The 57,671-nt window shown below is 70.8% G+C and carries 49 protein-coding genes (1 of these 49 only partly in view); 15 read left to right on the top strand and 34 right to left on the bottom strand.

The features are described 5' to 3' along the window. Window positions 1-182: the 3' end of an IclR family transcriptional regulator gene (locus tag ACLQ26_RS26485; protein WP_425747020.1), read on the top strand. It extends 607 nt beyond the left edge of the window; the window shows 182 of its 789 coding nt (coding positions 608-789); the start codon falls outside the window, past its left edge; it ends in the stop codon at window positions 180-182. Window positions 183-271: 89 nt separating this feature from the next. Here ACLQ26_RS26485 and ACLQ26_RS26480 read toward each other — a convergent pair whose 3' ends face one another. Both ACLQ26_RS26480 and ACLQ26_RS26475 read right to left on the bottom strand, forming a co-directional pair. Then, a complete protein-coding gene (locus tag ACLQ26_RS26480; RefSeq protein WP_425747018.1) occupies window positions 272-817 on the bottom strand; it encodes a carboxymuconolactone decarboxylase family protein in 546 nt (181 codons plus the stop codon). 169 nt (window positions 818-986) lie between these two features. After that, entirely contained in the window at window positions 987-1,391 is a 405-nt protein-coding gene (locus tag ACLQ26_RS26475; RefSeq protein ID WP_425747016.1) for a winged helix-turn-helix transcriptional regulator, read from the bottom strand. Window positions 1,392-1,444: 53 nt separating this feature from the next. On the opposite strand from ACLQ26_RS26475, the gene ACLQ26_RS26470 reads away from it, so the two are divergent. Continuing rightward, window positions 1,445-2,260, top strand: coding sequence for an alpha/beta fold hydrolase (locus tag ACLQ26_RS26470; protein WP_425747014.1), 816 nt, complete (start codon window positions 1,445-1,447; stop codon window positions 2,258-2,260). 83 nt (window positions 2,261-2,343) lie between these two features. Here ACLQ26_RS26470 and ACLQ26_RS26465 read toward each other — a convergent pair whose 3' ends face one another. After that, entirely contained in the window at window positions 2,344-3,708 is a 1,365-nt protein-coding gene (locus tag ACLQ26_RS26465) for a BNR repeat-containing protein (RefSeq protein WP_425747013.1), read from the bottom strand. Between the two features lie 158 nt (window positions 3,709-3,866). Between ACLQ26_RS26465 and ACLQ26_RS26460 the strand changes: the two genes are divergently transcribed. Next, window positions 3,867-5,222 carry a carbohydrate-binding protein gene (locus ACLQ26_RS26460; protein ID WP_425747012.1) on the top strand — a complete coding sequence of 452 codons (1,356 nt, stop codon included), beginning with the start codon at window positions 3,867-3,869 and terminating at the stop codon, window positions 5,220-5,222. An 86-nt stretch (window positions 5,223-5,308) separates the two neighbouring features. Here ACLQ26_RS26460 and ACLQ26_RS26455 read toward each other — a convergent pair whose 3' ends face one another. The 3 genes from ACLQ26_RS26455 to ACLQ26_RS26445 form a co-directional block, all read right to left on the bottom strand. Continuing rightward, the gene (locus tag ACLQ26_RS26455) at window positions 5,309-8,494 is read right to left on the bottom strand and encodes a penicillin acylase family protein (protein ID WP_425747011.1); all 3,186 of its coding nucleotides are present in this window, start codon (window positions 8,492-8,494) and stop codon (window positions 5,309-5,311) included. Between the two features lie 271 nt (window positions 8,495-8,765). Continuing rightward, window positions 8,766-9,551, bottom strand: a complete 786-nt coding sequence (locus ACLQ26_RS26450; protein ID WP_425747009.1) for a hypothetical protein — start codon at window positions 9,549-9,551, stop codon at window positions 8,766-8,768. A 214-nt stretch (window positions 9,552-9,765) separates the two neighbouring features. Beyond that, window positions 9,766-10,383, bottom strand: coding sequence for a TetR/AcrR family transcriptional regulator (locus ACLQ26_RS26445; RefSeq protein ID WP_425747008.1), 618 nt, complete (start codon window positions 10,381-10,383; stop codon window positions 9,766-9,768). Window positions 10,384-10,464: 81 nt separating this feature from the next. Here ACLQ26_RS26445 and ACLQ26_RS26440 point away from each other — a divergent pair, with 81 nt between their 5' ends. Together ACLQ26_RS26440 and ACLQ26_RS26435 are read left to right on the top strand one after the other, a co-directional pair. Beyond that, window positions 10,465-10,893 carry a hypothetical protein gene (locus tag ACLQ26_RS26440; RefSeq protein WP_425747007.1) on the top strand — a complete coding sequence of 143 codons (429 nt, stop codon included), beginning with the start codon at window positions 10,465-10,467 and terminating at the stop codon, window positions 10,891-10,893. An 11-nt stretch (window positions 10,894-10,904) separates the two neighbouring features. Then, window positions 10,905-11,303, top strand: a complete 399-nt coding sequence (locus tag ACLQ26_RS26435; RefSeq protein ID WP_425747006.1) for a hypothetical protein — start codon at window positions 10,905-10,907, stop codon at window positions 11,301-11,303. A 131-nt stretch (window positions 11,304-11,434) separates the two neighbouring features. Here the strand turns inward: ACLQ26_RS26435 and ACLQ26_RS26430 are convergent, their stop codons facing one another. From ACLQ26_RS26430 to ACLQ26_RS26420, 3 genes are all read right to left on the bottom strand, one after another. Then, window positions 11,435-12,433: an SMP-30/gluconolactonase/LRE family protein gene (locus ACLQ26_RS26430; RefSeq protein ID WP_425747005.1), complete on the bottom strand. Its 999-nt coding sequence runs from the start codon at window positions 12,431-12,433 to the stop codon at window positions 11,435-11,437. 99 nt (window positions 12,434-12,532) lie between these two features. Further along, window positions 12,533-13,420 carry a helix-turn-helix transcriptional regulator gene (locus tag ACLQ26_RS26425; RefSeq protein WP_425747003.1) on the bottom strand — a complete coding sequence of 296 codons (888 nt, stop codon included), beginning with the start codon at window positions 13,418-13,420 and terminating at the stop codon, window positions 12,533-12,535. A 131-nt stretch (window positions 13,421-13,551) separates the two neighbouring features. Continuing rightward, entirely contained in the window at window positions 13,552-14,346 is a 795-nt protein-coding gene (locus ACLQ26_RS26420; protein ID WP_425747037.1) for a TIGR02452 family protein, read from the bottom strand. On the opposite strand from ACLQ26_RS26420, the gene ACLQ26_RS26415 reads away from it, so the two are divergent. The 4 genes from ACLQ26_RS26415 (at window position 14,254) to ACLQ26_RS26400 (ending at window position 24,019) form a co-directional block, all read left to right on the top strand. Then, a complete protein-coding gene (locus tag ACLQ26_RS26415) occupies window positions 14,254-14,577 on the top strand; it encodes a hypothetical protein (RefSeq protein ID WP_425747039.1) in 324 nt (107 codons plus the stop codon). The two genes, ACLQ26_RS26420 and ACLQ26_RS26415, sit on opposite strands and share 93 nt — an antisense overlap. A gap of 114 nt (window positions 14,578-14,691) precedes the next feature. After that, window positions 14,692-17,586, top strand: a complete 2,895-nt coding sequence (locus tag ACLQ26_RS26410; RefSeq protein WP_425747002.1) for an ATP-binding protein — start codon at window positions 14,692-14,694, stop codon at window positions 17,584-17,586. Between the two features lie 80 nt (window positions 17,587-17,666). Continuing rightward, a complete protein-coding gene (locus tag ACLQ26_RS26405) occupies window positions 17,667-17,819 on the top strand; it encodes a hypothetical protein (protein WP_393299230.1) in 153 nt (50 codons plus the stop codon). Window positions 17,820-17,833: 14 nt separating this feature from the next. After that, window positions 17,834-24,019: a S8 family serine peptidase gene (locus ACLQ26_RS26400; RefSeq protein ID WP_425747001.1), complete on the top strand. Its 6,186-nt coding sequence runs from the start codon at window positions 17,834-17,836 to the stop codon at window positions 24,017-24,019. Between the two features lie 79 nt (window positions 24,020-24,098). On the opposite strand, the gene ACLQ26_RS26395 is transcribed toward ACLQ26_RS26400, so the two are convergent. Then, a complete protein-coding gene (locus ACLQ26_RS26395; protein WP_425747000.1) occupies window positions 24,099-25,016 on the bottom strand; it encodes an NADP-dependent oxidoreductase in 918 nt (305 codons plus the stop codon). 439 nt (window positions 25,017-25,455) lie between these two features. On the opposite strand from ACLQ26_RS26395, the gene msrA reads away from it, so the two are divergent. The 4 genes from msrA to ACLQ26_RS26375 all read left to right on the top strand — a co-directional run bounded on the left by msrA (window position 25,456) and on the right by ACLQ26_RS26375 (window position 28,054). Beyond that, window positions 25,456-25,962, top strand: coding sequence for a peptide-methionine (S)-S-oxide reductase MsrA (gene msrA / locus ACLQ26_RS26390; RefSeq protein ID WP_425746999.1), 507 nt, complete (start codon window positions 25,456-25,458; stop codon window positions 25,960-25,962). Between the two features lie 111 nt (window positions 25,963-26,073). Further along, window positions 26,074-26,763 carry a TetR/AcrR family transcriptional regulator gene (locus tag ACLQ26_RS26385; protein WP_425746998.1) on the top strand — a complete coding sequence of 230 codons (690 nt, stop codon included), beginning with the start codon at window positions 26,074-26,076 and terminating at the stop codon, window positions 26,761-26,763. Between the two features lie 47 nt (window positions 26,764-26,810). Beyond that, entirely contained in the window at window positions 26,811-27,404 is a 594-nt protein-coding gene (locus ACLQ26_RS26380; protein ID WP_425747035.1) for a GNAT family N-acetyltransferase, read from the top strand. After that, window positions 27,377-28,054, top strand: coding sequence for a nucleotidyltransferase domain-containing protein (locus ACLQ26_RS26375; RefSeq protein WP_425746997.1), 678 nt, complete (start codon window positions 27,377-27,379; stop codon window positions 28,052-28,054). Before ACLQ26_RS26380 ends, ACLQ26_RS26375 begins: the two co-directional genes overlap by 28 nt. A gap of 22 nt (window positions 28,055-28,076) precedes the next feature. On the opposite strand, the gene ACLQ26_RS26370 is transcribed toward ACLQ26_RS26375, so the two are convergent. The 10 genes from ACLQ26_RS26370 to ACLQ26_RS26325 all read right to left on the bottom strand — a co-directional run bounded on the left by ACLQ26_RS26370 (window position 28,077) and on the right by ACLQ26_RS26325 (window position 34,888). Next, the gene (locus ACLQ26_RS26370; RefSeq protein WP_425746996.1) at window positions 28,077-28,460 is read right to left on the bottom strand and encodes a PPOX class F420-dependent oxidoreductase; all 384 of its coding nucleotides are present in this window, start codon (window positions 28,458-28,460) and stop codon (window positions 28,077-28,079) included. A gap of 23 nt (window positions 28,461-28,483) precedes the next feature. Next, on the bottom strand, window positions 28,484-29,404 hold the full coding sequence (locus ACLQ26_RS26365) for an NAD-dependent epimerase/dehydratase family protein (protein ID WP_425746994.1): 921 nt from the start codon (window positions 29,402-29,404) through the stop codon (window positions 28,484-28,486). Continuing rightward, complete coding sequence (locus ACLQ26_RS26360; RefSeq protein ID WP_425746993.1) at window positions 29,401-29,994, bottom strand: dihydrofolate reductase family protein; 594 nt, start codon at window positions 29,992-29,994, stop codon at window positions 29,401-29,403. The genes ACLQ26_RS26365 and ACLQ26_RS26360 overlap by 4 nt, the downstream gene beginning before the upstream one ends. Before the next feature lie 13 nt (window positions 29,995-30,007). Beyond that, a complete protein-coding gene (locus ACLQ26_RS26355) occupies window positions 30,008-30,166 on the bottom strand; it encodes a hypothetical protein (protein ID WP_425746991.1) in 159 nt (52 codons plus the stop codon). A 186-nt stretch (window positions 30,167-30,352) separates the two neighbouring features. Beyond that, on the bottom strand, window positions 30,353-31,189 hold the full coding sequence (locus ACLQ26_RS26350) for a helix-turn-helix domain-containing protein (RefSeq protein WP_425746990.1): 837 nt from the start codon (window positions 31,187-31,189) through the stop codon (window positions 30,353-30,355). Next, a complete protein-coding gene (locus ACLQ26_RS26345; RefSeq protein WP_425746988.1) occupies window positions 31,186-32,403 on the bottom strand; it encodes a nucleotide disphospho-sugar-binding domain-containing protein in 1,218 nt (405 codons plus the stop codon). The genes ACLQ26_RS26350 and ACLQ26_RS26345 overlap by 4 nt, the downstream gene beginning before the upstream one ends. Further along, the gene (locus ACLQ26_RS26340) at window positions 32,400-33,068 is read right to left on the bottom strand and encodes a VC0807 family protein (RefSeq protein ID WP_425746986.1); all 669 of its coding nucleotides are present in this window, start codon (window positions 33,066-33,068) and stop codon (window positions 32,400-32,402) included. Before ACLQ26_RS26340 ends, ACLQ26_RS26345 begins: the two co-directional genes overlap by 4 nt. Next, window positions 33,065-33,682: a TetR/AcrR family transcriptional regulator gene (locus tag ACLQ26_RS26335; RefSeq protein ID WP_425746985.1), complete on the bottom strand. Its 618-nt coding sequence runs from the start codon at window positions 33,680-33,682 to the stop codon at window positions 33,065-33,067. The genes ACLQ26_RS26340 and ACLQ26_RS26335 overlap by 4 nt, the downstream gene beginning before the upstream one ends. Before the next feature lie 136 nt (window positions 33,683-33,818). After that, complete coding sequence (locus ACLQ26_RS26330) at window positions 33,819-34,736, bottom strand: hypothetical protein (protein ID WP_425746984.1); 918 nt, start codon at window positions 34,734-34,736, stop codon at window positions 33,819-33,821. Then, window positions 34,733-34,888 (bottom strand): hypothetical protein, encoded by a 156-nt coding sequence (locus tag ACLQ26_RS26325; protein ID WP_425746983.1) that lies wholly within the window; start codon window positions 34,886-34,888, stop codon window positions 34,733-34,735. Before ACLQ26_RS26325 ends, ACLQ26_RS26330 begins: the two co-directional genes overlap by 4 nt. 278 nt (window positions 34,889-35,166) lie before the next feature. Here ACLQ26_RS26325 and ACLQ26_RS26320 point away from each other — a divergent pair, with 278 nt between their 5' ends. Continuing rightward, the gene (locus ACLQ26_RS26320) at window positions 35,167-35,742 is read left to right on the top strand and encodes a hypothetical protein (protein ID WP_425746982.1); all 576 of its coding nucleotides are present in this window, start codon (window positions 35,167-35,169) and stop codon (window positions 35,740-35,742) included. 88 nt (window positions 35,743-35,830) lie between these two features. Here the strand turns inward: ACLQ26_RS26320 and ACLQ26_RS26315 are convergent, their stop codons facing one another. From ACLQ26_RS26315 to ACLQ26_RS26260, 12 genes are all read right to left on the bottom strand, one after another. Next, on the bottom strand, window positions 35,831-36,640 hold the full coding sequence (locus ACLQ26_RS26315) for a discoidin domain-containing protein (RefSeq protein ID WP_425746981.1): 810 nt from the start codon (window positions 36,638-36,640) through the stop codon (window positions 35,831-35,833). A gap of 523 nt (window positions 36,641-37,163) precedes the next feature. Next, window positions 37,164-39,281 (bottom strand): hypothetical protein, encoded by a 2,118-nt coding sequence (locus ACLQ26_RS26310; RefSeq protein ID WP_425746979.1) that lies wholly within the window; start codon window positions 39,279-39,281, stop codon window positions 37,164-37,166. Between the two features lie 355 nt (window positions 39,282-39,636). Next, entirely contained in the window at window positions 39,637-42,075 is a 2,439-nt protein-coding gene (locus ACLQ26_RS26305; RefSeq protein WP_425746978.1) for a right-handed parallel beta-helix repeat-containing protein, read from the bottom strand. 55 nt (window positions 42,076-42,130) lie between these two features. Continuing rightward, window positions 42,131-42,436 carry a hypothetical protein gene (locus ACLQ26_RS26300; RefSeq protein ID WP_425746977.1) on the bottom strand — a complete coding sequence of 102 codons (306 nt, stop codon included), beginning with the start codon at window positions 42,434-42,436 and terminating at the stop codon, window positions 42,131-42,133. Continuing rightward, window positions 42,429-42,881, bottom strand: a complete 453-nt coding sequence (locus ACLQ26_RS26295) for a YbaB/EbfC family nucleoid-associated protein (RefSeq protein WP_425746976.1) — start codon at window positions 42,879-42,881, stop codon at window positions 42,429-42,431. The genes ACLQ26_RS26300 and ACLQ26_RS26295 overlap by 8 nt, the downstream gene beginning before the upstream one ends. After that, window positions 42,874-43,800: a hypothetical protein gene (locus ACLQ26_RS26290; protein ID WP_425746975.1), complete on the bottom strand. Its 927-nt coding sequence runs from the start codon at window positions 43,798-43,800 to the stop codon at window positions 42,874-42,876. The genes ACLQ26_RS26295 and ACLQ26_RS26290 overlap by 8 nt, the downstream gene beginning before the upstream one ends. 3 nt (window positions 43,801-43,803) lie before the next feature. Continuing rightward, window positions 43,804-46,677, bottom strand: a complete 2,874-nt coding sequence (locus ACLQ26_RS26285; RefSeq protein ID WP_425746974.1) for a hypothetical protein — start codon at window positions 46,675-46,677, stop codon at window positions 43,804-43,806. 83 nt (window positions 46,678-46,760) lie between these two features. After that, complete coding sequence (locus ACLQ26_RS26280; protein ID WP_425746973.1) at window positions 46,761-47,063, bottom strand: WXG100 family type VII secretion target; 303 nt, start codon at window positions 47,061-47,063, stop codon at window positions 46,761-46,763. A 29-nt stretch (window positions 47,064-47,092) separates the two neighbouring features. Next, window positions 47,093-47,416 carry a hypothetical protein gene (locus ACLQ26_RS26275; protein WP_425746972.1) on the bottom strand — a complete coding sequence of 108 codons (324 nt, stop codon included), beginning with the start codon at window positions 47,414-47,416 and terminating at the stop codon, window positions 47,093-47,095. A gap of 131 nt (window positions 47,417-47,547) precedes the next feature. Further along, entirely contained in the window at window positions 47,548-48,960 is a 1,413-nt protein-coding gene (gene eccB, locus ACLQ26_RS26270; protein ID WP_425746971.1) for a type VII secretion protein EccB, read from the bottom strand. Further along, window positions 48,960-50,357, bottom strand: coding sequence for a type VII secretion integral membrane protein EccD (eccD, locus tag ACLQ26_RS26265; RefSeq protein ID WP_425746970.1), 1,398 nt, complete (start codon window positions 50,355-50,357; stop codon window positions 48,960-48,962). The genes eccB and eccD overlap by 1 nt, the downstream gene beginning before the upstream one ends. A 9-nt stretch (window positions 50,358-50,366) precedes the next feature. Further along, entirely contained in the window at window positions 50,367-51,269 is a 903-nt protein-coding gene (locus ACLQ26_RS26260; RefSeq protein WP_425746969.1) for a hypothetical protein, read from the bottom strand. A 184-nt stretch (window positions 51,270-51,453) separates the two neighbouring features. On the opposite strand from ACLQ26_RS26260, the gene eccCa reads away from it, so the two are divergent. Then, the gene (eccCa, locus tag ACLQ26_RS26255; protein WP_425746968.1) at window positions 51,454-55,428 is read left to right on the top strand and encodes a type VII secretion protein EccCa; all 3,975 of its coding nucleotides are present in this window, start codon (window positions 51,454-51,456) and stop codon (window positions 55,426-55,428) included. Between the two features lie 15 nt (window positions 55,429-55,443). Here the strand turns inward: eccCa and mycP are convergent, their stop codons facing one another. Next, window positions 55,444-56,634: a type VII secretion-associated serine protease mycosin gene (gene mycP, locus ACLQ26_RS26250; RefSeq protein ID WP_425746967.1), complete on the bottom strand. Its 1,191-nt coding sequence runs from the start codon at window positions 56,632-56,634 to the stop codon at window positions 55,444-55,446. A 5-nt stretch (window positions 56,635-56,639) separates the two neighbouring features. Continuing rightward, on the bottom strand, window positions 56,640-57,548 hold the full coding sequence (locus ACLQ26_RS26245; protein ID WP_425746966.1) for a zf-HC2 domain-containing protein: 909 nt from the start codon (window positions 57,546-57,548) through the stop codon (window positions 56,640-56,642). Window positions 57,549-57,671 lie beyond the last annotated feature (123 nt).

Here is a 57,671-nt window from a genome sequence, read left to right as displayed (position 1 = left end):
GGGATTCGCGAGGTCAGGTCATCGCCGCCGCCTCGATCACCGCGATCGAGGTCATCGCGAGCCTCGACCAACTGAAGAGCAACCTTCCGCTCCTCCTGGAGACCGCCGAGCAGATCTCGTACGAACTCGGCTACCCGCGGCCGTCCGTGGACCCGGACGCTGACGGCCGGTCCGCGCCCTGACGACGCGCGGCCCGGGCATCAGCGCTTGCCGTCCCGCCGGGCCGCCAGGGAAGACGGCGTACGGGGTGCGGGGTCGACCGGCTCTGCCATCAACCGGTGACGCCGTAGACAGCGGCACCCATCGGCTCGTCGACTTCCAGGTCGGCTGTCACGGCGACCCGCGCGATCATCATGTACTGCCCGATCACCATCAGGAGTTCGACCACCTCGCGGGGAGAGAGCAGTGCGGTCAGCGCGGCGAGGGTCGCACCGGATGGGCGGACGTCGCGGACGATTTCGGTGGTGAAACGCAGGACAGCCCGCTGGTCCGCCGAGAAACAGTCGGCCTCGATCTCGTCACGCCCGAGCGCGTGGATCATCTCGTCCGTGGCGCCGACGGAGCGGGCGATCGGCTCGTGCTGAACCCACTCGTACCTGACGTCACTCAGCCCGGCAACTCGCAGGATCGCGATCTCCCGGAGCAGCGGGGCGAGGGCCAGACCCTTGAGTAGCGTTCCTCCCCACCGCATCCAGGCTGGAAATGCCGTCTCCGCGTGGGCCATGACGCGGAAGAAGTTCAGGGGAAGCGCGGCCTGCAGCGCCTCGCGGACCGGCGCTGGGGCGTCGGTGGGGTTCACGTATGGAAGGCGGCTCACGACTTTCCCCTCATAAGCGGCATATCGCGCGTCACGGACCATATCCGATCCCGGGATGCTCCCGCCGCCGATCGGCTCGGGCAGACCGGCTGCCGGGCGTGACGCCCGGCGCCCACCCGGACATCAGACGTGCACGGCGTCGCACCGAGCCGGGGATCGCCGGGCGCCACTACTGGCCAGGACGACGACGAAACTCTTCGATGGAAGAAATGTGCTGCTCGGCCCACGCCCGGACCGCTGCCAGCGGGGCATCCAGGGAGAGACCCAGGCCGGTGAGCGCGTAATGGACGCGCGGCGGCACGCTCGCCTCGACCCGTCGGGTCACCAGACCATCGCGGCACAGGCTCTGCAGCGTCTGCGACAACATCTTGTTCGACACCCCTGGGGCGCGGCGGCGGAGCTCCGCGAAGCCGAGCTCCGCCGGATGGTTCTCCGCCAGCACCTTGATCAGCATCGACGTCCACTTGTCGCCGATCCGGTCGAGCAGCTGCCGGGTCGGGCACGCCGGGCTGAACAGATCCCCGGTTACCCCGGCCTCACCAGGTGGCGCGAAAGTGCCGTCTTGCCAAGTCATCAGGCATCTCCCATGTTAAGCAGGTAACCAATGGTAACCAGCGGAGGTCAGGCATGGAGTTGCGCAGAATCCGGACCAACGGCACCGAGTTGAACGTCGCCCTGGACGGCGCCGGCCCGCCGGTGCTGCTGATGCACGGCTGGCCACACACGTGGCAGGTGTGGCGGGACGTCCTGCCGTTGCTGGGTGGACGGCGCCGCGTCATCGCACCGGACCTTCGAGGGCTCGGCGACAGCGCTCGCGCGGCGGACGGCTTCGACGCGGCGACCGGCGCCGGAGACATGCTCGGCCTGCTCGACGCGCTGGGGGTCGAGCAGGCCGAGGTCGTGGCCCTGGACGCGGGCGTGCCCGCCGCTTTCCTGCTCGGCGCGCTGCACCCGGCCCGGGTACGCCGCCTCGTACTGATGGAGGCGGCGCTGCCCGGCCTGCCCGGCGGCTTCCCGGCACCACCGTGGTGGTTCGGCTTCCACTCGGCTCCCGGGCTGGCCGAGACGGTGCTCGAAGGCCACGAGGCCGAGTACCTCGACTTCTTCCTCGCGGCCGGCACCTTCGAGCGACGGGGGGTGCCCCCGCAGATCCGGGACGCGTTCGTCAGCGCGTACACCGGTCGTGAGGCACTGCGCTGCGGCTTCGGCTACTACCGCGCCGCCGAGCAGAACGTGACGGCGATCTCCGCGGCCGGCCGGCTGACCGTTCCCACCCTGGCCGTCGGCGGCAACACCGTCGGCGACCTGCTCCACCGGCAGCTCATCGGTGTTGCCGACGACCTAACCGGTGAGCTGATTCCCCGCAGCGGGCACATCGTGCCGCTGGACCGCCCGGACGCCGTCGCGCAGTTGCTCCGTAGTCACTCCGCCGTGTCCCGTTAGCCGAGCGCGGCAGTGTCGCGACGACTGCGTCACGAGCGGGAACCCGGTCTGCTCCCGCTCGTGGCCACCCCTGACCGGATCGGTCAGTTCCCGGCGCTGGTGAAGTTGAGGACGTCGATCCGGCTGCCGCCCTGATGCGGCGCGAAGACGCTGGCGATGTTGTTCGACTTCAGCAGGCGGTGGTCGAGCAGCGGATCGGAGGTGAAGGTCGCCGAGGACCGGTAGCGCACGGCCCAGTCCGACCAACCCGAGGCCCGGGACGCCGTCGCGACCTGCAATACGCCCGTGTTCGAGGCGGCGCTCACCACGAACAGATTGTCCCGGGAATCGACGCCGATGTCGCCGCGGCTGATGCCCGCCTGGTAGCCGAGGATTCGCTGGCGCCACTGGCCGGTCGCGGCCTCACGCCAGTAGTGCACGAGCACGGCGCTGGTGCGGGCGTTGGTGAAGACCGCGTCACTCGGCGCCGACGGCGGCAGGTGGGAGGCCAGGACGTGCACGTTCCCCGCCGAGTCGACGGTCTGCGACTCCTGGTTCATCAGGCCGCGGTTCTGCCCGATGGCCCAGAACCGCGCCGCGGCGGTGGTCGTCGAGATCGGGCTGGAGTCGGCGGTGCCGATCAACGCACCCGAACCACTACGCCACGTACGGCCCCGGTCCGTGCTGTACGCGTAGTAGAGATCGTGGTTGCTGCTCGCGTCGAAGGTCTCCCGGACGGTCCAGGTCATGTGCAGAACGCCCTGGCCGTCGTACTGGAAGCCGAACAGGTAGGCGTTGTTGCCGAGCGTGGTGCCGTTCATGATCTTGCCAACGAAACTCCACGCGCCGGCCCGATACTCGAACAGGACCTGGTTGCCGTTCCCGCTCTCCCCCGTGCGGATCGTCAGCTGCAGGTTGCCGTCGGGCATGGTGGTGAACTGCGGATAGGTCATGACTGCCATGTCCCGTCCGGCGAGGTTGTTCTGCACGGCGCCGAAGATGCCCGGCGACCAGGTGGCGGTGTCCGGTGAGGTGGCGATGCCGGCCACCGAGCTGCGGTAGCGGAACCGCTGGGAGTGCATGTCGAACGAGAGGTGGATGCTTCCGTCCACGTGCGAGAGCCCGATGCTGATCACGTTGTGCGAATCGGTGGTGGTGGTGCGGTAGTCCGTCAGGCGGATGGTCTGCCACGTGCCGTTCGTCGGACGCCGGGAGACGTTGACGTAGCCCTCGTCGTCCCAGAACGCCGCGTACTGCCACCGTCGGTGCGAGACGATGCCGTCCTGCTGGAACGACTCGCCGTTCATCAGGCCCGTGTAGCTCTCGGCGGTGCGGCCGTGGGTGGTCAGTGTGGTCGTGGTCGGCGTGCTCACCGTCGGGGAGGCCGCCGAGGCCGGGGAGCCTTCGGTGACCATCAGCAGGAGCCCGGCCAGCGCCGCGCCCGCTCCGTACCGTTTCAAGACCGTCATTCGACGATCCTCTCCTGGGTAGTGCCATCCTGTGCACCCCGGACCGCCGGCACTGACGATCCGCCGGCCGCCCGCGATCTGTAAACAACCCTTGCTATTAACCGTCGTGAACGTCAATATGTGGAGGTCGCGGGACGTCGATGCCTGGGGAGTGAGCCATGAGAAGCCGTCGGATTTTCGCAGTGGTAGCCGGGGCGGCGATGACTGTCACCGCCGCCGTCGCCTTCGTCCCCAGCAGCATGGCCGCCGTGTCCTCGGCGGACACTGTCGCGATGGTCGCCTGCGCCGCCCCGGTCTGGGCCGAGGGCGTCACCTACCAGGCGGGCACCCAGGTCACCTACGGCGGCCGGCTCTACCAGGCCCTGGTCACCCACACCGCCTACGCCGGCGCCGGCTGGAACCCCGCCGCGACCCCGTCGCTGTGGCGCGACCTGGGCGCGTGCTCGGGCAGCACTCCGCCGCCCAGCACGGCACCGCCAACCACCCCGCCGCCCACCACCCCTCCCCCCACCACGCCGCCACCGACCACCCCTCCCCCCACCACGCCGCCACCGACCGGTGGGACCTGCGCGGTGAAGTCGCGGCCCACCGGCAAGGTGTTGCAGGGCTACTGGGAGAACTGGGACGGTGCCGCCAACGGCGTACACCCCGGGCTCGGCTGGATCCCGATCACCGACAGCCGGCTCGGCCAGCACGGCTACAACGTGATCAACGCGGCGTTCCCGGTGATCCGCGCGGACGGCACGGTCCTCTGGGAGAACGGCATGGACGCCGGCGTCAAGGTCGCCACCCCGGCCGAGATGTGCCAGGCCAAAGCGGCCGGCGCCACCATCCTGATGTCGATCGGCGGGGCCGCCGCGGGCATCGACCTGAGCTCCACAGCCGTCGCCGACCGGTTCGTCGCGACGATCGTGCCGATCCTGACGGCCTACCACTTCGACGGCATCGACATCGACATCGAGACCGGCCTGACCGGCAGCGGCAGCATCAACACCCTGTCCACGTCGCAGGCCAACCTGATCCGGATCATCGACGGCGTGCTGGCCCGGATGCCGTCCAACTTCGGCCTGACCATGGCCCCCGAGACGGCCTACGTCACCGGCGGCAGCGTGGTCTACGGCTCGATCTGGGGCTCGTACCTGCCGATCATCAAGAAGTACGTGGACAACGGCCGGCTCTGGTGGCTGAACATGCAGTACTACAACGGCAGCATGTACGGCTGCGCCGGCGACTCGTACCCCGCCGGCACCGTGCAGGGCTTCACGGTGCAGACGCAGTGCCTCAACAACGGCCTCACCATCCAGGGCACCACCATCCGCGTGCCCTACGACAAGCAGGTCCCCGGCCTGCCCGCGCAGAACGGGGCGGGCGGCGGCTACCTGTCGACGTCACTTGTCACGCAGGCCTGGAATTCCGTGCCCGGCCTCAAGGGCCTGATGACCTGGTCGGCGAACTGGGACGGGTCGAAGGGCTGGACCTTCGGCGACAACGTCAAGCGCCTACAGGGCCGCTGACCGGTTACGGCCGGCCACGGTGAACGACGGGAGAGCCTGAAATGCCGGAGGGGCGGCGGAACCATCCGCCGCCCCTCCGAGCGAGGTCACCGTCCGTACAGTTCGAATTCGTAGAGCGAGAATCCGTACGAGGTGGCGCGCTTGACCCCGTACGCCCGCACGTAGCGGGCGGTGACCGGCGCGAAGGTGACGTTGTCGACGCCGCCGTTGCCGGCGGTGGTGGCGAACACCGGCGTCCAGGAGCTGCCGTCGCCGGAGACCTCGATCCGGTACGACGTCCCGTACGCGGACTCCCAGCGCAGCACCGCCCGGCTGACCGTGCGGGCCGCGCCGAGGTCGACCCGGAGCCACTGGTTGTCGTTGTAGCTGCTGGCCCACCGGCTGTCGAGGCTGCCGTCGACCGCCTTGCCCGGGGTGTAGCTGGTCAGGAACTGGGTGCTCGACGCGGTGGCCGAGCGCCCCTGGGCCAGGTTGGTGACGTCGTCGCCCCGGTGCGCCGGGAACGAGACGACCTGCTGGTAGGTGGGGCGGTTCTGCCAGGCGATCAGCGGCTGCGTGATGCCGCCGAGGCCGGACTGGGCGATCGAGTCGGCGCACCACTGGTCGCCGGCGGAGCAGGACTTGTCCCCCGGGTACACGGTGGTGGCCGGCAGCGCCGCGGCCTGGCCGAGCGCGTCGAGCAACGCCTGCCGGCACGCGCCGAGGTTGCCGTCGCCGCAGTACGCGCGGCCCAGCCCACCGGCCACCGGGTCACCGAGCACGGTGCGCAGGTCCCTGTCGACGTAGCCCCACCAGCCGTGCTGGAACGACGAACCCTTGTGCGCCTGCCCCTGCGGCACCCAGCTCACGGCGCCGTCGCGCCCGCCGTTCTGGCCGCCCGACGGCGCCTCGTTCACCTCGATGGCATCAACGAGCGCGGCGTACAGGTCGGGCCCGAGGCCGGGGCGGAACTCCGCCGAAGCCAGCAGGGGCCACCAGGCGTCGAAGATCCGGATGGCGTCGGCGTGCTGGTAGACCTTGGAGCCGGGCGACGTCTCCACCCGGCGGGTGCCGGCCTGCTGCCAGGCCCGCAGCTTGCCGATCGCGTCGGTAAACGCCGGGTCGGTGACCGGCGCGCTGTCCAGCACCCGCAGCAGTTCGCCGAGGACCTGCTGGCCACGCAGGTCGGTCACCGCCGCGTCCGCCATGATCTTCACGACGTCCGCGCGGCCGAGCTTGCGCTGGGCGATCGCGGCGCGCACCGGGCCGTCGAGCAACTGAGCACGGTGTACGGAGCCGAAACTGAAATTGCCGTCCGCGGCCCCGAAGTCCCGCGCCTGCTTGTTGTTCCAGCTGACGTAGTAGTCCTGGTTGACCGACTGCGGATGCGCTGACGCCGGAGCGTAGGTGGCGTCGTTGGTGTCCGGGTTCCAGCCGGCCCACTCGTACGCCGGCTCGGCCTTCGTGGGCAGGTTCGGGTCGGCGGTGGGCGGCCGGATCGGGTTCGAGCCGGAGTTGAAGTACGCCGCCTCGGTCGAGTTGACGTAGAACCAGTTGAACGCGTACCCGACGCTGGTGGCGGACGCCTGGAACGCCGCCGCGTTGCCCATCGCCGACGGGTCGTTGAAAGCCTGGAAGCCGATCGCCGAGTCGGCCTCGTGCCGGTAGGTCGAGCGCAGCTTGGTGAACGCGGTCGGCTGCCCGTTCACCAGCCCCCGGTACGCGACGAGCCCGTACTTCGTGCGCAGCGCGCGCAGCGTGTACGCGCCGGCCGGGGTGGAGTCGGCAAGCGTCGGCGACCAGGAGTTGCGCTGCTCCAGCGCCTCCATGGCGAGGCACTGCCCGCGGTAGAGGTAGCGGTTGGTACGCAGCGTCGGCGCGCTGCCGTCGGTGGTGCACAGCGGCACCGCGTACGTGTCGGTCAGGTCCTGGGAGGCGGAGGTGGCGCTCCACGCGTAGTCCTGGCCGCGGCCGAGCAGCACGTAGAGGTTCAGACCGGCGAACGCGGCGCCGCGCGCGCTGATCCCCGGCCCCTGCAACTCCTGGAGCATCAGGAGTTGCGGCGCGAAGTAGCCGGTCTGCGGCCCGAACACGGCGATCGGGTTGCCGGTGGTGGTGTGCCGCCCGGAGACCACCACCGCGTTTGACATGCCGTGCGCGCGCAGGTTGGACAGGCCGCCCAGCAGCCCCTGGGTGGCGGTGCTGGCGCCGGTGCGGGCGGCGGCCCCACCACTGGCGTCGTACGCGAGAGGCTCGGCGACCACCGAGCCGGCGTCGGGGAGCACCGCGCTTGTCGCGCCCGACGGTGTCGCCCCGTACGGGAAGCTCTGCCCGTCGTGCAGGGTGAGGACGGTCTCCGGGTCGTTCTGCGACCGGAACGCCGCCCATACGCGGTCGCCCTCGGTGGCGCCGTACTTGGCCCGGGCGGCCACCCGGACCAGCGCGGACTGGATCTCGCTGCCGCCGCCTCCACCGAACAGCCCGCCGATCACCCCGGCGGTGGCGATCAGGTCGGTCATGGTGAAGTGCTTCGGCTTGCCGGCGCCGGCGAGCACGTACTCACCCGGGTAGTTGTCGTCGGCGATCGACTTGTCGATGTAGGCGTTGATGCCGGCGATGTAGTCGACCACGTCGGTGTAAAGCTGCTGGCCCCGGGCGCCCTTGGTGCGCAGCGCGTCCACCTGGGCCTGCAGGTCCGCCTCCGTGTAGGGCGAGTTGGCCCAGACGCTCTGCTCCAGCTCCCGGTTGCCCGGCGCGCCGCCGGCGAACGAGGTGACGTTGCCCCGGCCGACGTGCCGCAGCAGGTCCATCACCCACAGCCGGTCCTGGGCCCCGGCGTACCCGGCGCCGAACATCGTGCCGGCGCGGGTGGTGCCTGTGACGTGCGGGACGCCGGTGGCCCTGTCCCGCACGATGGTGACGTCCGCGCGCGGCGACACAGTGCTCTCGACCTGCGCGGCCGGCACTCCGAACGAGGCATCGTTGTAGAAGTGGCCGATCTGCTCGTCGGTCAGCCCGGCGTAGTTGTAGACCAGGTTCGCGTACTCGTCGAGCTGGTCACTGGAGTGCGCCGGGCGGGTGCCGAGCGCCTGGTGCGCCAGGATGGCGACGAGCGTGGCGTTGCCGTTCTGCCCGGGGGGCAGGATGTCGGCGCACTGGCCGAGGCAGTAGTCGTTGGCGGCGAACGTGCTGGCGGCCAGCGCCGGTGACGGCGGGGTCACCGTCAGGACGCTCGCGGTCAGGGCGGCGGCGGTGAACGCCGCGAGCCGGTTACGGAGAGCGGGACGGGGCATGGCGATCCTCCGGGGACGCGGAGTCGGGCCGTTCGGGTACGCCCGGCTGCCGGTGCCGATCTCTCGCCCTCCGCGCCCGGACGTTCCACTAGGAGGTGAGACTGACTCATGTCTATCTCCGGGCAATGATCGACGCAGGATCGCCGTCCCGGATAGCCGTCGTTCACCACGCGCCAATGCCGACGTTTCGCCGTCTTCCGGACCGGACGCATGAGGATCCGGACACGGAGACAGCAGCTAGGGCCTGCGTCAAAGTCCTCGGTCGACCCGCTCAGGCCACGGCCGGTGACGGGGCCGTCGGAACGGATGATCTGCTGAGGCCCACGACGAGCAGCAGGTACCCGGTCAGTTCGACCATCGCCGTGAGCGCCGGCATCGGTTGCGGCAGGGACAGCGTGGGCGTGATGGCGTACCAGGCGAACACGGCGTTCTCGCTGCTGGCGTACAGGGGCATTGGGACCGTGGCGATGCAGGTGTCCAGCAGCGGCAGCGCCGTGAGGGCCAGCAACACCGCGCCGATCGCGGCGAGCCGTCGACCGTGGCCGGCAAGCGCCGAGGCGAGCGCCAGCGCGGTTATCCCGAGGATCAGGGGCGGCAGGACCGCCGTGATCAGGTCGGCCATACCGGCGCCGGATCCTCGCCGAGTTTCCGCGTCGGCGGCACTTCGGACGGCAACGATACGGACGGCCGCGTACCCGATGATCAGCGCTGCCCCCACGACACCCGGCACCACCCATCGTCGATGCCAGCCACCGCGGCGCCACGCGACGAGCAGCACCCCGACTGCGACCATCGCGGGCCAGCAGAGGGAGAGACCCGACTCCAACGCGGACGGTGCCTCGGGCGCGGAGCCGGGCACGAGCACCTGCCAGCCGTAGTCGGCGCTGTCCCGAGGGGCCGGCATCGTCCGGACCGCGTCCACGAGCAGCACCGCGAGGGCTGCCCCCAGCGCCCATCGGGAGCGCGGCGGTCGACTGACCACCGCGTAGGCAAGGAGCAGACCGAGGCTCCCCACCTCGGCGTAACGCCAGATCGGACGGGCCGTCAGGACACCCACAACATGAAAGACGGCGCACGCAGCCGCAGCGGACAGGAGGAGAAGCCGAGGACGCACGGGCGCATCCTGCCAGGGTGCTGATGTGGGGCGCAGCCCGCCGAGGGCGGAACCTCGCCGTGCACCCGCGTCGGGGAGTTGGTGGGTACCGACCATCAGCCGCGACGCGTGGCGTTGTCGATGCACGCTCTCTGCGGGGTTGCGGCCAACCGCACCGTCAGCGCAGCAGCGCCATCCGGTCGATGACGGAGTCGCGCAGCTCCGGTGGCCACGGGAACAGCGGCGCCGCCACCTGGAGCTGCGCGAATCCGTGCAACGCCACCCAGAGCGCCGTCGCATCACGGAAGGGGTCCGCGCTGGCGGACCGGCCCGCCGCGACGCAGTCGGCGAGCGTACGCCGGAAGATCTCGAACGCTCCCATGCCGAGAACGGAGAGCTCGTCGGCCATGCCCGGGGCCCGCTCAAGCGCCTGCCCGGCATCCCAGACGGCGCCGAACATCAGCCGGTACTGCTGCGGCCGGCGTTCGGCGAAGGTCAGGTAGGCCGCGCAGATCGCGCGCAGGCGCTCGACCGGATCCGCGTCATCCGGCGTGCCCAACTCCTGCTCCAGGATGCCGAACGCGCGTTGCGCGACCGCGAGCAGGATCGAGTCCAGGTCCGGGAAGTGCGGATAGATCGACGGCGCGGAGATGCCGGCCTGCCTGGCGATCCCCCGCAGGGTCACGTTCTGCGGCGTGCCGTCCTCCAGCAGCCTCATCGCGGCGTCGACGATCTCGTCGCGCAGCTGGGCGCCTTCGCCGCGCTTGTTGCGGGCCCGCATTCTCGGTGTGGTCACCCCTCTGACTTTACAGACGTTAGGCGAGCGCGTAAGTTAACGGTTGTAAGTTCACAGCCGTTCTCCAAGAATGGAGCTCTCATGACCGCCGCGACCGCTACCCGAATCGACATCGCCGCCCCCGCCCACCGAGCAGACCTCGTCGGCCGTGGGCTGGCGGCCCTCGCCTCACTCGCCACCGGCGTCGCGTTCGTCAACGGCGTGCTACTGACCATCAACGCCAGCGACGACCGTCTGTTCGTCGAGGGCTGGCGGGTCTCCAGCTTCGGCATCTTCGCCGCGCTCTTCGCCCTGCTCGCGGTGCGGCCCCGTCAAGCGGCAGGCGTCTGGGAGATCGTGCTCGCCGGCAAGACCGCCCTCGTCGTGTTCGGGGCGCTGATCGGAGACGTCCCCGAGGCACGCCTGTCAGCCATCATCGACTTCGGGCTCGTCGCCGTCGTCGCGGCTGCCTACGTGCTGTGTCGCGGCTGGCTGGCATGGCGTCCCGCGATCACCGACCCCACCCGCTGACGGGGACGACAATGCCCTCCACCGCGTCTCCCCATACCCGGCGAAACCGCGCCGACCGGACTGCCGTCATCTCGATCTGGGCCGTCCCGGTCCTCGTCATCGGCCAGTTCGCCATGCTGGCCATCGTCCCGGTCGTCCTTGCGCTGATCGTGAGCCTGCGGCACGCCCACCTCCGCGGCCTACGCCGCTGGACCGTCACGCTCGCCACCGCGTACGCCGCACCGCTGATCCTCTGGGCCATCGGGCCCGACCGCGCCCCGAGCCTGTCCAAGGACATGCACCCGTTCTTCGCCGCGCTGATCGTCATGGCCGCGCTGGCCGCGGGTACGGTCTTCCACCTCGGTCGTCGGCGCCCGCGCACGCCCGACGGGTCGTCGAGCGGAGGGCCCGACCTCCGGGCCGCGCGGTGACCGAGCCACCTCTCCCCCCGCGTGAGCGGAGGCGTCGGATCGCCCGTCCCCGTCATCCGACGGTGGCGGGCGATCCGAGTATTCAGTACCGAGGGAACGGGCCCCACTGCTTGACGGCGACGCTCAGCGGATCAGCGGCCCGGCAGGGTGGCCAGTGCCAGGTTGGGGTCGACGCCTGTCGTGTACGCGGCACTGAGCACGTAGACGGTGCGGCCCCGCACGGCCACCGAGGTCGGGTTCTGCAAGCCGTCGGCGGCGGTCAGCAGCGTCCGGGAACGGCCTGCCGCGTCGATGCTGACCACGGTGTTCGGGCCGTTCAGCGTGGCGACGACCTGTCGGTCGCCGACACCGGCGAAGGCGAAGTCGTCGATGCCGACCAGGCCGGTCGCCGCCACCCGGACGGGCCCGGACCGGCCGTGCCGCACCGCAATGCGCAGCAGCGTGCCCCGGTCGAGGTTTGTCGCCCAGATCGCGCCGGCGCGTACCTTGATGCCGTTGGCACCGAGGAAACCCGCCGCGGCCAGCTCGGGCGCCGAGGACCAGACCTCGGCACGGTCGCCGTCCAGGGGAACGGTGGAGATCGTGCCGAGCACCGAGTCGGTGAGGTAGAACCTCCGAGCCTCCGCGTCGAACGCCAGGCCGTTGGGCAGCCCGTCGGCCGGCAGAGCCGCGATGCGGTACGGGGTCCCGCCGGGGCGTAGCCGGTACAGACCTGTGGAGGCGGCATCACCGCTCGCGTACAGGAAGTAGAGAGTGCCGTCGATCATCCGGACGATGCCCGTGGTCAGCGCGAACGCGAGCACCGGGGTGTTGACGCCGCCATCGGCGGGGGCCGGCAGGGTCGCCAGGATCCGCGTACCACCGGACGGGGTGACAGCGGCGACCTGTCGAGCCGCCGCGAAGGTGACGTAGGCGGTGCCGTCCGGACCGACCGCGACGTTCTCCGGCATCTGTCCCTTCGACAGGTCGAAGTGGTTCGTGATCCGCGAGGGCGCGGCGGACGCTCGGGCCGACCCGACGGTACGGGCCCCCGCGGTGGCGGCCGGCGCGGCGCTCGACGGTACGACCGTCACGACGCCGATTCCCGCTGCGGCGACGGCGACTGCGAGGGTCATCGTTCTCTTGCGCATTTGTGTCCTCACTGAGGCTGATGGTGCTGGGCTGGAAAAGGGCGCGACGGGTCCGGCGCTCCTTTCGGAGCACCTCGGGTCGAGCCGATGGGAACGGCGCTATTCGCGCCTGGTGAGCGGCTGCGCAGCGCCGGCACGGGTGGTGACGGCGCCGTGCACGAGCAACGTCATCGCGGCGTGCGATGCCGAACCGGGTTCGGTGGTGGCGATGACAACTGTCTGATCGTCGTCGGTACGCAGGGTCTGCTGCGTCACGTCCATGGCGCCGACCAGCGGGTGACGCATCTGGTAGACGCTGTCACCGCCGACCTTCACCCGGTGGTCGGCCCACATGGTCGCGAACTCCGGGCTGCGCACCGTCAACTCACCTACCAGCGCGGCCATCAGCGGGTCGTCCGGGTGCTGTCCGGAGGCCATCCGCAGCGTCGCCACCACCGCGCGGGCCTTGGTGGGCCAGTCCGCGTACAGGTCGCGGGTGTGCGCGTCCAGGAACACCAGCCGCGCCATGTTCGGGTGCGGGTTCGGCCGCTGGGGGATCCCCGGATTCAGGTGACCGGCGAACAGGGCATGACCGGCGGTGTTCCAGGCCAGCACGTCGGCGCGGCGACCGAGCACCACCACGGGTACGTCACCGAGCGTCGCGACGAGTTGGCGTACCGCCGGGCTCACCCGCTCCGCGGCCGGGCGACGCACGGCAGGCGGGCGGCGGGTCCCGGCCGCCAACTCGGTCAGGTGGCGGCGTTCCGCGTCGTCGAGCCGCAGCGCCCGGGCGAGCGCGTCGAGCACCTCGGGTGAGGCGTTCACGGCCTGCCCCTGCTCCAGCCGCGAGTAGTACGACACGCTCACCCCGGCCAGCAGGGCCAACTCCTCCCGGCGCAGCCCTCGCACCCGGCGCCGCTCGCCGTACGTCGCCACGCCGGTGTCCTCCGGCCGCAGCTGGGAGCGCCGGGCCTGGAGGAAGTCACCGAGCTGTCCTCTCGCCTTCATGGCTCGAAGTATTGCGAGCCCCGCCCGTGCCAACCACTCCCCACCAGGGGTAGGCACCGCAGGGCGAGGCAGCCCGTCCGGCCGGCACTACTCCCCGGGCCAGACGTTGGTGGCCGGTAACGACGTGCCGCTCACCGGCGCTCGCCACCCACCGCCGGATCCGCGGGGGTTGCCGGAAAGCGTTCCGCGAACGTGCGCAACACAGGTGTTCCCGGCACGTTGTCGCGGATGGCGAACACCACGTGGTCGAAGCGATCGACCTCCCGCAGCGCGGCGGCGAAGGCGTCGGCGACCGTGGCGGGATCGTTGCGGAACACGCCACATCCCCACGCGCCCAACACCAACGTCCGCTGTCCGTGCCCGGCCGCGACCTCCAGCACCCGGCGCGCCCGTCGGGCCAGCACCGCCGGTACGTCCGCCACGTGGTCGGGTTGGTTGCGCAGGATCGCGCCCAGGTTCGGCGCCGCGGCGGTCAGGAACGACGTCGTGTACGGCTGGTCGAGCAGATCTCCCCTGTAGTCGCGGAACACCGGCACGTCCGGGGAGAAGATGACGCGATCGCTGTACCGCAGGTCCCGCTGTTCGCTGTGGAACGCGTAGAACTGCGGGGCGGCGAGGAGACACGGGTACAGCGCCGAGGAGCGGGCGACGCTCTCCTCCTGGGCCTGCGCTCCGCTCAGGAACCCACCACCCGGGTTCTTCGCCGAGGCGAACACCAGGCAGGCCGCTCCGGGCGCCAGTCGACGGGCTGCCTGCAACGTCGACTCGTTCGTCACCTCCACCCTGCCTTCGCCGGGCTCCGCGTCTCCCGCCGCGGGGACCTCGTGCGGTAGGTGGAGACGAGTGCCGGCAACTGCGGCACGTACCATCTCGCCGATGCCGACCTCGGCACCGGCGGCATTGCGGTAGCGACCCGAATCGGCGATCGCGACCGTCTGTCGGGCAATCTCGCGAAGACGACCGCTCATCGGGCGCGCCCGGGCACGCTACGACACTCGTTCCCCATGGTGAGCAAGCTAGGCAGTCTGGCCCCGGCGGGCAACCGGGTTGGTGCGCAGTTCTCGGGCACGCCTGCGGCTGGCGTCGATGATGTCGGGGCGGAGCAGGTGGCCGAAGCCGGCGCGGGTGCTGGTGGTGTCGAGTGCCGCCTGCGATGAGGATCCCGCACCGGGGCACTTGTGTCCGAGCAGCGAAAAGCGAGATCATCACGCATGCTCGACCCCTCCTCCGAGGACGACGGAACTGCACCGACCGTTTCCACGCCGCATTTCGTGGGTCGTGAACGGGAGATGGCGGCGCTTCGGGGTGCCCTGGCCCGGCCACCGGCGATCGTGCTTGTGGAGGGCGAGGCGGGGATCGGGAAGAGCCGACTGGTGCGCGAGTGGCTGGCCGCGCCGGAGAGGCGCAGCGCCCTGGTCTCGGTGTGTCCGCCGCTTCGCGAATCGCTGACGCTGGGGCCGATCGTCGACGCGTTCCGTGCGATCGACCGACCGGTGTCGCGGTTGCGGCTCACCGAGCTCGCGGGCGCGTTGCGGCCCCTGTTCCCGGAATGGTCCGCGGACCTGCCGCCCGCCCTACCGCCCCTGGACGATGCGAAGGCGGCACGGCATCGCCTGTTCCGCGCCCTGGACGAGCTGCTGCGGGCGCTGCGTGTCGACGTTCTCGTGCTCGAGGACGCGCACTGGGCCGACGAGGTGACCCTGGAGTTCCTGCTGTTCGTCACCTCCCGACAGCAGACGGACGGGCCCAGCCTCGTCATCTCCTACCGGCCGGAGGAGGTGCACGACGGATCGCTGTTGCTGCGGCTGACGTCCCGGTTGCCCGCCGGCGTGACCCAGCTGAGGATCGCCCTGGCGCCCATGCGACCCGACGACACGGCGGCGCTGGTGTCCTCGATGCTTGACGGGAACCCGATATCACCGGAGTTCACGACGTTCATGCACGAGCGGACGGGTGGCGTTCCGCTGGCCGTGGAGGAGTCGGTCCGCCTCATGTGCGACCGTGCCGACCTCGTCTTCCGGGGCGGACAGTGGGTCCGGCTGAAGCTGCGCGAGCTACAGGTGCCGCCGACGGTGCGCGACTCCACCCGGGAGCGGGTGGGTCGCCTGTCGCCAACGGCGCAGCAGGTGTTGCGTGCCGCGGCCACGTTGGTGGAGCGGTCGTCGCTGGCCACGATCGCGATGACTGCCGGTCTGTCACCGACTGCCTGCCGAACCGCCGTCGCGGAGGCGGCCGGCGCCGGCGTCCTGGACGCGGACGACCGTGGCCGGTGGCGATTCCGGCATGTGCTGGCCGCCACGGCTGTCTACGAGGCGATCCCGCTTACCGACCGCAGGCATTTCCACCTGCTGGCCGGCCGGGCTCTGGAGGACATTCATCCGCCGGCCGTGGCACGCCTTGCCCACCACTTCCGCGAGGCGGGCGAGACGCAGTCCTGGGCGCGGTACGCCGAGCAGGGCGCCGAACTGGCCATGGCCTCGGGTGACCACACCAAGGCTGTCGACCTGCTTGTCGATCTGATGTCGTGGGCCGTCCTGCCGCCGGTGGATCGGGCACGGGTCGCACGCGTCGCCGGAGTCGCCGCACTGGGCCGTCGTGAACAGGTCGACGCGGTCTACCACCGCGTGATCCGTACCCTGCGCTCGGTGTTGGAGACTCCCGGTCTCTCCGCCCGCCAACAGGCCGAGATCCGCAACCCCCTGGGCCGGCTTCTGATCACCGGGGGTGAGGCGCAGGCCGCACTCAGCGAGCTGGAGCAGGCGGTGGCCAACCTCGATCATGATCCGGTCGAGGCCGCCCGGGCAATGACCTACCTCGGCTGGGCCTATGCCGGCCCGTGGCCGGCGTCGACGCATCGGCGTTGGCTGGATCGCGCCGCCGAACTCGCCGCCGCGTTCGACTCTCCCGCGGAGCGGCTGAACCTGGCCGGCAACCGAGCCGCGGCGTTGCTCATGCTCGGCGAGGAGGAGGCCTGGGATGTCGTCGCGGACCTCCCCGTCGACGGCACGACCGCGGCGGAGCGTCTCGACGTGGCCCGCATCCACGCGAATGTCGGGACCGGCGCGCTGATCTGGGGCCGGTACGCCGACGCCGAGGAGCACCTTGGCGTGGCCGAGCGCCTTGCCGAGGCCGAACAGGCGTCCCGGTTGCAGCACAACGTTCGACTCGAACAGGCCAACCTGGCGTGGCTCACCGGTCGGTGGGAGGGTCTCGCCGACCGAAGCGCGGCACTCGCCGACGCCGACCGCGACCGGCCGGCGCACTACCTCGGCAGCATTCGGCTCGCTGCCCGGCTGGCAGCCGCGGCCGGACGGCGGCGCGCAGCGGAGGAGCAGTTCCGGCTGGTCCTTGAGGAGTCTGCCCGTCTCGGCGCGGCCGACGACACGATGGAGGCCGCCGCCGCGCTGGCCAGACTGTGGCTGACGGACGGAAACAGCATCCGGGCGCTGCAGATCACCAACGAGCCGATGGACACGGTCCGACGAAAGGGCATCTGGATCTGGGCGACGGACCTCGTCCCCGCCCGGGTCGAGGCGCACCTCGCCGCGGGCGACCGGAAGGCCGCGACACGCCTGGGTGACCAGTTCGCCAGAGGACTGCGTGGCCGTACGGCGCCAGCGCCTCGCGCGGCGCTCGCCGTGTGCCGTGCCCTGCTGCTCGCCGCGGCCGGAGACCACGCCCGCGCGGCGACGGCCTGGGATCGTGCGGCGCGCGCCTGGAGCGCGTTGCCGCGCCCCTACGACGCCATGCTCTCCCGCGAGCGTCACGCCGAGGCTCTCATCGCGCACGGCCGGCTCGACCAGGGCCGCGAGCTGCTGGCGACACAGTACGAGCAGCTGTTCCGGCTCGGCGCCCGAGGCGATGCGGACCGTGTCGCGCAGCGGCTTCGCGAACACGGCGCCGAGGTCCCGCGACTGTGGCGCGGTGGCCGACGCGGGTACGGCGACCAGCTCTCGCCGCGCGAGCTCGACGTCGTCCAACTGGTCGTCGCCGGTAAGACGAACCGGGAGATCAGCCGGATCCTGGCCAAGTCGCCGGCCACAGTGGATCAGCAGCTGCGGGCGGCGATGCGCAAGTTGAAGGTGAGCTCCCGGACCGCGCTCGCGGTCAAGGCGGTGGAGGCCGGCGTGTTCGCGGAAGAGGCCTCCCGCGACGACGCTTCGTGAATATTGACGTATCCGCTGGATAGCGAAGGTCACTCGTCCCGCCGAGCATGAGTCCATGATCCATAGCCATTGGGCAATGCATGCCTGAGCGACCTGTCGCGCACGACGACTCCGCCGCCGAGCACCAGCCCCCTCTCGTGCTGTCCCCCGAGCCGGGTGACAGCGCCCGTGACGCTTCCGACGCCCACGACGCCGACGCCCGCGAGAGCCACGACCCCTACCAACCCCTGTAGGCGGAAGGACCCCCATGAGACTCAAACCCCTCGCGGCAACACTTGCCGTAGTGGTCGGCCTGAGCATGATCCAGGCACCACCGGCGTCCGCCGCGGAGCCTGACCCAGGCCCCGCGAGCAAGATCGCCTCGAACCTGAAGGACCGCTTCCGCGCGCAGCCACAGTCCGACTTCTGGATCACGTTCGAGACGGGCGCCGACCTCGCGCCGGCGAAGAAGGTCGCCGACTGGACCGCTCGTGGTCAGTTCGTCTACGACGCGCTGAACACGGCGGCGAAGAAGTCCCTGGCCTCCGTCTCCACCGACCTCGACCGGGCCGGCGTCACGTACACCTCCTACCCGATCGCCAACGCCGTGCTCGTCAAGGGGGGCACCGAGAAGCTCGCCCTCAACGTGGCCTCGAAGGTGCAGGTCGCCGAGATCCACGCGACGCCGCAGGTCGCGCTTGTCGAGCCCGTCGACGAGAAGATCCCCACCGACCAGGCTGCCCGACCCGCCGCTGGAAAGAAGGCCGAGGCGGGCACCTCCACGTGGGGTCTGGACGCCATCCACGCCCCCGAGGCGTGGGCCATGGGGGCCACCGGCGCGGGCATCACCGTGTCCAACCTCGACTCGGGTGTCCAGTTCGACCACCCCGCCCTGATCCACCAGTACCGGGGCGCGAAGCCCGACGGCACCGTCGACCACAACTACAACTGGATGGCCACCCGGGGCACGTGCGCGGGAACGCCCTGCGACGACAACGGACACGGCACGCACACCATGGGCACCATGGTCGGTGACGACGGCACCAACCACGTCGGCGTCGCGCCGGACGCGCAGTGGATCGCGACGAACGGCTGCTGCGACAGCACAGGCGTCGAGTCGCTGCTGCGCTCGGGCTGGTGGCTGCTCGCCCCGACCGACCTGCAGGGCAACAACCCCGACCCGTCCAAGCGCCCCCACGTCATCAACAACTCGTGGGGCCAGACCATCGAGCACAACTTCGACGACTTCTTCCAGGCCATCGACGAGGCCTGGAGCGCGGCGGGCATGTTCAGCGTCTGGTCCTCGGGCAACTCCAACCCGTACGCGGACTGCGACACCGTCTCCTCCCCCGGCTCCGCCACGAGCGCCTACTCCGTCGGCGCCTACTCGTCGGACGGCACGCTCGCGGTGTTCTCCCGCAAGGGTGAGGGCGAAGGCGGCCAGATCAAGCCCGAGATCTCCGCCCCGGGCGACGGCGTCCGGTCGTCCTATCCGGGCAACAACTACGTCGAGATGTCCGGCACGTCGATGGCGGCACCGCACGTCGCCGGCGCCGTCGCGGCGCTCTGGAGCTACGACCCGACCCTGATCGGGCAGGTCGAGGAGACCCGACGCCTGCTCGGCGAGTCGGCCGTCGACGTCGACGACACCGAGTGCGGCGGCACCGCCGAGATCAACAACAAGTATGGCGAGGGCCGTCTCGACCTCGTCCGCCTGCTGGAGCTCGCGCCCCGCAAGGGCGGCACCCTCACCGGTGTCGTCACCGCCGACGGTGCCCCGGTCCCGGCTGCCGACGTGACGATCAGCGGGCCGTTCAGCCGGTCGATCGGCACCGACAAGGACGGCCGGTTCACGACGAACCTCCCGGTCGGCGACTACCAGCTCAGCACCAAGGTCTTCGGTTACCTCACCGCGACCGCCAAGGTCACGATCACCCTCGGCCAGGACACCGCCGTCACGCTGCCGCTCACCGCCGCCGCGAAGCACGACATCAGCGGCCGGGTCGTCGACGACAAGTCGCGGCCCGTCCCGAACGCCGACGTCTCCGTCACGGACACACCGCTGAAGCCGGTACGCACGGACGCCAACGGCGCGTTCACGATCACCGGCGTGCCCGAGGGCGCGTACAAGCTGGCCGTCAAGCCCAACGCCTGCTTCTCGTCCAGCACGGTCCCGCTGACCGTCGGCGCGCAGAACCCGCCGGCCGAGATCCCGGTCGGACTCGTCGTCGACAAGGGCGGCTACAGCTGCGTCGTCTCCGACGGCGAGTACCTGCGTGGCAGCGAGCCGGTCACCTTCGGCAGCGGTGTGTGGGCCACGGTGCAACTGCCGTTCCCGATCGCGCTCTACAACGGCAGCCACGACACCCTCGGCATCGGCCTGCGCGGGGTGATCGCCCCGGACGGCGCCACCGGACCCGGCTACGGCGGGGCGGGCATCTTCCCGTTCTACGTCGAGACCCCCGTCGAGTTCGCGCCCGGTGGAGGCGTCTTCACGGCAGCCACCACTGTCAACGGTGAGGACGCGTTCGTCGTCGAGTACCGCAACGCCAAGCTCTGGGCCTATCCGGACCGGACGGAGTACACGGAGCCGGTCAGCTTCTCGGCCACGCTCACCCGCTCCGGCACGGTGATCTTCGGGTACGGCGACGGCGTCGGGTCCGACGACCCGGTGACCGCCGGCGCGCACGCCGTCACCGGCATCCAGGGCTGGGCGGGCGTCGACGGCATCCGGTTCTCCGACCAGGCCCCGGTGCTGCGCGACGGGATGGTCGTCACCTACGACCTGCCTGACTTCGGGTACCTCGACGCGACAGTCGTCGACCGCAACGACGGGCAGCCGGTGGCCGGCGCGAAGGTCTCCTTCAGCGACAAGGACGGCCTCGTCGAGACCGTCACTACCAACGGGACGGGCGTCGTGCATCGCCAGCTTCCGGTGGGCGACTACACGATGACCGTCGACGCGCCGAACTACACGACCGCGGCGTACCCCTTCTCGCTCGACAAGCTCTACGCCAGGGCCACTATCGACGCGCGGCTGACCACTGGCGTCGCCGGCCTGAAGGCCGACGGCCTCGACGCGCTGTTGGGCACCGACCAGAACGGCGTGGGCTCGCTGACGCTCACCAACAACGGCTCCGCCCCCCTCACGTACGACCTGGGCGAGGCCGCGCGGCACCCCGAACTCGACGCCGTCGACGCCACCGGGCGCACCGGCAAGGGCGCGGCCAGCACGATCGACCTCGCCGCGTGGAAGGCCGGCGCGAGCGGCATGAAGCCGTCGAACGTCGACGGCAAGGCCGCGACGGCGAGCGCCGCGGAGGCACAGGCGGCCGCCAAGGTCGGTACGACCTCCGGCGGTGACGTCATCACCCGGATCGCGATCCCCGGCACGATCGCGGAGAAGGAGCCCTCCGGCATCGGGTACGACGGCGACGTCTGGGTCCACGACTACAACGCGCGGACCAACACCGCCTACACGGTGACGGGCAAGAAGACTTCGAAGGTCTTCGACGCGTCGTGGAATCCCGCGTACCGGGCGTTCGACATGGCGTTCGACACCAAGACCGGTGACATGTGCCAGATGGAGGACAGCCCGGCCAGCTACATCCACTGCTTCAACACCGACACCGGCAAGGAGACGCGGCAGATCAAGGGTGACTGGTCCACGCTGCAGCTGACCGGGCTCGCCTACAACCCGACGCAGGACGTGTTCTACGTCGGCGGCCGGGCGAACGGCATGATCGGCACCGTCGCCGGTACGTCGCACGACAACCCGGGCGCGCTGCTGTCCTTCTGCTCACCGCCGCTCTCCGAGGTGATGGGCCTGGCCTACAACCAGGCGTCCGACACCATCTGGTACACCGACCTCACCTCGAACCGGCCCACCCGCCTGCTCCAGGTCGACCCCGACGACTGTTCGCTCGTGAACGCGTGGTGGTTCCCCGGCCAGAAGGCGGGCCAGGGCGGCGGCCTCGAGACCGACTCGACAGGTGCGCTGTGGGCGGCGGACCAGATCGCCGACGACGTCGTGCTCGTCGACGTCGAGGACGACCTGCTCACCGACCTGCCGTGGCTGTCGCTCTCCTCGACCGGCGGCACCCTCGCCCCGGGCGAGTCGACGACGGTCAAGGTCTCGATCTCGTCGAAGGGCGCCAAGCCCGGAGTCCTCGGCGCGAACATCGTGCTGCGGTCCGACTCCGGACGCCTGTCCAAGACCTACGTCCCGGTGACGCTCACGACCACGAAGTACCAGGTAGGCGTCAACGCCGGCGGCCCGAAGTTCACCGACGGCTCCGGCTACACCTGGTCGGCCGACCAGCCCGCCGGCAAGAAGGCGTGGGGCTACGAGGGGAAGAAGACCAAGGTCGCCGCCACGAACGCCGGGATCGCCGGCACGACTGACGACGCCCTGTTCCAGTCGCAGCGCACCACGGCGGACAAGCAACTGTTCTACACGTTCCCCGACGCGCCCAAGGGCACCTACGCGATCGACCTCGGGTTCGCCGAGATCGACAAGGTGGCCAAGGGGAAGCGGGTGTTCGACGTCGTCGTGGACGGAGCGCTGACTGACTACGCGTACGACACGGCCGCGGCCGTGGGGCCGAACGCCGCCGACTGGCGTAAGGCTGTCGTGCAGCACGAGGGTGGTCCGCTGACCGTGGAGCTGCGGGGCTCGAAGGGCCTGAAGGCCCCGAGCATCGCCGCGCTGCGGGTGACGCTCGACCCGCGCGCGGACGCGGTGGAGCCGGAGCCCGAGCCCGAGCAGCCGGCTCCGGGTCCCGTACCGGTGGCGCCCGCCGGCCGCTCGTACGCGATGAAGGTGACCGACGGGCTCTACCGCCAGGGCACCGAGGAGTCCGGGTGGCACGGCGACGACCTCTGCGGCGTGCTGTGGTTCGACTCCAGCTTCGTGTTCCCGTTCTACGACACGACCTGGGACGGCGTGTGCGTGACGACGAACGGCACGCTGGCGTTCGACCGCGCCAACACGTCGGGGAGCAACACGGCACTGCCGTCGCCGTCCCCGATCGACGCGATCCATCCGCTCTGGGACGACCTCATCGTCGACGACGAGGCGGGCATCTACTACGGCACGACGACTGTGGACGGGCTGGCGGCGCAGGTCATCGAGTGGCGCAACGTCGCCTTCTACGGTGACCAGACCGCTCGCGTGAGCTTCTCGGTCACCCTGATCGCGGACGGACGGATCCAGATCGGGTACGGCGACGGCGTCGGCGGCGACAACGCCCTCACCAAGGGCTCGTCGGCGACGGTCGGCGTGCAGAGCCTGACGCGCAACCCCGCCGGCCAGTTCTCCTTCAACCAACCCGCGCTGAAGGCCGGTCTGGGCCTGGAGTACACCCTCCCGGCCGCGGGCACGATCGAGGGCACGGTCACCGACAGCAACGACGGCAAGCCGATCGCGGACGCGGTCGTCACGCTCAAGGGGCCGAACGGCGAACGGGTCATCACTGTCGACGAGAAGGGCCGCTGGAAGACCCAGGCGTTGGTCGGCGAGAACACCGTGCAGGTCGAGGCGCCGAACTACGTCACCGCCAGCCATCCCGTGACCATCACGAAGAAGGACCAGGCCGAGGTGGTCGACACGGCACTGACCACGGGCATCGCCACCGTCACCGGAGCTGACCTCGACTGGCTCCTGGACAGGAACCAGAAGGCGACCGCCGACGTGACGGTCACCAACACCGGCTCCGCCCCGCTCGACGTGCGGATCAGCGAGCAGAAGCGCACAAGCGACGGCGGACACGAGGCCGCCGACCTTCCCTGGCTGGCCCTCACGGGCGCGGCCGCGACCGGCACTGTCACGCTCGCGGCAGGCACGTCCACCACGGTCACGGTGACAGCCGACAACGCCGGCAGCACGCCCGGCGTGCTCGTCGGGGACGTGCTCGTGGCGTCGAACGCCGGCAAGGGTGAGGCCCAGCTCAAGCCGGTCCGCCTGGCGACGTCCGCCTACTGGAAGGGCGTCGACGCGGGCGGGTCGGGGTACGTCGATTCCGACGGCTTCTTCTGGGCGCCCGACCAGGCGCTCGGCTCGCGGCCCTGGGGCCACGTCGGCGGAAAGGTGAACACCACCAGGGCCGACATCGCCGGCACCGAGGACGACGCGCTGTTCCGCACCCAGCGGACCGGCCAGACGTTCACCTACGTGTTCAAGAACGCCCCCGCCGGCACGTACCGGATCGGCCTCGACTTCGCGGAGATCGAGAAGGTCAAGGCCGGCAAGCGTGCCTTCGATGTGCTCGCCGACGGCAAGGTCGTCCTCTACGACCACGACGTGCAGGCGAAGGTTGGCGCGTTGACCGCGGACACGAACACGGTCACCGTCGAGCACACCGGTGGCGATCTGACGATCGAGCTTCGCCGCGACAAGGGCGAGAGCGACCCGATCCTCAACGCCCTCAAGGTTCAGCAGGACCCGCGCCTCTGAGCTAGTCCAGAAATGGTCAGAGCCTCCTCGGAAGAATCTCCGGGGAGGCTCTGACCACGAGTGTCGAACCCCCGAATCCTCACGAGCGAGTGCGGATGATCGTCTTTCCGGTGATCCGCCCGGTTGGGTTGAGCGCGGCGACGGCGTCGTCGAGGTCCGCGACGTTGCCGATGTTCGTCCGCAGTCGCCCATCACGTACCCGCCCGACGATCTCCCCCAGTTGGGCGCGATCAGGCGTCACGACGAAATCGATCGCCAGGCCGTCCGCGGGCCGCGCCTCGGGCGGCCCGACGACGGACACCAGGATTCCTCCGGCTCGAATCAGGCCTGCCGACCGCTTCCCGATGTCGCCACCGATGACGTCGAAAACCAGATCGACTCCGTCGACGGCTTCGAGGGCGTCGTTTTCGAGGTCGACGAACTCCTGCACACCGAAGTCGAGCGCCTTCGCACGGTCGGCAGCGCGTCCGGTGCCGATGACGTAGGCGCCGAACTCACGTGCGAGCTGCGTCACCATCGAACCGACCGCGCCGGCCGCGCCGTGCACGAGGATGCTCTGCCCCGTCCGGAGGCGGCCGTGCTCGAACAGTCCCTGCCAGGCGGTCAGGCCAGAGATCGGCAGGCTTGCGCCCACCGTGAAGTCGACGTCGCCGGGAAGCGGCGCGAGGTTGCGCGCCTCGACGGCCACATATTCCGCCAGGGTGCCGTCGCGGGTCCAGTCCGTGAGGCCGAGTACCCGCTGACCCACCGAGAGTCCCGTCGTGCCATACCCGAGAGCGGTGACCACTCCGGCCAGTTCGTGCCCAGGGATCGACGGCGTCCGGTCACGGCCGAGGCGATCGGTCCAGGTCGAGGGCCACGCCATCTCGGTCGGGACGAACCCTGACGCATGAATCTGGACGATGACGTCGTTGAGGGCCGGTTCCGGCTCAGGCCGCTCCACAAGCGTCATTCCGGCCGTTCCGGCAGCCTGGTCCGTCACCACGATCGCCTTCATCAGATACCTCCTGTATCCCGCCCCCGTCTGCACCGGCCCGAGGAGCACATTTCCGTTTCCCAGCAATGGCGGTGCCAAGCCTCGGCGCCGTGCCATCCACTCCGACCGGTAGCGGTTCGGGCGCGAGGATGTCGCCGGAGGCACCCCGCTGGGGCGTCCCGAACCTAGCGACGGCAAAACTGGTCTGTCAAGTCCACTATTGAGCCGCGTGACCACTACTGTGTCCGCGAGGATTGAGCCAGATCACCCCCATGAACAAGGCGGCTCGCCGGACCCCGACGAGACATGCATACTGGACCATGGAGTCCAGAGAAGGGAGAGGCTGTGGGAATATGGCCGACCCGGAGAGTGTCTGCACCTGCGGGTCCTGTGCACTCCACCTGGCTCCGCGGTTCCGAGCACCCAGGTGACCCAGCACGACGACAGGCAAGGAGACGACGTGAACACCGAAAAGGCAATCCTCGCCGGCGGCTGCTTCTGGGGAATGGAGGAGTTGTTCCGCCGCCAGCCCGGCGTCGCGTCCACGCGCGTCGGCTACAGCGGCGGCGACGTTCCGAACGCCACCTACCGCAACCACGGCACGCACGCGGAGTCCATCGAGGTCGTGTACGACACCGACAAGACCGACTTCCGCGCGCTGCTCGAGTTCTTCTTCCAGATCCACGATCCTTCGACGAAGAACCGCCAGGGTAACGACATCGGCATGAGCTACCGCTCGGCGATCTTCTATACCAGCGACGAGCAGAAGCGGGTCGCCGAGGACACCATCGCCGACGTCGACGCCTCGGGTCTGTGGCCCGGCAAGGTCGTCACCGAGGTCACCCCGGCAGGTGACTTCTGGGAGGCCGAGCCTGAGCACCAGAACTACCTGCAGACCTACCCCGACGGATACACCTGCCACTTCCCCCGCCCCGGATGGAAGCTTCCGAAGCGGGCGACGGCCTGACACCTCCGGCGCGCGGGCCCCGGGTCCGCGCGCCGGTCCGGGCGCAGGTGGTCGCCGGAGGGCCGCTCACGACGCGCGGCCCTCATACGGCCCGCTGGATAGACTTGACAGATGAGCGACGAGCAGACGGCTGCGCCGAAAAATGGGCGGAGGATCAGTCAGCGGGGCATCGCGACGCGAGAGCGGATCCTCGAGGCGGCGAACCGGCTGATGCTCGTGCGCGGAGTGAACGCGACGACCCTCGACGACATCCGCGAGGCAAGCCAGACGAGCAAGTCTCAGCTCTACCACCACTTCGCCGACAAGCAGGAACTCGTACGCGCCCTGGTCAAATATCGGGGCGCGCTTGTGCTTCAGCGTGAACGGGCAGGGCTCGAACGACTGAGATCGTTCTCCGGCCTGGTCCGGTGGCGTAACGCGCTGGTCCAGGCAAATTCGCTTAACAACGGCAAGTACGGGTGCGGCCTCGGGTCAATGGCGCTCGAGCTGTCTGATCAAGATGAGCAGGCTCGATCGTCGCTGTCGGAGACGTTCGCGGCATGGGAAAGGCTGATCAGTGATGGTCTGCACCGGATGCGCGACAGCGGTCTACTGCGCCAGGATGCCGACCCGGAAAAGTTGGCCACGGGATTGATGGCCGCTCTGCAGGGCGGCTACCTGCTGGCGAACGCCGCGCACGACGTCGCACCCATGGAAGTCGCACTGGACATGGCGCTGGAACACATCAAATCGTTCCTCGTGCAGCCGGCACCGCGACCGATCAGCCACACTGTCGGCGACCAAGCGGCAGAGATGCGGTGACCCCCCGGCTGCCGGCCGTGGCGCTTTGGTGACGTCGTCGTACCGCGATCACCGGCGGCCCACAGAGGGCCCATTCCGCCAGGTGCATCCGCCACCGGGGGTGCACGAGATCAGGCGGCATTCTGCTCCGGTGCGCCGGCCGGTGGAGGCGATGTGAGGATGGGAACGTGCTGACAATTGGCCCGTTGACCGAACCCGATCGTGACGAGTGGGAACGGTTGACCCGAAGCTTCCACGCGCACTGGGCCGGCCGCCCGGGTCGGCCCTCGACCGAGGTTGACGACGCTGGCTACGAGCGGACATGGCAACGCCTGGTCAACGGAGAGCAGATCCGTGGCATCTGCGCGCGGCTCGACGGCACGATGGTGGGCATCGCGCACTACCTGTTCCACGCCAGCGTCTGGGGTGCCGGGCGCTGCTACCTGGCGGATCTGTTCGTAGATCCGCACGTACGACGGCGAGGCGTCGCGACGGCCATGATCGAGTGGGTGGCCAAGGATGGCGATGAGCATGGCGCCCCACGCCTGTACTGGAACACCGAGATCGACGCCGACGCACGCGCCCTGTACGACAGGCTCGCCGTCTACCGGGGCTACATCGTTTACAACTACACGTGGCCCGCGACTACGGCCGTGACGTGAATCAGCGGATGGACGGCGGGTTACCCAGCGGCGGTATCGAGGTCCCGCCCGGCGACACCGAGGCTCTCGACTCCCGCTGGGCGCACTGTTGGAAGCCGCCCGACGTCGCACGCCGCCTGGCCGGGATCTCCGCGCCTTGGTACGTGGCGGCAGGCTGGGCGTTGGACCTGTACCGCGGCGAGCAGACCCGCGCACATCACGACATCGAGATCGGCGTACCGGCCGGGCGGTTTCCGGAGATCCGCGAGCGTTTCGCCGAATTCGCGTTCGACGCGGTTGACTCAGGTCGAATCTGGGAGGCGGCGACGCCACAGGTGCTGAGCGTCACGTGGCAGACGTGGCTGCGCGAGCCGGATACGGGGCGCTACCTGCTTGATGTCTTCCGGGAGCAGCACGACGGTGATGAGTGGATCTGCCGGAGAGACGCGACGATCAGGCTGCCCTATGCCGACATCATCAGGTACACCTCGGCGCGGATCCCGTACCTGATCCCGGAACTTGTCCTTCTCTTCAAGGCCAAGCACGTACGCCCGAAGGACCAGGCGGACTTCGACGGCGTTCTCCCGCTGCTGGCGCACAGCCAACGCGCGACGTTGTCCACACTACTGAGGCAGGTGCATCCGGGTCATGTCTGGCTGGCCGCCCTGTAGCACCAGCTTCACCGTTGTCGCGTCAACGGATGCCGACCGTCTGGTGATCGGGTTCGATGACGGCGACGACGCGCTCGTCGTCACGCGGGTAGGTCTCATCGGTGTATTTGGCGACGATGCGGTCGATGATCGACCAGCCGGCGTCGCCGTCGATCCAGTTGACGACGCGGCCGCGTACGGCGACAGGGTTGAACGGGTCGTCGGCCGGAGCGATGGACAACGCCAGGCGCGGATCGCGACGCAGGTTGCGGGCTTTGCGTTTGCCGGGCGCGGTGAAGATGACGATGTGCTCGTCGTGAGTTCCGACGTAGACGGGGGTGGCGTGCGGTGAGCCGTCCGGTAGGACGGTGGCGAGGTGGGCGATCGGTGCTTCGTCGAGCACGCGGCGGATGTCGGGATGCAGCACGGTGGTTCTCCTGTCTGTAGTGGTCAGCGGTCGTGGTGGGTGCGCCAGGCGAGGTAGTCGGCGACGGCGGCGGCGAGGTCGAAGTCCGGGGTGAAGCCGGTTTCGGTGGTGAGCCGGGCGATGTCGAGGTAGGGATCGTGGCCCGGCCCGGCCCGGCGTCCCTCGAGCAGGTCGAGCTGCGCGTGCGGAATGGCGGCGTGGACGGCCTCGACCAGCTGCCGGTTGGTGAAGGGCTGTCCGCTGGAGACGTTGTAGACGTCGTGGGCGAGGGTGTCGGCGGTGCTGAGCAGGGCGATGGCGCGTCCGGCGTCAGGGGCGTAGCAGAAGTCGCCGCCGTCGTCGGCGTACAGGGGCGCGGGGTGCTCTCCGCGCAGCACGGCGCTGAGGTAGGGCGGGACCGCGTTGAAGGGTGTTGCCGGGTCCATGAGCGGTCCCCAGGTGCTGCCGATGCGAAGCACGACCGCTTGGATCCCGGTGTCCTGTAGTGCGTTCGAGGTGAGCGGTTCGACCGCCTTCTTGAAGGCGATGATCGGGTGCGGTGCCGGCGCGGCCGGTAGCGCCAGGTCTTCGTGCCAGGGGATCTCGTTTCTGCCCAGGTAGGAGCCGAGGCTGCCGGCGACCGCGAAGCGGCGCACGCGCCAGGCGCGGGCGGCGTCGAGCATGGTGAGCAGCCCGGCGGTGTCGGCGCGGAAGTACGCCACCCGGTCCGCGCCGGGGATGCTGCCGGCCAGGTGGACGATGTCGGTGATCGGATACCTGTCGCCGAGTGCGGCCACCGCGGCGGGGTCGGTGACGTCGAGTTGTTCGACGATGACGTCGTCGGGCAGGAACGCCGGGCGCACGGCTCGCCGGTGGGCGGTCGCGACGACGGCGTGACCGAGGTCCGTCAGGGCGCCGACGGTGTGGGCACCGATCATGCCGAGGCCGCCGGTCACGAGGATCACCGGACCACCTCGTAGTGCAGGTGGGTCACACCCGGTGCGGCGACGGCCTCGATCAGCCGAAGTTCGACGGGCGCGGGCAGGGTCTGGAAGAACGGCCGGCCGTCGCCCAGCAACACCGGCCGCTGGTGCAGGATCAGTTCGTCGACCAGACCCGCGGTGAGCGCGGCGGTGGTCACTCCCCCGCCCATGAGGGCCACGTCCTTGTCGCCGGCCAGGCGACGAGCTGTGTCGACGGCCTCGTCGATGCCGCTGGTGACCAGGGTCTGGCGGGGATGCTCCGCGGGCAGCGGTCGGTGACTGAGCACCACGAGCGGCGCGTCGGGGTGCGGGGTGCCGCCGCTGCCCCAGCCAGAGTCGTCGTAGGTGTTACGCCCGGCGACGCTGGCTCCCACCCGTGCCGCGGCCCGGTCGAAGACGCGAGCGCTGGGGGCACTGAGCCGGAATCCGTCGAGCACCGCGCTCGGGGTGTCGCCGTCGAAGTACCAGTCGAACAACATGTCACCGTCACCGAGGCCGCGTCGGGCGCCCGGGTCACGGCCGGTGATGTAGCCGTCGACCGAGACCGACAGCGCGGCGAGGACCTTGCTCATGGATTGCCTTTCGTTAGTCGCGGTACGTCTCCGAGGGATGCCGGTGGGCCAGCGTCCACGACTCGTCGATCCAGGAGTCGCCGCGGTGGCCGACGTGCTCGAGCAGGTAGCGTTCGCGCCGGTGGACGAAAGCGGTGTCCGCCGGAGCGACCCGGTTGTACGCGCCGCCCATCGGGCCGAACGTGAGTCGCCTCCGGTGCCGTGTGTCACGCGGTCGGGTCGGCCGGGTCGTACCGGGCGTGGTCGCGGGTGCGCACCTCACCGTCGAAGTCACTGGCCAGGCGCAGCAGATGCCGATCGATCACCGGGGCACGTTATCGAGCGACGGGTTCGCCGGTCTTGAACGAATCGCGCACCGTCACACGGGTACCGGCGAGCGACGGTCCGCGAGAAACGGCGCGTAGGAAGCGGTGTGGTCGTGACCGCACGAGCACCTGTCGACCTCCGCGCCGAGCAGTCCGCGTGGCGTCAAGCCGGTGAGGCGGCGCACCTCTCGACTCAGGTGGGCCTGATCCGCGTAGCCGACGTCGACCGCGAGCCCTGCCATGCCGTCGGCACCGCGCCGTCCGGTCGCGATCGCGCCCGCCTGCGCCAACGCGAGGAAGCCCTGGAACCGCAGCGTCCGCTGCAACGACTTCGGCCCCGTACCCACCGCCCACACGCAGCGACGCCGCAACTGGCTGACCGACAGTCCGAGGTGGTCGGCGACAGCGCCGACGTCACGCGGCTCCCAGGGCATCAACAACCGCACCGCCTCGCGGACGAGCGGGTCCGCACCGGCGGTCCGCGCGCGGTCCAGCAGGAACGCCTCCAGGATGAGCAGCGCAGCCCGGGGTGTCGCCGCGGCGGCGATCGCCTCGCCCAGGCGGTCCACCCACGGGTGACCGAGCTCGTCGAGCGAGACACCCCGGTCGAGCAGGTCCGCAACGTCACCGGGTATCAGAACGGGTACGCCGGGGTGGAACCGGACGCCCAGCAGGGTCGTCGCCGCGGGGATCACCTCGACCCGCGGTCCGGTCAACGGGCCGAGCAGCCGCGGCTGTCCACCGAGCGGCCAGTGCAGCTCCGCACCACCGGTCGGCAGGTGTCGCTGCACGTACGGCGCCGACCCGGTCGTCTGCACCCACACGGTCCGTAGGTGGTTGACCAGGCCCGGCATCGGGGTGAGTTCGACGTAGGACGGAGCCGCGGTCATGCGCGGGCCTCATCGTGATCGGACGCGAGGGCCGCCTCCACCGCGTCCGCCGCCGCTCGGCGTCCGCCGGCGGCCCGCACCGTCGCGGAGGCGGCGCGCAACCGTTCGCGGATCGTCGGATCGTGCGCGAGGTCGCGCATCCTGGCCACCCCCTCGTTCCCGCTCGGGTCACAGTCGTCCGGGAGTCGCACGCCGAGACCGAGGGCCTCGACCCGTGCCGCGACGAGGTGCTGCTCGCTCGTGCGCGGTGCGCACACCATCGGGACGGCGAACCAGAGGGCCTCCATGACGCTGCCCATCCCGGCGTGCGTGACGAAGAGGTCGGCCTGCGCCAACGCGGCGAGCTGGTCGACGTGCTCGTGGACCTCGACCCGGTCGGGCACCTTCGGAAGGGCGGCGACCGGGAACCCGCCGGTGGACACGAGCACCCGGTGCTCCGGCGCCGCGGCGGCCGCGGAGCGGACCAGCGACCGTACCGTTTCCGGCTCGGCCGCCGCGGTGCCCGCGCTGACGTACACCAGCCGTTCGTGCCCCGCGGGTCCGGCGCCGAGCCGCGAACCCAGACACGGTCCGACGAAGTGGTGGTCCGTGCCGAATTCGTCCCCGTTCCACTGGAACCACCGCGGGAGGAACGCGATCGAGCACTGCTCGCGCGCCTCGGCCAGGTCGCGCACGGTGCCGCGCTCGACTCCCCAGCGCGCGCAGAACTGGTCGAGCTGATCCTGTAACGCCGTGAAGGCGGGGTGTGCGGGGTCGAGCACGCTCGTCTGCCCGGTGGCCGCGGCCAGCGACCACGCCGGCCCCTGGGCGAAGGACGGGAACAACGCCACCGCCGGCCGGTCGAGCAGCTGCGCCAGCGCGCGGCCGGCCGGGTGGGCGGCCCGGTCGTAGAGCAGGACGTCGGGGACGTCGCCGCGCAGGACGGGGAGGACCTGGGGTACGACGGCGGCTGCCTCCGCCAGCAGCACGAACGGCAACCACACGGCGAAGTCGCCCGGCGGCACCGACGACGACGGGCGCGTGACGAGCGTCGACTCGTAGGTGACGACGTCCGCGCCGGCGCGTCTCGCCGAGGGTGCCGCGACGTCCGGGGCGAAACAGGTGACCCGGTGCCCGCGCTCCCGCAATTCGGTGATCACGTCCAGTACGGGAAGCAGGTGGCCGGTGGCCCCGACGGCGAGGACTGCGACGTGCGCGCCGGGCGTCGTGCTCATGCGCGCAGTCCGTGTCGGGCGGTGTACCAGAAGAACCAGGACAGCAGCCCGGCGAGCATGACGACGTACTGCACGTTGGTGACCGTCGCGACCGCGTCGAGGTCGATCACCGAGGCGATCGCGATGCGGACCACCGCGTCCAGCATCAGGACCACGCCGACCACCACGCTCACCAGGCGCAGCCGGCGCCGGAAGACGGGATCGTCGATCCAGCGCCGCTGCCACGCCGCGGCTCCCGCATCGCCGACCTTGGCCGTGGCGATGACAGTGCCGAGGTGGAGCATGAACGGCCGCTTCATGGCCAGCGACAGCAGCACCCAGGCGCCGAGCAGACCGGTGAGCCATCCGTCCTTGATGTACAGCAGACGCGCGTCCCCGGTGACCACGCTCAACGCGCCCCCCGCGACGAACAGGCTGACGACGACGAGGCCGGCGACGTCGACCCGTCGGCTGCGCGCGGCGACCAGGGCGGCGTTGGCGGCGGGAACCGCGCCCGCGGCGAGGGTGGCGGCCAGCACGTCGGCGCCCAGGGCGCGGAGTACGTAGTAGACGACAAGTGGCAGGACCGCGTCGACGACCACTCGTCCGACCAGAGCCCGGCGCGCGCTTACCCGCACCTCGGCGGCGGCTGTCGCGTCCTCCGGGTCGTCGTCGACCGTCCTCACGAGAGCACCTCCCCGAGGTCCCCCGGAGTCGTGTCCACGGTGACCGCGCGATCGAAGATCGCGCACAACTCCTCCGCGTAGGAGGCCAGGTCCATCCCGTCTCCGCGGGCGAACCGCTCCACAGCGGCATCGACAGCGGCGCGGACCGTCACGGCCATCACCACCGGGTCGAACCGGCGCAGCTCCCCGGACTCCTGACCGGAGACGAACAGCTGCGCCAGCAGCACCACCGGCACGTCCTCGCGAAGATCCGCATCGGCCGTCTCCCGGGGCAGGTTACGGGCGATCTCGACCGCGGCGCGGGCGTACGCCGGCCGTTCGCCGAGAAAGCGGAAGTTCGAGCGCAGGTACGCGGCGAGCTTGCCACGCGCCGACGCCTCGGCCTCGATCGCCGGGACCATGAACTGCTGCGCCCGCTCACCGATGTGGCGCAACGCCGCGGCGACCAACTCCTGCTTGGTGTCGTAGTGGTAGGTGATGAGCCGCGTGCTGCTGAGTTGCGCCGTCTCGACGATCCGCGCGAACGTCGCCCCCGCGTAGCCGTGCTCGGCCAGCAACTCGACGACCGCCTCCAGGATCCGCGTCTTCCGATCAACTTCCGGCGTTATCTGCATGGATAAGATAGCAGCAGATGATGAGTGTCCACGTCAAGGGAAGGCAGCCCCGCACGTACGGGAGCAGATCCGCGATGGTGGTGGCGTCGCCCGCTTCCGGGCCCCCTGGTCGGGGCGTACCCGCCAGCGGCACACGTCAGGTGGTCATCGGAGGGTCGTCGGTGGATTCGGGGACGTAGCCGCAGCGTTCCGGGTCGCACTGCGCCCTGTGGTCCCGGCCCCAGAGGTAGGTGTCTCGCCTGGTCGCCCGAGCGAGGTGGACGAGTCGCAGTTGTTGCCGGCGGTTCACCGTCGAGGGCAACGCGGTGAAGGTCTCCGGGAGTACGGCGAGCATGCTGCTGACCTGCGCCCCGTCGGACATCCGCACCAGCGCGGTGCACTGCCACCAGCGGATCGTGCCGCCTCGAGCGCTCGGGTTGCCCGGCCAGTAGTAGTCCGCCGGATCCGGGACCAGGTAGTGCACCCCGTCGGGGTCCAGATGGGCCCGGAGCCACAGCCCGCCCCCGCCCAGGCCGAGTCGACGTCGTCCGGCCTCCTCGGACAGGGCGCAGAAGGCGTCGGTGTCGAGAGCCTTGAGAACCCTCGCCTGCGCAGGCAGCGGCTGACGCCCGGCCGGAGCCCTGACCGGCCAGCGGCCCAGCAGAACACCGGCCCGTTGCGACAGCGTCATCGGCGACGGGCCCTCGCTGCGAACCGGCAGTGGTGGCGGCGGCGTCCACCGGGCCCCGCTCTCCTCGATCTGGCGCAGCATCCACGCGCGCCCCGAGGGCCCGCTGGTGTTCCACGTCCAGCTCATCGGCCGCCTGGCCATCGCCTGCTGAGAACTGCTGGGGGTGGCTCCTCTGCGGGATGGCCGCCACGGGCGTGGTCGGGCGATCCCTGGCATGTTGTGGCAGAGGTCGGCCAGAAACCTTATGCGCTCCAGATCCTCGTCGAGGGAGCCGTCCTCCGACCCGTGCCGGGCGGTCGCGGCCAGATAGCGAATCTCGGTGAACGCTCTGGCCGCCAACAACGCGGCAATCTCCCGATCGAGCCGGACATCCCGACGACTCACGCCGCCTCGCCAGCACCGACACGACAGGCGAGTTGCGGCGCCCGGGTCCACTCCGCCGTCCGGTCAGGCCCGTCGTCGAGCAGGAGCCACGTCGCGTCGACCGGCCCACCGACGAGGCCCACAGCACCGCCCACCTCGACACCGAGCCACATGCGCCAATGATGCCAGTCGCGTCCGCGGTAATCAGCCCCAGCTGACGGCGTCAACGCAGGCCGACCACGGCCACGGCCACGACCCCGACGCGGAGCTGGCGCACGGCGGGTGGACCGGCGGAGCGGAGAGACCGACCTCGGCCCCGAGCCACCGGAGGTGCTCGGTCGACCTGCCGGGCCAGTTCCTCGTCGCGGGGTCCGCGCCGTCGACGCGCCTTTCCGGGATTGTCTCGACGAGCGGGAAACTCAACTATTGAGACCTACGCTAAGGTCCGTTCATGTCAGCCGACACCGGCGCGCGCCAACTGGGCGGCGAGTCCGTGAATCGCCGAGACCCGCTCGCCATGGGCGTCATCACAATGATCGTCTACGGGTTGCTCTGGCTGATCGTGGGCGCGACCAGCCTGCCGGTGCCCGCCGGCGTCCGACTCGCCCTCGCCCTGGCCGCCGCGGCCGGCGCGGGCGCCCTCCTGGTGGCCGGCCGGCGGCTGCGGGCGCGCGGTCCGTCCCGGGTCCGCCGCGTCCACCCGCATTCGATGCGCTGGTTCCACCTGGTCAACCTGGCCCAGACCGTGTTGATCCTCGCCGCCGTCTTCGGGCTGCTCCGGGCCGGTTCACCAGGGCTTATCGTCGTGGCCGTCTGCCTGGTCGTCGGCGTGCACTTCCTGCCACTGGCCCGAATCTTCGACGTCCCCGGCTACTGGTGGACCGGCGCGCTGCTGATCCTGGTGGCCGCGGCCGGCGCGACGGCGTACGGCCTCGACGCGGGCAACGAGACCGTACGCGCGGTGGTCGGCCTGCCGGCGGCCGTCGCGCTCTGGTCCACCGCTCTGGACGTGTCCCGGCGCGGATGAGCAACGGCCTGCGCCGATGCTGCCGACATCAGTTCAAGCCTCTCCCACCGACCGTTTCCATGCTTCTCTCGCCGTCCCGCAGTCCGCGTCACGACACCCCGAACTCCCAGAGCGAGTAGCCGTACTGGTTGAAACGCTTTGTGCCCACCACACGCACGAACTGCCCGTTGGCCTTGCCGGCCGGGATGAGAGCCGGGCCCCACGAACCCGACGTCGTCGTGAAGATCGTCTTCCAGGCGGTGCCGTCGACCGAGACGTCGACGTGGTAGGCGGTGGCGTGTGCGTACTCCCAGTTCAGGTTGACGGTGGTGATCGACCACACCTCACCGAGATCAACCATGATCCATTGTGGGTCCGAGAACTCGCTGGCCCAGCGGGTCGCCGTGTCACCGTCGAACGCCTTCGAGGCGACCCAACCGGAGTTCTCGGAGCTGGAGGCGCTCGCCGGACGGCCCAGCGCGAGGTTCCTGCCGGAGGGGTTGGCCCTGCCGGAGACGACTGCGTTGGTCTTCGGCGCCGAACCGCCTGTGGGCTTCGCGGCGCCGCCGGTGGCGGTGCGGCCCGGTGCGCCCGGCGCCGGCGGAGCCGGTGCGGGCGGAGCGGGAGCCGACGGCACCGTCGACATCGCCGACGGGCCGGGCGCCGGCGGGGTGGTCGCCCCGCCGGGCGGGACACTGCCGGGCGGCAGAGGCGGCCCGAAGCCCGGCCCCGCGGTGAGCACGATCCCGCCGTCCCCGGGCGGGGTCGACGGGCCGGCAGTCCGATCATCGGGCAGGCGACTGCCGAGCGTGACCGCGGCGACCGCCAACAGGCCAACGAGCAGGAGCGACACCAGCCAGGGACGGAACCATCTGCCCGGGAAGCGCCCCTCGGTGGTGGCGTTTTGCGGCTCCGGCACGGTCTCCGACTCGACAGGTGCGGCGGCTGAGTCGGGGACCGGCTCGGTACGCGGCGCACCGTCAGCACGTGATCCGACGGCATCCGGCGGCCTGTCGACCGGAGCCGGCGGCAGAGGTGACGGAACCTCTCGCCGGACCGCCGGCTGATCGGCGGAAGCCTCCTGCCCGGCCGGCAGCGGGCCGGTCGGAACGGCGGCCACCACGGGCTTCGGCGCCGGGGCCTGCGGGGCGGGCAGCGCGGGCTTGACCGGCCTGGGCGGCCGGACCACAGTCGGTGCAGAGTCCGACCGCTCGCCGGGACGAGGCGCCGGCACCCGGTTCCGATCGGCGACCGGAACCGGCGCGGGGCGCAGGGGGGAAGCAGGCGGTGCAGAGGCAGGCGTCACCTCGTAGGGCGGCAAGCCGCTCAGCGCCACGGCACGCTGCACCGGTGGCCGCTCAGCCGGGGCCGCCGGCGGATCCCCGCCCGCGTCCCGGCCACCAGCCTCCGACACGGGTCGGCGACCCGACGTCGCGTCGTCCTCAGGGCGTTCCATTCTCGTGACTCCCCCGCTCGGTGAAGTATCCGCGCCCGTCCTGGCCGGAATGACCGTGCTGACCGTCTGTACGCGGTGACACCGTGCACCACCCCGACGCCGCGGCGGTCGGCGGCGCGTCCGCCACCAGCGAGGCGCGGGCGCCGACCGGGCAGCCAAGGTAGTTGGCGAGCAGTCGCAGCACGGGCTCCGTGAGGTGGTCGGCCTCCACCCAGACGACCTCATCCCCGCCGACCCACCCGGGCCGCCGGTCGGCAACGACAGTGGCGAAGTCCCAGGCGGTGACCGGCTGGCCCGCCAACCGGAACGGCCGCCGCCAGTCCGGGCCGCGCGCGGCCACCACGGTACGGAGAACGGACCCGTCGGCCCCCCGCCGGATGTCTCTGGCCGGCTCCTCGGGAAGCCGGGCCAGTATCAGCAGTGGCTCGTCGGCATCCGGGTCTCTCCGGGCCCGTGGCAGCGTCGAGCGGGCCGGCGCCAGCACGTCGGCCAGGTCTTCCTCCCGGAAGGGAAAGGACGAGGCGAGGCGCGACGCCCGACGGGGCACGCGGTCCACCCGACGTGGCAGGCTCGCCCACCAGCCGTCGGCCCGTCGGCCGATCGTCACGACCTGCATCTGGTCGGCGATCTGTTGTTCGATCTCCGGAGCGACGGGCACTGACGACACCAGCAGAACGGGTCGTGGATCGGAGTCCCGGTACGGGGCGATGATCTCGCCCAACTGCCCGGGCTCCACCTCGCCCGCGTCGGTGTGCACCGTGCCCGTGCGGCCGTCAACCGTCAGCAGGACCGCGAACAACCGCGCGTCGCGGTGCCACCAGCGTGGAGGCGTCGAGCGCTGCGCCGCGAGCACCACGTCGGGCCGGTCGGCGGCGTCGGACGCCAGCAGGTGGCTCAGCTCCTCCGGAACGAACCGCACCCGGGCCCGCGCACCTTCCGGCAGCCGGTTCAGCAACAGGTGCAGAATCGGCAACACGTCGTCGGGCAGCGGCAGGCCGGGCAGGCCGACGACAACGGTGAACCACTGCGCGTCCCACGGACGACGGCGGACGTCGCCTGTGTGCTGGCCGGCGAAGGGGGGCCGGACCCAGAGCCCGAACTGGGTGGGCTCGACCACCCAGCGCTCGTCGAGTCGGAACGCGCCGGCACCGGCGGGCCGCAGGTCCGCGAGGAAGTCAACGGTTCCGAGTGGCATCGGCGGGACGCCGGGGGCGTACCGCAGCCGCGCCACCGGAGGCGTCCACCACGTGTCGCCGGCGGGGTCGATCGCGATCGACACCGGCCGGTGTTCGTCGTCGAGGGTGGGCAGGCCGGCAGCGACCTCCACCGGGCGGTCCCAGCGGTCGGCGATCGTGGTGGCCAGCCGCATCGCCTCGGCAGCGGCGCCGCCGTAGGGGGCGATGACCATGGAGGGATCCAGTGCGTCGAGGATCGACAGCGTCGCCTCGACACCGGGTGGGGTTGCCCCGGGGCGGCCGAGCACCACGGTCACCCGATCGACGTCCATCGGCACGGCGAAGGCCAGGTCGTCCAGGTTCGGGGCAGGCAGATCCGGAGAGTCCGCGTAGAGCCACAGGCCGGCCGGTACGGAGTGCGCCCGGACGCCAGCGCCGACGTGCCGGACCAGGGTGTCGACCTCGGCTTCCCACTGCGGCGGCGGATAGCGGTGGCCGCCGTCGGAGACGCTACCGTCGGGTCGGAACCAGCGCCATCCGTCGACGGCGAACAGGCCGCCGCCGGGCACGAGCAGGAGCTGGCCGCTCGGCGCGTGCACGTCCGCCTGGAGCTGGTGGGCCAGAGTTGCCGCCGGGGGCGGACCGTGTGCGGGGGCAGTGCCCGTGCCGCTGACAGCGAGCCGGGCCGCAGCACCGGGCGGGACCGCGATCGGCAGGACCTCGGTGATCAGGGCCCAGTCGTCGGGGTCGATGATCTGACCGACAACGGTGACGACCCCGGGTTCCGATGGCAGCAGACGCGCCATCGCGACGATCGCGCCGGCCGGGTCGGGCCCGACGACTGCGAGGTTGTCCGCCACCCACCGCAGCGCGCTCGCGGAGCCACGCCGTGGACCGCTGCTCAGCGACGTCGACGGTTCGAACATCACTGACGACACCCGGGTCGACTCTGGAGCGACCGATGAGATCGCTCCCACGCGAGGCTCACCAACCCCGTCTCATCTGTCTCCACCCGCACCCCACCCCGAGAACCATCACATAGTTGACTCGGGACAATGAATTGTCAATCGACGGCTGCGCCGCCCGTAGCCCGCCTTCGGCGGGGCCACACCACGGTGTCGACTGGCGTCCACTCCACCGCGTACGGAGGCGCGACGACCGTACCCGATCGGCGTCCGACGCGGATGTCGAAGCCCGCCAGGGCGCACCTCCAGGAGCCGGATACGAAGCGTCCCAGGGATGGTAGGGGCCGGATGTTTCCGGCGTGCTGCCTAGGGCCGACCTTCACGCGCCCGCAACGCCGGCCCCGATGACTGCGGTCGGCAGATCCTCGGCGGTGAGCAGGGCCAACTCGGCGTTCGTCACGTCCGACGCGGTCGCCAGCCGGGATGCCTGCAGGTCCGCCATCCGCTCGAAGACCTTGCGCGCCTCACGGCCGTTGCCGAACGTGCCGTCCTTGGGGATCCGGTCGAAGTGGGTCAGCAGCGCCGACGCCGCGGCGGGGTCCAGTTGGTAGTCGTGCCGGCCGCACTGGTTCTCCACGATGGTCACCAGTTCCGCGGGCGTGTAGTTGGCGAACTCGATGGTCCGGCTGAAGCGTGACTCCAGGCCGGGATTCGCCTGGAGGAAGCGTTCCATGTCGGCGGAGTAGCCGGCGGCGACGACCACCACCTCGTCACGGTGGTCCTCCATCAGCTTCACCAGGGTGTCGATGGCCTCCCGGCCGAAGTCCGGCCCACTGCCGCCGCGGCTGTTGCTCAGCGTGTACGCCTCGTCGATGAAGAGGACCCCGCCGAGGGCGGAGTTGAACGCCTCGGTCGTCTTGATGGCGGTGCCGCCGATGATCTGCGCGACGAGATCGGCGCGGGCCACCTCGACGAGGTGCCCCTGACGCAGCACCCCGAGTTCGGCGAGGATCCGCCCGTACAGCCGGGCAATTGTGGTCTTGCCGGTGCCGGGCGCGCCGGCGAACACCAGGTGCCGTGCCATCGGCGGGGCGGACAGGCCGGCCTCCTGGCGGCGCTTCGACATCTTGTTCAGATTGATCAGCGAGGTCACCTCCTGTTTCACGCCGTGCAGCCCGACGAGGGACTGCAACTCGCGCAGGGGGTCGGAGCCGCGGGAGACAGATTGTCGATCCTCGACGGGCGGTGTCGCGGTGGCCGGGGCGCTCGCAGCGGCAGCCACACTGACCGTGCCGTACGCGTCGGGGAGCCCGTTGCGGGAGCTGGTCAGCTCCTCGACCGACAACTGGCCGTCCGGAACTGTCTGCCGCAGTCCGGAACCCTGGTTGTCCCGCACCGCGCAGCCGGTCACCCGCACCGAACCGCCGGTCCGCACCGCGATGCCGTCGCCGCCGTTGCCTGTGAACTCCGAGTCGACCGCCGCGCCCCTCGACTCGTCGCCGAAGACACAGCCGTCGCCCTGTGCGCCGTGCACCCGACAGCCGGTGAGCGAGATGTCCCCACCGGAGGCAACCGACACGCCCTCCGCGCCCGCGTCGGCGATGTCACAGTCGCTGAACGAGGCCGTGGCCCCGGCGACGACCACCCCGGCGGCGGCGCTGCCGCGCAGGCTCAGCCCACTCAGCGACGGGTGGGCACCGCCGCCGACCGATACGCCGACGTCGCCGCACCGTTCGATTGTGAGATTCTCGAACCGGCCACGGGCACCGTCGACGATCTCGACCGCCGCACCGTCGCAGCCGAAGACCTGCAGGCGGTGGAAGAACGGGTCGGCGCCGCCGTCGAGGTGGACCCCCGCCTCCGTACAGTCGCTGACCACCAGGTCGGTGAGGTCGGGCGTGCCACGGTCGCCGATGCTCACACCGACGCCGGAGACCTTCGTGGCGATGCACGCCTCGAGCCGCCCGCCCGCGCGCCCGGTGAAGCGAAAGCCGGTACGCCGTGTCCCACTCACCCGGCACCGACGAAGGGTCGGCGCGCAGCGCTCCCCGACGAAGACACCGTCGGCGGCACAGCCGTCCACGATGCAGTCGTCCAACGTGCAGGCCCCGGCGGTGGCCAGGTAGAAGCCGACGCCGTTGGTGTTGCGGACGCTCAACCGGCGCACGGTGATCTCGGACTGCTGCTCGGCGGCGAGCGCGGGCTTGCTCGTGCCGACGATCTCGGTGTCCTCGATGGAGATTCTGCCGTGGCCGTTGAGGCAGATGCCGTTGCCGCGTGCGTCCCGGACGGTGCACGCCCGTACCCGCAGATCGCCGCGCTCGGCGACGACGACGCCCGAGGTACCGAGTCGCTCTATCCGGCAGTCGTCGAGCACGCTGCCGGCGGAGGAGGTGACGACGACCCCGGCGCCGACCTCGTTCGTCACCAGGCTGCCGCGCATGGTCAGTGACCCACCGTCCCGGACGAAGACGGTGGCCCACGACGACGAGGTCAGCTCGCACTCGGTGACGCTCAACTGGCCCGCGGCCAGCGCGAGCGCCGGACTGTCGGCGTCGGTCGCGATGATCGACAGTCCGGACAGCGCGGCCGACTCCGCGGCGAGTACGACAGGGATACCGCTCGCGGCGGTCACCTTCACGGTGCCCGGCCCATCCTCGGCGGTGATGGTGACGATCTTCGTCAGCACCAGGTTCTCGGTGTAGCTGCCAGGTTGCACGCTGATCACCGACCCGTCCGACGCCGCCGCCAGCGCGTCCGTGAGCGTCCGGTATCCGGAGACGGCCGACTGGGTGACGGTGATTCGCCGCTGGTTCACGCTCGCCCTACCTCCATACGACACCGGGTCTTCCGACGCGGCCGGTTACGCGGACCTACGAGAGGTTGGCGCTGTTGTCGATGTCCTGGTTCACGAGCGCCTCGATCGCGCCACGTCCCTCGCGGGCCAGCTCCTTGACGGACTCGCTCGCCGTCCCGATGTAGCCCAGCACCAGTTCGACGTTGGGCTCCCGCTGCTTTGCGAACTTCCGACCGTATTCGTCGCTCCCCCACGGCTCGGGGAGGCTCGTCCGGATGTTCTTGACGCGCGAGAGGGCCTCGTCGATCTCGTCGGCGACGGCCTCGACCACGTTGAAGAGGTGCCGGGCTCCACCCGGGTCGATGCCGGTTTCGTCAGCCATCGATCCTGCCCCCCTCGCCCTTCGCGGCCCGGGCGATCGACGGAAGGTCGATCGCGGAGGTCATCAGCGATCCGACGACCTCGTTGAGGTCGAGCTTCCCGCCGGCCAGCTCACCGAAGGACACGCCGGGCAGCACCTCCCCGCCGGCCATCTCGTCGATCTTTCCGAACGACTCGGCGCGGCCCCGGCGCAGGGTCTCGAACAGCAGGCTGCTCAGCTCGTTCGGTGCCATGCTGCGGTACTTGGTGTTGTGGAACGTCAGCTTGACCAACTCACCCCGACCGTCGAAGGTCGCGGTGAGCATCTTGTTCGGCGACTCGATTGTGGTGCTCGTCTCCCGCATCTTCCGCTGGAACTCCTCCAGCTTGCGCTGCTCCTCGGCGAGCATGGCGAAGACCGAGTTCAGCCCTCCGCCACCCGGTCCGTGGTCGGTCCCGTCAGCCATGTCCGTCACCCTTCTTCGCGTCCCCCAGCTCCTTGCGGAGCCCTTCCCGGATGTGCTGGTCGACGTCCTTGCGGCCGAGCACGTTCCACCCGGCGTCCGCGTCCTTCCACACCGCGGCGTCGCCCTGGGCGAGCGTGCTGCCGCGCCGCTGCCCCCCGTTCTCGTACTGGGTGCCACCCATGCCACCCATGCCGCCCATGCCGGCGCCCATTCCCCCGCCCATGCCCCCGCCCATGGGCATGAACGGCATCATCGGGTAGCCGCCGCCTCCCCCGCCGCCACCGCCGGGTGGCGGAGAGACGGCCTCACCGGGCTGACCGGCCCTGATCGTCGGTGCCGCCGGTCGGAAGAGGTCGACGGCGTCGGAATCCGCCGCGAGGACGACCTCCGCCAGGTCTCCCCGCGCGGACGCGGCGAGGGCCCGGGAGATCCCCGGCTCGTCGACGGTGACGGCCGCCGGCGGGGACTGGCCGCCGAGCCCGAGCCCGACATCGCGGTACGTCTCCGAAAGCCCCTGCAGGACGACCCGAGCCTGGTGGTCCCATACGTCCTCCGGGCCGGTGTCCGCCGCCCGTTGAGCCCTCAGCTCACGTATCCGCGCCTGCCCGGCGCCGAGGGCGTTCGCGGTGACCCGCAACTGCTGCCCGCACTCCGCTTCGTCCAGGGCGTGCACCAGCTGCCGGGTCCGGCGCAACGGCTCCCCCAACCGCACGCTGGCGAACCGGGTGCTCCGCCACGAGTCGTCGAGGTCGCCCAGCGCCCGGTCGAACGACTCGGCGACCGCCCGCAGAACCCGTCGGGCATCGTCGAAGAGACGGGCGCACGTCTCGACGTCCGCCGGGGACGCCGCGTCGAGAGCGAGAGCGATGTCGTGCAGTGTCTGCGGCTGCTCGCCCAGGCCCCTCCTCGCGGTGGTCACGGGTCAGTCCCTCCCCACGGCCCTGCTGGAGACGGCGTCGCCGTCGTCGCCCCACATGCCGTCCTCGCCGACGAGCCAGGTGTTGCGTTCGCGGTCCCGGTCGCCCTGGCTGCCCATGCCACCGCCCATCGGTGGGGACATCGGCATCCCGGACCCGAGGTTCTGGCCGGCCTGGGAGCCGGCCGCCAGCGCGGACTGCGACAAGCTGCCGGGATCGCCCGAGGTCACCGGGGCCAGTTCGAGCGGGGCAGGCAGGTTTTCGCCGCCCTTGCCGCCGCCCTCGCCCCCGCCGGAGCCACCGGAACCGCCGTCGGGACCACCGCCGGGACCACCGCCGGGACCACCGCCGGGACCACCGCCGGGACCACCGCCGGGACCGCCGCCGGGGCCGCTCTCGCCGGAACTGGCCTTGCCGTTCAGGAAGTCCGAGATGGACGACTGGTCGCCGCCCTCATCGATCAGGTCGTCGATGGCCTCGTCGGCGGCCTCCTTGGCGTCGGTGAGCGCCTCAACCCGTGCTTCGCGTTCTGCCGCCGTCTCGCCCTCACCCTTGCCGGACTGCTCATCCTTGATCATCTCGTCGAGCGCGTCGGTGACCGACTCCTTGGCCTCGACCAGGGCGTTGTCCCGGGCCCTCTCGTCGGCTGCGTCGCCTCCCTCGCCCTGACCGCCGTCGCCGTCGCCCTTGCCCTGACCGCTGTCACCCCGGCCGCCGTCGCCGTTACCGCCCTCGCCCTGACCGCCGTCGCCGTCGCCCTTGCCGCCCTCGCCGTTTGCGCTCACCAGGTCGTCGATGGCGTCGTCGGCAGCCTGCCGTGCGTCCTTGAGGGCATCGTCGCGCGCCTGCTCGGCGTCGGCGTCCGCGCGTTCACCCGAGGTGTTCCCGTCGCCGAGGCCGTCGATCGCTGTGTCCGCCGCCTTGGCGGCCTGCTCGAGCGCGTCGTCGGCGGCCGATCCGCCCGTGCCCGAGAGGTCTTCGATGGCGTCATCGACTGCCCTCTGCGCCTCGTCGAGCGCGTGCTCGCGTGCCTCCCTGGGCGTGGCGTCACCCGCGCCCTCGTCCTTCAGGTCCTTGATCGCCTCGTCCGCAGCCTCCCGGGCGTCCTCCAGCGCATCCTTACGGGCGGCGTCGTTCTCCGGGTCGCCGGTGGGCTCGCCGATCAGGTCCTCGATCGCCTCGTCCGCTGCCTCCTGCGCGTCCTCCAGTGCGTCCTTGCGCGCCTCCTCGGCGGCCGGGTCGGCGGACGACGTCGGCGGGACCCCGTCCCTGTTCTCGCCGTCCCCGCCGGTCAGCCCCTCGATCGCGTCGTCGGCCGCCTCCCGGGCATCCTCCAGCGCGTCCCGGCGTGCCTCTTCCTGAGCCTCACCGGGGCTGCCCGAGCCGGAACCGGGGCTCTCGGGCCCACCGGAGGTCGGCGGTTTCTCGCCCGCACCGCCCAACAGCCCGTCGATCGCGTCGTCGGCCGCCTTGCGCGCGTCCTCCAGCGCGTCCTTGCGTGCCGCGCCAGCGCCGGGCTTCCCGCCCGTGCCAGCGCCGGTCGGCGTGCCGCCACCGCCCGTGGTGGGCGGGGCGGAACCTCCCGCGCCGAGCCCTTCGATCGCGTCGGACGCTGCCTTCCTTGCGTCCTCCAGCGCGCCGTCGCGTGCCGGGTCGCCGGACTTGAGGTCATTGATGGCATCGTTCGCCGCGCCCTTGGCCTCTCCGAGTGCCTTGTCCCGCGCGTCGTTGCCACCGGGCGTGCCGCCGCCACCCGCGGGTGCTCCACCGCCGGAGCCCGACGGCGCCTTACCGCCGGAGCCTGTCGGTGCTCCGCCGCCAGCGCCGGAGCCCGCACCCGTGGGCGCCTGCGAGGTGGTCGTGATGCCGTGGGTCGGCGGCGACTCACTTCCGGACCCGTTGGCCAGGCCCTCGATCGCGTTCGTCGCGGCCTTCTCCGCCTCGTCCAGCGCGGCGTCGTGGGCGGGGTCGCCGTTCTTCAGATCGTCGATGGCCTCGGACACCGCGTCCCCAGCCTCGTCGAGAGCCTTGTCACGGGCGTCGCTGTTCTTGCTGTCGCCACTGCCACTGCCACTGCCACCGCCGCTGCCGCTGCCACTGCCACTGCCACTGCCACTGCCGCTCGTGTCCTCGTCCTCGTCTTTGTCTTTGTCCTTGTCCTTGTCCTTGTCCTTGTCTTTGTCCTTGTCGTCGCCCTTGCCGCTGCCGCTGCTGGTGTCGACAGGCTTCAGCAGAGCGACGTCGAGCTTGGGCAGCCGGCCACCGATCTCCAGGTACGTGGCGGACAGCTGCATCATCAGGGCGCGGAGGTTGGACATGGACCACCTCTCACCGGCCTGGTACGCCTGGCCCCAACCGCGCTCCTTGTCGGCCTGCATGCCGCTCTTGTCGTCGACGTCGGCGTAGATCCTCTCGATCTCCGTGGTGACCCAGTCCCGGAGCCGGTCGGTCAGACGGTGGCCGGTCTCGACGATGTCCCAGAAATCGCGGCGGAACCCCACGATGGCGTCGCCGACGTTGCCGATCCTGGTGCCGTAGTCGTTGCCGTCCAGGACGTTGTAGACGCCGGTCCTGCTCTTGGCGATCAGTTCGGTGACGTGCGTGTCGAAGGCGGCGGCCGCGTCTCCGGCGAAGGCCGGCTTCGCCCCGCCGGTCAACTCCTTGGTCAGCTTCTCGAAGTCCTCGAGAACGAGGTCGAGCTCGATCCGCGCCTTGTTGAACGCCTGCTCCGCCTCGGACCACCCGCCCTCGGCGTCCGGGCCGGCTTCGGTGAGGTCCGCGACGAGCGGGCCGATCTGGGTCCAGACGTGATAGTTGCCGAACGTCTCTCCCGTCGGCGGGCTCTTCTCGTCAAACGACCCGACTTCACCCGATGCCACGACTCCCCCACCGATCGGACCTTCACGAACTGCCGGACGGACGCCGAGGAGCCGGCAGGCTCCCCGGCGTCACCACGCTGCGCTCAGCGGTTGCCGAACCGGTTGCCGGAGCGGACGTCCTGCTCCTTCATGTCCTCGGCGTTGAGGCCCAACGTCTTGGCCAGCTCCGCGACGATGGTGTTCATGTCGGCGAATTTCCGCTCGATCTCCGCGGCGAGATTGTTGTAGCTCGCGGCGGCCGGCCCCTTCCAGTTGTCCAGGGCGTTGCCGACGTTGGCCGCGAGCGTCTCGATCAGGTGCTCGACGTTGCGGTTCACCCCGTTCATCTGGTCGATGCCCTCGAGAATGTCGTCGTACCGGTAGGTGATGAGATCACCGTTGGCCATTCCGATCTCCGTTCCGATCGCCTGTCGACTCAGATGTCCTTGAGAATGTCCTGACCAACGGCGGAGACACCGCCGGCGTTGACGTAGTCCTGCTCGTCGAAGTCACCCACGGTGCCGTCCACGTTGCCGGCCATCTCGCCGAGGTCGGCGACGATGCGGCTCACCTCGTCCATCCAGGCGTCCCGGGCGGAGAGCAGCGCCCGCATCATGGCGCCGTTGCAACTGTCATCCAGCACGTCGACCGCGGCGCTGAACTTCTGCCTCTCGGCACTGACGAGGCTCGCCGTGTCGTGATGTTGCCGGGCCACACTGTTGGCGACAACCGGATCGAGCTCGGTATTCGGACTGGTCATGACGTCCTCTCTCCGCGTTGGACTGTTTAGGGAGCCGTATTCGATGACTGGTAGGGCTCATGCAACCAGCCGCCGCAGCCCCGGCACCGGGTCGGCGGGCCGGCCGGGCCCCTTCTCGGGGATATCCCCCGTCAACCGCCCCAGGTCTGGCTCACCAGCGCCGCTGCCGGATCCAGCACCGGGCCGGTCGGCAGCAGTTCCAGCAACTCGGCCGGGACGTCGACAGGCGCGGCGCCTGCGTAACCGAGCGCCGCGGCACCACTTGGCGGCAACGGGAACTTCACCCCGTACTCGGAGACGAGGTAGAGCGCCCCGCCCCCGCCCGGCGCGTACGGGTTGCGAGCCAGCACCCCCGTGCCGGCGGCGATCAGCACCCGATCCACTGTGCCTCCCGCCGCGACAGCTGTCCGCGGCACCGGCAGGGCGTCCCGCACCGCCGACGTCGCCACTCTGGTCAGGCTCACCGTCACCGTCTCCTTCGACGGCCGGAAGCCCACACACGGCAGCGTCGACGGTCCGCTCACCGGCTTCGGTGGCTCGGGCGGATAGCCGTCCACGAACTCCGCGCTGCCGGTGACCGTGGCGCCCGCCAACTCGTCCGGCCGCACGGGGATCGGCGCGATCACGCCACCGGTGTACGCCTTCCGGATCGCCGGATCCGCGAGGACCAGGGCCGCCGCGGTACGGCTCAACCGCACGAAGCCGTCGGAGCGGGACAGGAACATCTCCGGCACATCGCTCGCCGGATTCCGTACTTCGTACACCTGACCGATGACGCTGGCCCGGCCGCCGATCGACGGCCCCGCGCTGCCGCGGCCGCCCACCTCCGGAGAGGCGAGGTCCCGTCCGGCCGGAACGGGATTGAGCCACGCCGGCGTCACGAAGACCGGTTCCACGGCCGCGTACCCCAGCGCCACCGCGGCGCGCTCGTCCAGGCGGTAGCGGCGTCCCTGCCAGACCAGGTAACGCTGCCGGTCCGCCGTCACGACCAGGAATCCCTCCCGGTCCGTCAGCGCGACCGGCGTGGTGAGGTCGCCCAGCAGCAGCGTGGTGGCGGCCGCGCCGGAGGGCTCGGGCGGCTGGGCGCACACCGTCCACGCACCCGAGTGGAGACGTTCCGCCACCGGCACCGCGTCCGGCGCTCCCGGTATGCCGATCGGGGCGCCCACCGGCACACCCTTCAGCGAGTTGCGGGAAACCTGCACCAGGCGGGCCGGAGTGCTGCTGCCAAGCACCAGACGGGCGGTGGCGTAGTTGAGTACCGGTCGGAGCTGTCCCTCCAACAGCAGGTAGCGGGCACCGGTCTCCTTCACCGCGATGACCACGCCCGCCTGCCGCCACGACGAGTCTCCACCGGGCCGGAAGATGCCGTAGATGCCGAAGCCGCCGGCGACCACGATGGCGAGCAGGATCCCGATGACCATGCCGAGCACCGGGCGGTAGTTCGGCGGCTCGTGCGGGTCGGGCCGGCCCTGCATGACGGCCGAGTTGAGGCGGCTGACCGTGTAGAAGTACGCGTGTACCTGATCCTTGCGGGACTCCATCAGCTGGCCCAGGCCCGGACCATCTGGTAGACCCCGAGCACCGCGGCGAGCACCGGGACCAGAGCCACCGCGAGGAGGATCTCCAGGATGTCCACGGCACGTCCCCAGTAGGGTCGCAACCGGCGACCGGGCAGGGTGGCCGCCGCGGTCAGCAGCGCGCCGGCGCCTGCCACCACGGCGGGCACCAGGACGGCGGCGCGCGCCACGTCCTGCTGGTCGGCGGCGTACCGCACCAGGGTGCAGAGGACCAACGCGACGGCCGGGATCATCGTCGCCCAGCGTGCCAGCATGCCGGTCAGATGCCGGGCCCTCATGATCAGCAGAGCGGCGGCCACCAGCGCCAGGATCATCGCCCAGCGTCCCCCGGACGCCAGCAGTGCCGCGGCGATCAGGACCTGAGCGGCGCCCACTCCGATCGTGAGAGCGGCCAGGTACGCGAGGCCGGCGGCTCCCCGCTCGGTCACGACCCGGTAGGGCTCGGGGTCGATGTCCTCGGAGAGCTGCTCGGGCTTGCCCGGCAGCAACGGCAGTGTCAGCCCGCCGAGGCGGAACGCCGCCGGCGGCAGCATCAGCGCCCCCACCATCGAGAAGACGAGCCCACAGGCGGCGGCTTCCTGCGGGGTCACCGGGCCGGCCCCGGCGAGCAGCGCCGGAACGGCGACGCTCACCGCGAAGGCGAGCGCACCGGTGAAGAGCAGGCCGGAGTCGGCGACCGCGGAGAGCCCCGCGGAGAGCGTCACCAACGTGGCGAGTGCCGCCAGGGTGATCCGTACCGCCGGTGACGAATGGGGGGCGATCGCCGCCGCCCCGAGCCACCCGGCCGTCGCCGAGTACGTCGCCGCCGCGAGCGCCAGCAACGTCCCGGTCTGTGGGTCGGGGACCGCGCGGCTGACCAGGCCGGCCGCGGCGAGGAGCACGACGGCCAGCGCCGCGGCGACAGTGGCGCGCACCACCGCCGGCCCGCCGAGCCAGAGCAGCACCAGGCCCACGGCAAGGACCACCGCACCCTGACCGAGCAGCATGGCGCGGGTCCGGGCCACCGTCCACTGCCACTGGCTGGTACGCGCCTGCTCCCCGACGCCGTCGACCAGGTCGTCGAAGTCGATCGGTGGCAACTGCTCGGCTCGCGGCCGGAAGTGCAGGGCCTCGCCGTCGAGCAGGTTCAGCTCGACGGCGGAGCGTTCCTCGTCCAGCGGCGGCGCGCCGAGGCGCTGCACGACCCATCCGTCATGCTCGGCGCCGTGGTCGGCAGCGTCCGGGTTGAGCTGGAGCAGCACCGCCGGCAACAGGTCGACGAGCGGCGCGTCGCCGGGAAGGGCCACGTCCACGGCACGCGCGCCCAGCACGAACCGGAGGCGTACGGGCGCCGAGAGACGCGGCGCGGTCAGCCGTTCCATGCCCGCGGGTCAGTGCTTGTACGGACGATAGATGCGGCCGTCGTAGTAATAGGGCTCCAGGTTCAACCACCAGATCTTCTTACCGTCCGGGCCTGTCTGATGCTCGCCGTCGATGTCGTAGTACCGGTACGTGTTGCCCCGGAAATCGTCGTCGTTGGCCGGGTCATGCGTGTACTGCTCCCCCGACGGCTCGTGATGCGGATCGAAGTTCTCGCCGGTCGAAAGCTTCGACTCCGGCTTCGTGTCCTCGGGCTTCTTGTCCTCCGGCTTCTTCTCCTCCGGCTTCTGCTCCTCCGGCTTCTGCTCCTCCGGCTTCTCCTCACCCTTCTCGTCGAGCCTCGAGTCGGGGTAGCCGTCGGTGTCCTTCAGGGTCGGGCTCTCGCGGAGGTCGAGATCCTTGTCGTCCTTCGGGCCGACATCCTTGACGTCGAGGAAATCGTCCATGCCCATGATGTCGCCGGGCTTGAAGGGTTTGACCAGGTCCTTCGACGGGTCGATCGTCAGCTTGTCCGGGCTGGAGTCGTAGTCGCCGGTCTTGTAGCTCGACCTCTCCTGCACCTTCTCCGGCGTGAACTCGGCGTCACCCATGCCGGTGACCACCTTCTTGGCCTCCTTGTTGAACGCGGCCACCGCGTCGGCGTTGGACCCGTCGATCAATTCGTAACCGTCGGCGATCTCGTACAACCCGGTATTGATCTCGTCGAACGCCCGTTGCAGGTACTTCACGTGTTCGATGATTCCGTCGCGACGGTCGATGAAGAGATCCTCCAGCCATACCGCCGCGTCGAACGTGCCGGCGTTCGGTTCCAGATCGGTCAGCTTGTTGAAGACGGACTGGTGGTCTTCCAGGAGGTTGCCGATCTTCTTGCCGATCTCCCGCAACTGTTCCGGGCTAACCTGCGTCTCCGCCACAACCGCCCCCTCCTGCTATGGTCACTTCTGTTCATTTCTCGGTGCCGGTCTGCCCTCCACAAGCGAGACCGGGCCCTTCCTCCGGCGAGAGCCGAATCCCCAGGACGGTAGGCCCACAGCCGTACGCCCAGCGCGTGCTCGGCGGGCGACGGGCCGATCGGAGGGAATTCCCTCACCGAAGGAGATGAACGTGGGCACGGTGTTGTACACCCGCAAGGCCCGCCGGGCCGGTCCCGTCGCACCGGCCGAGGAGATCGCGCTCCAGGAGCCACCGGTCATTCCCGAACCGGCCGAGCGGGGTCTCAGCGCGGTGCTGATGCTGGCGCCGATGGCCATCGCCTCGCTCGCGATGGTGCTGATGTTCCTCCGACCCAATGCGGGCGCACTGGCCTACATCGGCGTCTGCCTGATGGTGCTCTCCGCGGTCGCGATGATGATCGTGCCGCTGCTCCGCAACGCCGGGCAGCACAAGCACCGACTCAACGGCGAGCGCCGCGACTACCTGCGCTACCTCGGCCAGGTCCGGCGCAAGGTGCGGGCGGCGCTCGTCGAGGAGCGCCGGGCCGCCCGCTGGCTGCACCCCGACCCGGGCGCGCTGTGGTCGATGGCGCTGAGCCAGCGGCTGTGGGAGCGGCGCACGGCACACGGCGACTTCGGGGAGGTACGCGTCGGCCTCGGCACCCGACGCTCCACCGTGCGACTGGCCGCACCGAACAGCAAACCGCTGGAAGACCTGGAGCCGCTGGCGGCGCACGCCCTGCGCCGGTTCCTGCGGGCGTACTCCACCCTGCAGGACGCGCCGATCGCCATCTATCTGCGCGGCTTCGCGCGGATCGGTCTCGGCGGCGACGCGTCGGTGGCCCGGTCCACGGTGCGCGCGATCCTGGCCCAGTTGACCGTCGCCCACTCCCCGCAGGACCTACAGGTGGTGGTCGCCGCACAGGGGCCCGAATGGGAGTGGGCGAAGTGGTTGCCGCACGTGCAGGACGACACCGTTCCCGACGTCACGGGCACCCGACGGCGGTTCGCTGCCGACGCGACCGAGATCGAGGAGGTCCTCGCCACGCTCGGCGTGCAGGACCGGCCCGGTTACGAGCCGGACACCCCCGTCACGGCCGTCGAGCCGTTCGTGGTGCTGGTCCTCGACGGGCCGCGCCTGCCGGTCGGCCACCGCCTCGCCATGGAGGGCTACCGCAACGTCCTCACCCTCGATATCGGCGCCACGCTGGGTTGGGAGGCCCATCCGCACACCCTGCTGGTGCGGGCCGCTGAGCAGCAACTGGACATCGTCTCCTTCGACCACCTCGGCAAGTCGAGCAGCAATCGACTGTGCCGCCCGGACCGGATGGGCGTGGTGGCGGCCGCGGCATTGGCCCGCTCGATCGCCCGCTACCGGGTCGGCGCGGGCTCCGACACCGAAGAGCCGCTGGCCACCGACTACGACCTGGCCGGGCTGCTCCAGCTCGGTGACGTGTCCACGCTTGACCTCGTCGCGTACCGCGCCGGCCGGACGGCAGCCCAGCGGCTGCGGGTGCCGATCGGCATGTCGGCCACCGGCGCCCCGATCGAGCTGGACATCAAGGAGGCGGCCGAGGGTGGCATGGGCCCGCACGGGATGCTGATCGGCGCCACCGGTTCCGGTAAGAGCGAACTGCTCCGCACGCTGGTGCTGGCGCTGGCCGCCCGGCACACCTCCGAGGAGCTGAACCTCGTCCTTGTCGACTTCAAGGGCGGTGCGGCGTTCCTCGGCTTCGAGCGGCTGCCGCACACCTCGGCCGTGATCACCAACCTGTCGGAGGAGCTCGAACTGGTCGACCGGATGCAGGACGCCCTGACCGGCGAGCTGAACCGCCGCCAGGAGCACCTGCGCGCAAGCGGATACCCGTCCCGGCGTGACTACGAGAAGGCGCGTACCGAGGGCGTGGTGCTGGAGCCGATGCCGGCGCTGTTCATCGTCGTCGACGAGTTCAGCGAGATGCTCAGCAGCAAGCCCGAGTTCATCGACGTCTTCGCGATGATCGGGCGGCTGGGCCGGAGTCTGGGCGTACACCTGCTCCTGGCCAGTCAACGTCTCGACGAGGGGCGCATCCACCAGATCGAGACCCACCTGTCGTACCGGATCGGCCTGCGGACGTTCTCCTCGATGGAGAGTCGCAGCGTGCTCGGCGTGCCGGACGCGTACGAGCTGCCCAACGTGCCGGGTAACGGCTATCTGCGACCGGACACCCAGACGCTGATCCGCTTCAAGGGCGCCTACTGCTCCGGACCGTGGCGCCCACCGCACCAGCGTCGCCTCCAGTCCGTGCAGGGCGGGCTCGTCCCGTTCGGCACCGAGCATCTGCGTCCCACGGCGCCGGTGACGCCGGCCCCGGACCCGGATCAGGAGAACGGGGACAAGCCGCCGGTCCTGGCCGACGTGCTGCTCTCCGTGCTGCACGGACACGGCCCGGCCGCGCACCAGGTGTGGCTGCCGCCGCTGACCGAGACCACGACGCTGGAGAAGCTCCTACCGCCGCTTATCGACCACCCCACGCTGGGCCTGGCGCCTGTCGGCGGGTACGGCACCGGCCAGCTCGTCGCGCCGATCGGCCTCGTCGACCTGCCCGCCCAGCAACGACGGGAGCTGCTGGTGGCCAGCCTGGCCGGCAGCAAGGGCAACGTCGGTGTGGTGGGCGGCCCGCAGAGCGGCAAGAGCACCCTGCTGCGGACGCTGATCAGCGCCTTGGCCCTCACCCACACCGCCGCCGAGGTGCAGTTCTACTGCCTGGACTTCGGCGGTGGCGCGCTGGGCGCGCTGTCGCGTATGCCGCACGTGGGCAGCGTCGCCGGTCGGCTCGACCGGGACCGGGTGACCCGCACGGTGCTGGAAATGACGAACCTGATGGCCCGCCGGGAACAGATCTTCGCCCAGAACGGCATCGATTCGATGACCAGCTACCGGCGGGCCCGGCAGACCGGCGCGTACCAGGACGTGGACCCGTACGGGGACGTGTTCCTGGTGATCGACGGCTGGTACACGGCCCGACAGGACTTCCAGGAACTGGATGACCGGTTCGGCGAGATCGCGGCCCGCGGTCTCAGTTTCGGCGTCCACCTGCTCGTCTCCGCCGGCCGCTGGTCGGAGATCCGGCCCTGGCTGCGCGACGTCCTGGGCACCCGGTTCGAGCTGAAGCTCGGCGACCCCGTCGAGTCCGAGGTCAACAGCAGGGTCGCGGCGACCGTCCCGGCGATCCCGGGTCGCGGCATCACCCCGGACCGGAGGCATTTCCTGACGGCCCTGCCCCGCATCGACGGGTACCCGGAGACCGAGGATCTCGCCGAGGCGACGGCCGAACTGGTCGAGGCGCTGGACGTGCCCACCGCGCCGCGCGCGCCGCTGGTGCGACTGCTGCCGGAGGTGCTGCCGGTCGCGGACCTGCCGGCCGCGACCGCACCCACCCGCGAGGCCGAGATACGCATTCCGCTCGGGCTCGACGACGTACGCCTGGCACCGCTGTGGCACGACTTCGACGCCAACCCGCACCTGCTGATCTTCGGGGACACCGAGACCGGCAAGACCAACCTGCTGCGGCACATCGCCCGCAGCGTCGCGGCACATCACCCGCCGGCCGAGGCGCGGGTGGTCTTCGGTGACTTCCGCCGCGAGTTGCACGACGCGATTCCGCAGGCGAACCAGATCGGATACTCGATGTCGGCGGAGCGTCTCGCCGCGACCATGGCCGAGGCCGGTCAGGTGTTGACCGGCCGGCTGCCCGGCCCGGACATCCCGCCGAGTCGGCTGCCCCGACGGGACTGGTGGACCGGCGGGCGGTTGTTCATCATCGTCGACGATTTCGAACTGATCGAGGGCGGGCGGGATTCGCCGCTGCAACCGCTGCTGCCGCTGCTGCCGCACGGCGCGGAGATCGGCCTGCACCTGATCATCGCGCGGAGCACAGTGGGCGCGTCCCGGGCGATGACCAGCCCGGTGCTGCGTCGGGCCTGGGAGTTGGGTTCGCCAGCGGTGCTGTTCTCCTGCCCCCGCGAGGAAGGCGCCTTCCTCGGCAACGTACGGCCACGCGTCCTGCCCACAGCCCGTGGCCAGTACATCGACCGTCGGCGCTCGGTCCGGCTGGTCCAGACCCCCGAGGTGCCGACGCCGGACCAGCCGGAGCGGTGACGTCGTACCGACGGTTCAGGTCGCCGGTGGGCGGCGGACCTCGACGACACGGGCGGGCCGCCAGCGACGTCGATGCCCGGCGGGCATCAGCACGGTGAGCAGCGCGACGAGCCCGGTCAGCACGATGGCCAGGCCCGCGCCGAGGGTGACCAGGTAGCGCCCGATCGGATCCGGGGTGGGCAGGTCGGGATGGCGGGCGGCAGGCACGGGGGCGCCGGGCCCGACGGCACCCTCCTCGGGCAGCACCGTCGCCACCGCCGCGGCCGGGTTGACCACGCCCCAGCCGTACCCCGGGTGCGGCAGAGCGACCGCCGGGTGGTCGGCCGTGACCAGCAGCCGGTGCCGCACCTCGGCGGCCGTCAGCGCCGGTCGGTACGCCCGCACCAGCGCGGCCGTGCCCACCACGAACGGTGCGGCGTAGCTGGTGCCGCTGCCCTGCCAGTGGCCCGGCCCGCCGGGGCCGATGCTGACCACGTCGACACCGGGCGCGGTCAGGCCCAGGTGTCTGCCGGTGCGCGAGAAGCGGGCGAGGGCACCGGTGGAGTCGATGGCGCCGACGGCCAGCACCGTGGGCAGCGCCGCCGGGTAGGCCGGCTGTTGGTTCTGCTGGGTGCCGTTGGCCGCCGCGGCGACGACCACCACGTCCTTGGCCTCGGCGTACGCGATGGCCTCGACCAGGCTGGGCTCCGGGGACCCGGTGCTGGCGGAGATGTTGATGACGTCCGCGCCGGCGTCCACCGCTGTCCGGATCCCCCGGGCGAGCAGCGCCGCCGAGCCGTCGTCCGTGCTGTTGGCCACCCGGACCGGCAGGATCCGCACCTCGGGCGCGACGCCGACGAAGCCGGTTCCCGCGGCGGGGGCCGCCCCGATGATGCCGGCGATGAACGTGCCGTGCCCGAAGCAGTCGTCGTCGGCGGGCGGCCGGCCGGCCGCGGTGAGGTCGACGCCGGCGAGCACCCGACCGTCGAGCTGCGGGCTGTTCGCGGCCACGCCCGTGTCCACGATCGCCACCGTGACGCCCTGTCCCCTGGACAACGACCAGGCCCGCTGCACGCCAAGGCGCTCCTGCGCCCAGGGCACGCCGGTCTCGATGCTCTCCGGCGTCCGCAGGCAGCCGCCGCCGGACGGAGGTGGGGTGGGCGCGGCCACCGGCCAGCCCGCGCCGACCGCCAGGGCCGTCACCACCGCACCGACAAGCGCGCCCACCACGGCTAGCGGGGCGTTGCCGACCGCGAGGCCCGGTCCACGACGGCGACAACCGCGAGGGAACCGTCCGCCGCGGTGACGCTGAACCGGGCGAGGCGGTCGAGCGGCACCGGACAGCCCCGCACCACCTCCTGTTGGTGGTCGGCGCCGGTCACCACGGCCAGTTCCCAGCTCTGCCCGTCGACGTCCGTCACGAACAACCGGTAGGGCGCACCGACCCGCAGACCGGCCACTGTCGCCCGCAGGTTCACGGCGTCGCCCTGCTGCGAGACGGCCACCGACAGCACTGCGCCGCTCGGAGTGTCGGTGGCGTTTGTGACAAGCGTGACGGCGGTGTCGCGACCGTTCGGGTCCGCCACGTCCCGGACTGTCGGCCCGCCCAGGAACGACTGACCGACGAGCAGTCCTGCCGCGATCACGGCCACCACGGCGAGCCCGGCGCCCGCGAGTCTGAGCCGCTGCCGGCGCTGCTTCCGGCCGGGGCGGGTGGCAGGCGTGGGCGTCGAGCGGCCTGGGCCGGTGCTTCCCCGCGTTGTGGCGGGGCCACGGGCCGGGTCGACACCGCGGGACGCGACCACCGGCTCTGCGGCCACAGCACGAGGCTCCGACTCGGGAGCGGGCTCGGGCTCGGGCTCCGGTTCGGGCTCGGGCTCGGGCTCCGGTTCGGGCTCGTCGGCCTGCGCCGACGGTGCCGGGGCGACCCCGAACTCGGCCACCAACTCTCGGCGGTCGAGGTCGGAGAGCAGGGCGAGCATCACCACGGCCTCGCCCAGTCCCTCGGCCTCGGCGAAGCACTCGGCGCAGGTGGCAAGGTGGCTCTCGATTGCCGCGCGTTGCTCCGCGTCCAGCGTGCCGGCCAGGTACACGCCGAGCGCGCTGCGGAGCTGGGGCTCATCGCACACGTCGTCAGCCATGCCGCACCAAGTCCTCTACCCCTCGCCCGCGAGGCTCGTCGCCCGCGGTCCCGACCTTAGAAGAACGGAACTGCCCTGCTGGGAGTTCACGACCGGGGACTTCCGCGCTGTCACGAAACCGAC

The sequence above is a fragment of the Micromonospora sp. DT43 genome (assembly GCF_049841645.1).
Lineage (GTDB): Bacteria > Actinomycetota > Actinomycetes > Mycobacteriales > Micromonosporaceae > Micromonospora.
The sequence above is the reverse complement of the archived record's forward strand: the minus strand, read 5'-3'. Positions and strand labels throughout refer to the sequence as shown.

Bases quoted from the DNA above. Each gene is read 5' to 3' on its own strand.
- ACLQ26_RS26475 (WP_425747016.1), bottom strand. From the start codon at position 1,391: ATGACTTGGCAAGACGGCACTTTCGCGCCACCTGGTGAGGCCGGGGTA.
- ACLQ26_RS26470 (WP_425747014.1), top strand. From the start codon at position 1,445: ATGGAGTTGCGCAGAATCCGGACCAACGGCACCGAGTTGAACGTCGCC.
- ACLQ26_RS26465 (WP_425747013.1), bottom strand. From the start codon at position 3,708: ATGACGGTCTTGAAACGGTACGGAGCGGGCGCGGCGCTGGCCGGGCTC.
- ACLQ26_RS26460 (WP_425747012.1), top strand. From the start codon at position 3,867: ATGAGAAGCCGTCGGATTTTCGCAGTGGTAGCCGGGGCGGCGATGACT.
- ACLQ26_RS26455 (WP_425747011.1), bottom strand. From the start codon at position 8,494: ATGCCCCGTCCCGCTCTCCGTAACCGGCTCGCGGCGTTCACCGCCGCC.
- ACLQ26_RS26440 (WP_425747007.1), top strand. From the start codon at position 10,465: ATGACCGCCGCGACCGCTACCCGAATCGACATCGCCGCCCCCGCCCAC.
- ACLQ26_RS26435 (WP_425747006.1), top strand. From the start codon at position 10,905: ATGCCCTCCACCGCGTCTCCCCATACCCGGCGAAACCGCGCCGACCGG.
- ACLQ26_RS26430 (WP_425747005.1), bottom strand. From the start codon at position 12,433: ATGCGCAAGAGAACGATGACCCTCGCAGTCGCCGTCGCCGCAGCGGGA.
- ACLQ26_RS26425 (WP_425747003.1), bottom strand. From the start codon at position 13,420: ATGAAGGCGAGAGGACAGCTCGGTGACTTCCTCCAGGCCCGGCGCTCC.
- ACLQ26_RS26405 (WP_393299230.1), top strand. From the start codon at position 17,667: ATGCCTGAGCGACCTGTCGCGCACGACGACTCCGCCGCCGAGCACCAG.
- ACLQ26_RS26400 (WP_425747001.1), top strand. From the start codon at position 17,834: ATGAGACTCAAACCCCTCGCGGCAACACTTGCCGTAGTGGTCGGCCTG.
- ACLQ26_RS26395 (WP_425747000.1), bottom strand. From the start codon at position 25,016: ATGAAGGCGATCGTGGTGACGGACCAGGCTGCCGGAACGGCCGGAATG.
- ACLQ26_RS26385 (WP_425746998.1), top strand. From the start codon at position 26,074: ATGAGCGACGAGCAGACGGCTGCGCCGAAAAATGGGCGGAGGATCAGT.
- ACLQ26_RS26360 (WP_425746993.1), bottom strand. From the start codon at position 29,994: ATGAGCAAGGTCCTCGCCGCGCTGTCGGTCTCGGTCGACGGCTACATC.
- ACLQ26_RS26355 (WP_425746991.1), bottom strand. From the start codon at position 30,166: ATGGGCGGCGCGTACAACCGGGTCGCTCCGGCGGACACCGCTTTCGTC.
- ACLQ26_RS26350 (WP_425746990.1), bottom strand. From the start codon at position 31,189: ATGACCGCGGCTCCGTCCTACGTCGAACTCACCCCGATGCCGGGCCTG.
- ACLQ26_RS26345 (WP_425746988.1), bottom strand. From the start codon at position 32,403: ATGAGCACGACGCCCGGCGCGCACGTCGCAGTCCTCGCCGTCGGGGCC.
- ACLQ26_RS26335 (WP_425746985.1), bottom strand. From the start codon at position 33,682: ATGCAGATAACGCCGGAAGTTGATCGGAAGACGCGGATCCTGGAGGCG.
- ACLQ26_RS26325 (WP_425746983.1), bottom strand. From the start codon at position 34,888: ATGTGGCTCGGTGTCGAGGTGGGCGGTGCTGTGGGCCTCGTCGGTGGG.
- ACLQ26_RS26320 (WP_425746982.1), top strand. From the start codon at position 35,167: ATGTCAGCCGACACCGGCGCGCGCCAACTGGGCGGCGAGTCCGTGAAT.
- ACLQ26_RS26300 (WP_425746977.1), bottom strand. From the start codon at position 42,436: ATGGCTGACGAAACCGGCATCGACCCGGGTGGAGCCCGGCACCTCTTC.
- ACLQ26_RS26295 (WP_425746976.1), bottom strand. From the start codon at position 42,881: ATGGCTGACGGGACCGACCACGGACCGGGTGGCGGAGGGCTGAACTCG.
- ACLQ26_RS26280 (WP_425746973.1), bottom strand. From the start codon at position 47,063: ATGGCCAACGGTGATCTCATCACCTACCGGTACGACGACATTCTCGAG.
- ACLQ26_RS26275 (WP_425746972.1), bottom strand. From the start codon at position 47,416: ATGACCAGTCCGAATACCGAGCTCGATCCGGTTGTCGCCAACAGTGTG.
- eccB (WP_425746971.1), bottom strand. From the start codon at position 48,960: ATGGAGTCCCGCAAGGATCAGGTACACGCGTACTTCTACACGGTCAGC.
- eccD (WP_425746970.1), bottom strand. From the start codon at position 50,357: ATGGAACGGCTGACCGCGCCGCGTCTCTCGGCGCCCGTACGCCTCCGG.
- eccCa (WP_425746968.1), top strand. From the start codon at position 51,454: ATGAACGTGGGCACGGTGTTGTACACCCGCAAGGCCCGCCGGGCCGGT.
- ACLQ26_RS26245 (WP_425746966.1), bottom strand. From the start codon at position 57,548: ATGGCTGACGACGTGTGCGATGAGCCCCAGCTCCGCAGCGCGCTCGGC.